The 57,671-nt window shown below is 39.4% G+C and carries 52 protein-coding genes, 1 pseudogene and 1 riboswitch (1 of these 54 only partly in view); of the genes and pseudogenes, 31 read left to right on the top strand and 22 right to left on the bottom strand.

Annotated features, from left to right (window positions below; translation table 11 throughout):
- Positions 1-212 precede the first annotated feature (212 nt).
- Positions 213-563 (bottom strand): VOC family protein, encoded by a 351-nt coding sequence (locus V514_RS0112255; RefSeq protein ID WP_029500223.1) that lies wholly within the window; start codon positions 561-563, stop codon positions 213-215.
- 168 nt (positions 564-731) lie between these two features.
- Here V514_RS0112255 and V514_RS19210 point away from each other — a divergent pair, with 168 nt between their 5' ends.
- The 4 genes from V514_RS19210 (at position 732) to V514_RS0112235 (ending at position 5,381) form a co-directional block, all read left to right on the top strand.
- On the top strand, positions 732-2,771 hold the full coding sequence (locus V514_RS19210) for a bifunctional metallophosphatase/5'-nucleotidase (protein WP_035944802.1): 2,040 nt from the start codon (positions 732-734) through the stop codon (positions 2,769-2,771).
- 145 nt (positions 2,772-2,916) lie between these two features.
- Entirely contained in the window at positions 2,917-4,392 is a 1,476-nt protein-coding gene (locus tag V514_RS20865) for a methyl-accepting chemotaxis protein (protein WP_029500222.1), read from the top strand.
- 65 nt (positions 4,393-4,457) lie between these two features.
- On the top strand, positions 4,458-4,718 hold the full coding sequence (locus tag V514_RS0112240) for a metal-sensitive transcriptional regulator (protein WP_029500221.1): 261 nt from the start codon (positions 4,458-4,460) through the stop codon (positions 4,716-4,718).
- 180 nt (positions 4,719-4,898) lie between these two features.
- Complete coding sequence (locus V514_RS0112235; RefSeq protein ID WP_029500220.1) at positions 4,899-5,381, top strand: alpha/beta fold hydrolase; 483 nt, start codon at positions 4,899-4,901, stop codon at positions 5,379-5,381.
- Between the two features lie 298 nt (positions 5,382-5,679).
- Here the strand turns inward: V514_RS0112235 and V514_RS0112230 are convergent, their stop codons facing one another.
- Together V514_RS0112230 and V514_RS20925 are read right to left on the bottom strand one after the other, a co-directional pair.
- Positions 5,680-6,357 carry a YczE/YyaS/YitT family protein gene (locus tag V514_RS0112230; RefSeq protein ID WP_029500219.1) on the bottom strand — a complete coding sequence of 226 codons (678 nt, stop codon included), beginning with the start codon at positions 6,355-6,357 and terminating at the stop codon, positions 5,680-5,682.
- 168 nt (positions 6,358-6,525) lie between these two features.
- Positions 6,526-7,467 (bottom strand): annotated as a pseudogene (locus V514_RS20925) (RNA-guided endonuclease TnpB family protein).
- A 282-nt stretch (positions 7,468-7,749) separates the two neighbouring features.
- Between V514_RS20925 and V514_RS20440 the strand changes: the two are divergent.
- Positions 7,750-7,905 carry a hypothetical protein gene (locus V514_RS20440; protein ID WP_161630204.1) on the top strand — a complete coding sequence of 52 codons (156 nt, stop codon included), beginning with the start codon at positions 7,750-7,752 and terminating at the stop codon, positions 7,903-7,905.
- Positions 7,906-7,917: 12 nt separating this feature from the next.
- Here V514_RS20440 and V514_RS0112215 read toward each other — a convergent pair whose 3' ends face one another.
- The gene (locus tag V514_RS0112215) at positions 7,918-8,520 is read right to left on the bottom strand and encodes a hypothetical protein (RefSeq protein ID WP_029500218.1); all 603 of its coding nucleotides are present in this window, start codon (positions 8,518-8,520) and stop codon (positions 7,918-7,920) included.
- Positions 8,521-8,865: 345 nt separating this feature from the next.
- On the opposite strand from V514_RS0112215, the gene V514_RS0112210 reads away from it, so the two are divergent.
- From V514_RS0112210 to V514_RS0112190, 5 genes are all read left to right on the top strand, one after another.
- A complete protein-coding gene (locus V514_RS0112210) occupies positions 8,866-9,600 on the top strand; it encodes a glucose 1-dehydrogenase (protein ID WP_029500217.1) in 735 nt (244 codons plus the stop codon).
- Positions 9,601-9,766: 166 nt separating this feature from the next.
- Positions 9,767-10,441: a response regulator transcription factor gene (locus tag V514_RS0112205; RefSeq protein WP_029500216.1), complete on the top strand. Its 675-nt coding sequence runs from the start codon at positions 9,767-9,769 to the stop codon at positions 10,439-10,441.
- A 33-nt stretch (positions 10,442-10,474) separates the two neighbouring features.
- A complete protein-coding gene (locus V514_RS0112200) occupies positions 10,475-15,505 on the top strand; it encodes an AAA family ATPase (RefSeq protein WP_029500215.1) in 5,031 nt (1,676 codons plus the stop codon).
- 458 nt (positions 15,506-15,963) lie between these two features.
- Positions 15,964-16,581, top strand: coding sequence for a nitroreductase family protein (locus tag V514_RS0112195; RefSeq protein ID WP_029500214.1), 618 nt, complete (start codon positions 15,964-15,966; stop codon positions 16,579-16,581).
- Positions 16,582-16,754: 173 nt separating this feature from the next.
- Positions 16,755-17,591, top strand: a complete 837-nt coding sequence (locus V514_RS0112190) for an aldo/keto reductase (protein WP_029500213.1) — start codon at positions 16,755-16,757, stop codon at positions 17,589-17,591.
- A 42-nt stretch (positions 17,592-17,633) separates the two neighbouring features.
- On the opposite strand, the gene V514_RS0112185 is transcribed toward V514_RS0112190, so the two are convergent.
- Positions 17,634-18,962: a diguanylate cyclase domain-containing protein gene (locus tag V514_RS0112185; RefSeq protein ID WP_161630203.1), complete on the bottom strand. Its 1,329-nt coding sequence runs from the start codon at positions 18,960-18,962 to the stop codon at positions 17,634-17,636.
- A 232-nt stretch (positions 18,963-19,194) separates the two neighbouring features.
- Positions 19,195-20,718 carry a GGDEF domain-containing protein gene (locus V514_RS0112180; protein WP_029500211.1) on the bottom strand — a complete coding sequence of 508 codons (1,524 nt, stop codon included), beginning with the start codon at positions 20,716-20,718 and terminating at the stop codon, positions 19,195-19,197.
- Positions 20,719-21,104: 386 nt separating this feature from the next.
- On the opposite strand from V514_RS0112180, the gene V514_RS19195 reads away from it, so the two are divergent.
- The 7 genes from V514_RS19195 (at position 21,105) to V514_RS20435 (ending at position 25,086) form a co-directional block, all read left to right on the top strand.
- On the top strand, positions 21,105-21,563 hold the full coding sequence (locus tag V514_RS19195; RefSeq protein WP_035944797.1) for a tetratricopeptide repeat protein: 459 nt from the start codon (positions 21,105-21,107) through the stop codon (positions 21,561-21,563).
- Positions 21,564-21,607: 44 nt separating this feature from the next.
- Positions 21,608-22,006, top strand: coding sequence for an acyl-CoA thioesterase (locus V514_RS0112170; protein ID WP_029500210.1), 399 nt, complete (start codon positions 21,608-21,610; stop codon positions 22,004-22,006).
- A gap of 95 nt (positions 22,007-22,101) precedes the next feature.
- The gene (locus V514_RS0112165) at positions 22,102-22,539 is read left to right on the top strand and encodes a hypothetical protein (protein WP_029500209.1); all 438 of its coding nucleotides are present in this window, start codon (positions 22,102-22,104) and stop codon (positions 22,537-22,539) included.
- 174 nt (positions 22,540-22,713) lie between these two features.
- Complete coding sequence (locus tag V514_RS0112160; protein WP_029500208.1) at positions 22,714-23,154, top strand: MarR family winged helix-turn-helix transcriptional regulator; 441 nt, start codon at positions 22,714-22,716, stop codon at positions 23,152-23,154.
- Complete coding sequence (locus V514_RS0112155; RefSeq protein WP_029500207.1) at positions 23,151-23,777, top strand: nitroreductase family protein; 627 nt, start codon at positions 23,151-23,153, stop codon at positions 23,775-23,777. The genes V514_RS0112160 and V514_RS0112155 overlap by 4 nt, the downstream gene beginning before the upstream one ends.
- Before the next feature lie 409 nt (positions 23,778-24,186).
- Positions 24,187-24,870: a methyl-accepting chemotaxis protein gene (locus V514_RS20850; protein WP_029500206.1), complete on the top strand. Its 684-nt coding sequence runs from the start codon at positions 24,187-24,189 to the stop codon at positions 24,868-24,870.
- Between the two features lie 54 nt (positions 24,871-24,924).
- The gene (locus V514_RS20435) at positions 24,925-25,086 is read left to right on the top strand and encodes a hypothetical protein (RefSeq protein WP_161630202.1); all 162 of its coding nucleotides are present in this window, start codon (positions 24,925-24,927) and stop codon (positions 25,084-25,086) included.
- A gap of 99 nt (positions 25,087-25,185) precedes the next feature.
- Here the strand turns inward: V514_RS20435 and metE are convergent, their stop codons facing one another.
- Entirely contained in the window at positions 25,186-27,480 is a 2,295-nt protein-coding gene (metE, locus tag V514_RS0112140; protein ID WP_051392470.1) for a 5-methyltetrahydropteroyltriglutamate--homocysteine S-methyltransferase, read from the bottom strand.
- Between the two features lie 148 nt (positions 27,481-27,628).
- Positions 27,629-27,806, bottom strand: a riboswitch (cobalamin riboswitch).
- Between the two features lie 248 nt (positions 27,807-28,054).
- On the opposite strand from metE, the gene V514_RS0112135 reads away from it, so the two are divergent.
- Positions 28,055-29,191, top strand: a complete 1,137-nt coding sequence (locus tag V514_RS0112135) for a SpoIIE family protein phosphatase (protein WP_029500204.1) — start codon at positions 28,055-28,057, stop codon at positions 29,189-29,191.
- Positions 29,192-29,229: 38 nt separating this feature from the next.
- On the opposite strand, the gene V514_RS0112130 is transcribed toward V514_RS0112135, so the two are convergent.
- The 3 genes from V514_RS0112130 to V514_RS0112120 form a co-directional block, all read right to left on the bottom strand.
- Complete coding sequence (locus V514_RS0112130; RefSeq protein ID WP_029500203.1) at positions 29,230-30,057, bottom strand: CheR family methyltransferase; 828 nt, start codon at positions 30,055-30,057, stop codon at positions 29,230-29,232.
- The gene (locus tag V514_RS0112125) at positions 30,057-32,780 is read right to left on the bottom strand and encodes an ATP-binding protein (RefSeq protein ID WP_029500202.1); all 2,724 of its coding nucleotides are present in this window, start codon (positions 32,778-32,780) and stop codon (positions 30,057-30,059) included. Before V514_RS0112125 ends, V514_RS0112130 begins: the two co-directional genes overlap by 1 nt.
- 143 nt (positions 32,781-32,923) lie before the next feature.
- Positions 32,924-33,265: a hypothetical protein gene (locus tag V514_RS0112120; RefSeq protein ID WP_029500201.1), complete on the bottom strand. Its 342-nt coding sequence runs from the start codon at positions 33,263-33,265 to the stop codon at positions 32,924-32,926.
- A gap of 315 nt (positions 33,266-33,580) precedes the next feature.
- On the opposite strand from V514_RS0112120, the gene V514_RS0112110 reads away from it, so the two are divergent.
- A complete protein-coding gene (locus tag V514_RS0112110) occupies positions 33,581-35,092 on the top strand; it encodes a glycine betaine uptake BCCT transporter (RefSeq protein WP_029500200.1) in 1,512 nt (503 codons plus the stop codon).
- Between the two features lie 53 nt (positions 35,093-35,145).
- On the opposite strand, the gene V514_RS0112105 is transcribed toward V514_RS0112110, so the two are convergent.
- The 4 genes from V514_RS0112105 to V514_RS0112090 form a co-directional block, all read right to left on the bottom strand.
- The gene (locus tag V514_RS0112105) at positions 35,146-35,865 is read right to left on the bottom strand and encodes a hypothetical protein (RefSeq protein WP_029500199.1); all 720 of its coding nucleotides are present in this window, start codon (positions 35,863-35,865) and stop codon (positions 35,146-35,148) included.
- A 252-nt stretch (positions 35,866-36,117) separates the two neighbouring features.
- Positions 36,118-37,620 carry a succinate CoA transferase gene (locus V514_RS19190; RefSeq protein ID WP_035944794.1) on the bottom strand — a complete coding sequence of 501 codons (1,503 nt, stop codon included), beginning with the start codon at positions 37,618-37,620 and terminating at the stop codon, positions 36,118-36,120.
- Positions 37,621-37,815: 195 nt separating this feature from the next.
- Complete coding sequence (locus tag V514_RS0112095; RefSeq protein ID WP_029500198.1) at positions 37,816-38,760, bottom strand: LysR family transcriptional regulator; 945 nt, start codon at positions 38,758-38,760, stop codon at positions 37,816-37,818.
- A gap of 20 nt (positions 38,761-38,780) precedes the next feature.
- A complete protein-coding gene (locus V514_RS0112090) occupies positions 38,781-39,650 on the bottom strand; it encodes a LysR family transcriptional regulator (RefSeq protein ID WP_029500197.1) in 870 nt (289 codons plus the stop codon).
- A gap of 113 nt (positions 39,651-39,763) precedes the next feature.
- On the opposite strand from V514_RS0112090, the gene V514_RS0112085 reads away from it, so the two are divergent.
- Positions 39,764-40,945: an acetyl-CoA C-acetyltransferase gene (locus tag V514_RS0112085; protein ID WP_029500196.1), complete on the top strand. Its 1,182-nt coding sequence runs from the start codon at positions 39,764-39,766 to the stop codon at positions 40,943-40,945.
- Between the two features lie 41 nt (positions 40,946-40,986).
- On the opposite strand, the gene V514_RS0112080 is transcribed toward V514_RS0112085, so the two are convergent.
- A complete protein-coding gene (locus V514_RS0112080) occupies positions 40,987-41,868 on the bottom strand; it encodes a LysR family transcriptional regulator (RefSeq protein ID WP_029500195.1) in 882 nt (293 codons plus the stop codon).
- Between the two features lie 109 nt (positions 41,869-41,977).
- Here V514_RS0112080 and V514_RS0112075 point away from each other — a divergent pair, with 109 nt between their 5' ends.
- The 4 genes from V514_RS0112075 to V514_RS0112060 all read left to right on the top strand — a co-directional run bounded on the left by V514_RS0112075 (position 41,978) and on the right by V514_RS0112060 (position 45,682).
- On the top strand, positions 41,978-42,865 hold the full coding sequence (locus V514_RS0112075; protein ID WP_029500194.1) for a DMT family transporter: 888 nt from the start codon (positions 41,978-41,980) through the stop codon (positions 42,863-42,865).
- Positions 42,866-43,048: 183 nt separating this feature from the next.
- The gene (locus tag V514_RS0112070; protein WP_029500193.1) at positions 43,049-43,927 is read left to right on the top strand and encodes a DMT family transporter; all 879 of its coding nucleotides are present in this window, start codon (positions 43,049-43,051) and stop codon (positions 43,925-43,927) included.
- 85 nt (positions 43,928-44,012) lie between these two features.
- Entirely contained in the window at positions 44,013-45,233 is a 1,221-nt protein-coding gene (locus V514_RS0112065) for a DUF819 family protein (protein WP_029500192.1), read from the top strand.
- A gap of 158 nt (positions 45,234-45,391) precedes the next feature.
- Positions 45,392-45,682 (top strand): hypothetical protein, encoded by a 291-nt coding sequence (locus V514_RS0112060; protein ID WP_029500191.1) that lies wholly within the window; start codon positions 45,392-45,394, stop codon positions 45,680-45,682.
- On the opposite strand, the gene V514_RS0112055 is transcribed toward V514_RS0112060, so the two are convergent.
- A complete protein-coding gene (locus tag V514_RS0112055; RefSeq protein WP_029500190.1) occupies positions 45,683-46,057 on the bottom strand; it encodes an SLAP domain-containing protein in 375 nt (124 codons plus the stop codon).
- 103 nt (positions 46,058-46,160) lie between these two features.
- Between V514_RS0112055 and V514_RS19800 the strand changes: the two genes are divergently transcribed.
- Entirely contained in the window at positions 46,161-46,961 is an 801-nt protein-coding gene (locus V514_RS19800) for a helix-turn-helix transcriptional regulator (RefSeq protein WP_081715051.1), read from the top strand.
- A gap of 101 nt (positions 46,962-47,062) precedes the next feature.
- On the opposite strand, the gene V514_RS0112045 is transcribed toward V514_RS19800, so the two are convergent.
- On the bottom strand, positions 47,063-47,998 hold the full coding sequence (locus V514_RS0112045) for a 5-oxoprolinase subunit C family protein (protein ID WP_029500188.1): 936 nt from the start codon (positions 47,996-47,998) through the stop codon (positions 47,063-47,065).
- Positions 47,995-48,696, bottom strand: a complete 702-nt coding sequence (pxpB, locus tag V514_RS0112040; RefSeq protein ID WP_029500187.1) for a 5-oxoprolinase subunit PxpB — start codon at positions 48,694-48,696, stop codon at positions 47,995-47,997. The genes V514_RS0112045 and pxpB overlap by 4 nt, the downstream gene beginning before the upstream one ends.
- 221 nt (positions 48,697-48,917) lie before the next feature.
- On the opposite strand from pxpB, the gene V514_RS0112035 reads away from it, so the two are divergent.
- Genes V514_RS0112035 through V514_RS0112025 form a run of 3 tightly spaced genes read left to right on the top strand, consistent with a single transcriptional unit; the run spans position 48,918 to position 51,697 of the window.
- Positions 48,918-49,676: a LamB/YcsF family protein gene (locus tag V514_RS0112035; RefSeq protein ID WP_029500186.1), complete on the top strand. Its 759-nt coding sequence runs from the start codon at positions 48,918-48,920 to the stop codon at positions 49,674-49,676.
- Between the two features lie 18 nt (positions 49,677-49,694).
- A complete protein-coding gene (locus tag V514_RS0112030; RefSeq protein WP_029500185.1) occupies positions 49,695-50,897 on the top strand; it encodes an NRAMP family divalent metal transporter in 1,203 nt (400 codons plus the stop codon).
- A gap of 11 nt (positions 50,898-50,908) precedes the next feature.
- Positions 50,909-51,697, top strand: coding sequence for a putative hydro-lyase (locus V514_RS0112025; protein ID WP_029500184.1), 789 nt, complete (start codon positions 50,909-50,911; stop codon positions 51,695-51,697).
- A 38-nt stretch (positions 51,698-51,735) separates the two neighbouring features.
- Here V514_RS0112025 and norA read toward each other — a convergent pair whose 3' ends face one another.
- The 4 genes from norA to V514_RS0112005 form a co-directional block, all read right to left on the bottom strand.
- The gene (gene norA / locus V514_RS0112020) at positions 51,736-52,926 is read right to left on the bottom strand and encodes a multidrug efflux MFS transporter NorA (protein WP_029500183.1); all 1,191 of its coding nucleotides are present in this window, start codon (positions 52,924-52,926) and stop codon (positions 51,736-51,738) included.
- Positions 52,927-52,987: 61 nt separating this feature from the next.
- Entirely contained in the window at positions 52,988-53,824 is an 837-nt protein-coding gene (locus V514_RS0112015; RefSeq protein WP_029500182.1) for a MerR family transcriptional regulator, read from the bottom strand.
- A 14-nt stretch (positions 53,825-53,838) separates the two neighbouring features.
- Entirely contained in the window at positions 53,839-54,597 is a 759-nt protein-coding gene (locus tag V514_RS0112010) for an IclR family transcriptional regulator (protein WP_029500181.1), read from the bottom strand.
- Positions 54,598-54,683: 86 nt separating this feature from the next.
- Positions 54,684-54,989, bottom strand: a complete 306-nt coding sequence (locus V514_RS0112005; protein ID WP_051392469.1) for an excalibur calcium-binding domain-containing protein — start codon at positions 54,987-54,989, stop codon at positions 54,684-54,686.
- 74 nt (positions 54,990-55,063) lie between these two features.
- On the opposite strand from V514_RS0112005, the gene V514_RS0112000 reads away from it, so the two are divergent.
- From V514_RS0112000 to V514_RS0111990, 3 genes are all read left to right on the top strand, one after another.
- Positions 55,064-55,771, top strand: a complete 708-nt coding sequence (locus V514_RS0112000; protein WP_029500179.1) for an alpha/beta hydrolase — start codon at positions 55,064-55,066, stop codon at positions 55,769-55,771.
- A 740-nt stretch (positions 55,772-56,511) separates the two neighbouring features.
- Positions 56,512-57,354 carry a TetR/AcrR family transcriptional regulator gene (locus V514_RS0111995; protein ID WP_029500178.1) on the top strand — a complete coding sequence of 281 codons (843 nt, stop codon included), beginning with the start codon at positions 56,512-56,514 and terminating at the stop codon, positions 57,352-57,354.
- Positions 57,355-57,427: 73 nt separating this feature from the next.
- Positions 57,428-57,671, top strand: partial view of a MarR family winged helix-turn-helix transcriptional regulator gene (locus tag V514_RS0111990; protein ID WP_029500177.1) — the 5' portion only. Its footprint extends 209 nt past the window's final position; only the first 244 of its 453 coding nucleotides appear in the window; the start codon lies at positions 57,428-57,430; its stop codon lies off the right edge, out of view.

Below are 57,671 nucleotides of genomic sequence, written 5' to 3'. Positions count from 1 at the left end.
CATAATAATATCATCGGCTATAACTAACGTGATTCAACTATTCGTGTTAAATTTCTTAGTTATTAAATGATTATACATGTTTGTAATTGTGTCAAGTGGGTATTGATTAAGAAGGACTGTCTAGGAATTACACGGGGTGTGCAAAAAATTATTTTTGCACGCTTTTTGTATGAATGTAAAAAGGACTTGGTGTTTTTCACCAAGCCCTTTTTTTACGCTTCTTTTACAGCAAAATAGTGGTTTTCTGGATCAGCAAAATTGAATACGCGCTGTCCAGGCATATCAACAATTTCGCCGACTGTAATGCCAGCAGCCTTTAATTTAGCATGAAGTCCATCTAAATCATCGCTCGAAAATAATAGAGAGGGTGTTGCCATGTCTAATTCAGGGGACATTTTTGCGATTTGCTCGCGGTTGTGTAAAACAATAGTTGTTTCAGTTTCAGCGTGCGGTGCTAATTCAACCATATACATATCGCCATTGCTCATTTCATTTTTGACGACAAAATTAAAATGTGTCACCCAGAAATCTCGGATTGTTTTTTGATTTTCTACATATAACATAAGCTGTGCAAGTTACATAACATAGACTCCCTTTAAGCAAGTATAAGAATTTTGGAGCAATTTTAAAAAAATTGATGTAAATATGCCTAAAATAACTGTCTTTTTAGCTATTATCTATTATATACTATAAAGAAGAAAGACTATTTTGGCAATTTTAGGAGGATTTTAATGAAAAAGAAACAATTAACAGCAATCGCATTGAGTGCAACGATGTTAGCTTCAGCAGTCGCAGTAACTCCAGGGGTGGCAAGTGCGAAAACGACATACAAAATTGTTAATGGAAAATTAGTAGATGCTAAAACGAAAAAAGTAGTCAAAGGGTACAAAATGTTTAACGGCAAATTGTACAAGGACGGAAAATTATTTAAAGGTATTTATAAAGAAACATATTATAACAAAGGGAAAAAAGCGTCGTATTGGTATGAAGGGATTTATTATCATCAAGGAAAACCATACACAGGTTATTCAGGCCAACAAAAATTACGTTTCGATGATGGCCTACCATTAACAGGCACATATAAAAAGATTTTATTTGAAGATGGCAAACGCTTTAAAGGATGGAAAGATAAGAAATATTATATGAATGGGCTATTAGCGAACGGGAATGTGACGATTAATGGTCAAACATATAAATTTAAAGATGGTGTGAAACAAGATTTCTCATTAACAATTATGCATACGAATGACACACATGCACATTTAGATAGCGTTGCAAAACGTGTAACAGCAATTAACGAAATTCGTAAAGCGAATCCAAGTAATGTGCTATTAGATGCGGGCGATGTATTTAGCGGTACATTGTATTTTAACGAATTTAAAGGGCAAGCAGATTTAGAATTTATGAATATGATGGGCTACGATGCAGCGACATTTGGTAACCATGAGTTTGACTTAGGTTCATCTCCAGAAGGTCATCAAGCATTAGTAGACTTTATCAAAGGGGCGAAATTCCCGTTTGTTAGTGCGAACGTAGATTTCTCAAAAGATAATAAATTCCAAGGTTTATTCTCTGACATGGTAAGTTCAAAACCAGAAGAAGGTAAAATTTATTCGGGTATTATTAAAGAAGTAGACGGCCAAAAAGTGGGTATCTTTGGTTTAACAACAGCCGAAACAGCAGATATTTCAAGCCCGGGTTCTGTTGCTTTTGAAAATTATGTAGCAGAAGCGCAAAAAGCGGTGAAAGCTTTTAAAGGTCAAGATGTTGATAAAATTATCGCGTTAACACATATTGGTTATGATGATAGCCCAACATATGACAATGACCAAATTTTAGCGAAAACAGTTCGTGGCATTGACGTTATCGTCGGCGGGCATACACATACGAAGCTAGATAAAGTTGTGACCGTGAATGAAGATAATGATAAAAATGATAAGGCACCAACAGTTATTGTACAAACAGGTCAATATGGCGAAAACTTAGGTAATCTAAGTGTGACATTTGATAAAAAAGGTGAGGTTACTGCTTCTGAACAACATTTAGTGAAGGTAGAAGAGAAAGCAGAAGACCCGGTAGCGGCGGCTAAATTAAAGCAATATAAAGATCGTATTGCTGAAATTAGCAATGAAGAAACAGGCGTAGTAGCAGAGGAAGCATTAACAAATCCTCGCTCAACAGAAACGAGTAACGAAAGTGTTCGTTCAAATGAAACAGCGCTTGGAAACTACATTACAGATGGTATGTTAGCGAAAGCAAAAACGTTAAACGATAAAGTTGTATTAGCACTTCAAAACGGCGGCGGAATTCGTTCGGGAATCGATGCAGGGCCAATTACAGTAGGTGAAGTGATTACGGTATTGCCATTTGGTAACACGTTAGCAACGGTAGATATTTCAGGCGCAGACTTACGCGCAGCACTTGAACATAGCGTCAAAGAATCGCCGAAAGAAAATGGTGGTTTCTTACACATTGCAGGTGGTAAATACACATTTGATTCGTCAAAACCAGTTGGCTCACGTATCGTATCATTCCAAATCAAACAAGGCGATAATTTTGTCGATGTAAAAGATGATCAAACGTATACAATCGCGACAAATGCATTTACAGCAAAAGGTGGCGATGGTTTCACAACATTTGAAAAAGCATATAGTGACGGTCGTGTACAAGATCTAGGCTTATCAGATTGGGAAAACTTCGAAGAACATTTAAAATCATTAAAAACAGTAAATAATAAAACAGAGGGACGTATCGTAGACGTCGCTAAATAGCCAAAAATCCATAGACGCGCATATTTCAACAAAATATGCGCGTTTTTTTATTTTTTTTCTTATAAAAAGGAAAAGTAATCCAAAAAATAGTCACTTAGTATATAGTTTATAATGAATATAATAGGCTATTAAAGGGGTAGGAATAATGGTATTAGCATTTAGACGTAGCAAACATGAGCCGACATCGCAACTCGTCGCGACGTTAGAACAAATTGTCGAACAGTTAGAACAACATCAACCAATTTCAGTGCAATTACAAACATTGTCTACTAATGAACAAACGACGATAGAACGTTTGCTGCATGAAATACATATGCGTGACATGCGCATCGACAAGTTAGAAAAAGTAGCGACAGATGTTAGTATGGCAACACAATCTGGAAATTTTTATGCGATTGTTGCAAATGGTAATTATTTTGATGACCAAACGACGTTTTATTTTGGACCAGAGCTTCGTACATTATTAGGTTATGAATCTATGCAAGATTTGCCAGATCATCCATCATCCATTGCAAAAATTACACAGCCAGGTCATGCACAACAAATGGTTCAAGAAATGGAGCGTGAGTTTGCGAAAAAGCAACAAAGTTTTACGGTGATTCATGCCGCACGTCGTAAAAACGGTGAAAACTGCTTGCTTGAAATTACTTTTGAATGTCAGTATGAAACAGGTATGCTGCAAGCGGTTACAGGAGTTGTTGTTGATGTGACGGAACGAATCGCACAGCAGCAAACGCTTGACCAAACGATGGTAAAAGCTGAAACAATTAATAATCTAATTCAAGAAGCAGCATGGGGGCAACGTTTTACAGCACAAGGTGTTGAACTATGGTATTCGGCGCAATATCAAGAAATGTTTGGCTATCGTTCAGCGGCAGATTTACCGGCCACACCGCAAGCATTTTCGCAAACAGTATATGCCGAAGATGTTGATGATATGCAAACGTGGTATAGCGCTGTTTTAAAAGGACAGTCGCGTGATGCAGTTTACCGAATGCATCGCCAGGATGGACAGCTTATATGGGTACTTAATCGTATGCAGGCGGTGTATGATGATGCAGGACAATTACGCGAAGTGATTGGTGTACTACGAGATGTGACGTTAGAACGTACTGAACAAGACAAGGCAGCGGCAATGCAAACACAAATTGCAAGCCTCACAGCAGGTATTACGGAAATTGTAACGGGCGTTAATGTGATTGCGGTACAAGCAAAAAACTTAGCATCGGCACAGGAAAACTCAACGCAAGCAGCTGATGAAGCAAAAGTAAGTGCTGATAATACGCGTCAAATTTCGGGACTTATCCGCTCGATTGCCGAAGAAATTAATTTACTTGGTTTGAATGCGGCGATTGAGTCCGCTCGAGCAGGTGAGCATGGGAAAGGATTTGCTGTTGTTGCAGATCAAGTTCGTAAACTAGCGATTAGTAGTGCTGATGCAACTGTAGGCATTGAAACGAGCCTTGGAGATATGCAACACCAGATTGCGATTATTTTAGAGCATATGAAACAAAGTAGTCAATTAATTGAACATCAGGCAGCTTTAACTCAGCAAGTCAATGCATCAGTTGACGACATCAATGAGCTTAGTAAAAAGTTAATAATGACGGCAACGTATTAAAAAGTTGACTTATACGGTCAGGGGTATTATGATAAGGTCAGTAATCAACAAGAAAGGGTGGTTCGATGCAATACGATACAAAAGCGTTGAATCGTTTAAAACGTATCGAAGGTCAATTGCGTGGCGTTCTCCGCATGATGGAAGAAGGCAAAGACTGTAAGGAAGTCATTACGCAACTGAGTGCAATTCGCTCTGGCGTTGATCGCACAATTGGCGTTATCGTAACAGGCAATTTAGTAGAATGTATTCGTGATACTGAAGGCGATGATGATAAAATGAACGAAGTTGTACAAGAGGCGATCAATCTCGTCGTAAAAAGTCGATAAAGAGAAGTACTTTTAAAGAAAATTCTTTGAAAGTACTTTTTTTGTTGTGATTTTTCTAAATGAATAGAGGGTATATAGATATTGGAAAATAATAACTTTTATCATTTTTTCGCAGAAGACCCCCTCCTCAACGAGTGGAGCGAGTAGGAGGGGGATGAATGCGGTGCTTAAAAATGTATTTTGATTGCTTCTGCCTCAACGCGTGGTTATCCATTCTTTCTGCAAGCCCAACAACGTTATGCGGACACCAAAGAGGAAATTATTCACGATCCAATTGTGACGATACCGTTTGAAACGATGCAACGCATGAAAAATTATCCGGCTATTCAAGTAGTATGGGAGCAGCTTATTTATACGCATTATAAACCCGATAATGATCATTATGGACTATACTTACGTGATATATGTACACAACAAAATTTAGGAGACGTTTATTATGCGCTCCATACATTTGATATTACCGATGAACTTCATGAAATTAATGTGCCGATTCTCATTATTTATGGTGACCGTGACTATATTGTATCAGAAAATATGATACAAGTGATTATTACAGATTTTGGAGACAAGGCAGATGTTTTAAAAATTAAAGACTGTGGTCATTCGCCGATGGTTGACCAATTAAACATATTAACAGAAGCAATTGAAAAATTTATTGGATAAAATTTATCTTTTATTAGAAAACTGTAATAGATTTATGCTAGTATTGTAAGATACAGATTCTGTATAATTCGCTTACGCTTCTCTCACCCAATGAGAGAAGTTTTTTAATGGTTAAATTTCATGTAAAAAGCCCGTTACCTGGGGAGTAACGGGCTTTTTACTTATTTAGGGAGAATATAACATGGGTAAGAAGATTAGATTCTTACTAGTTACTATATTCCCACTTTACATTATTTGAAACGTAAATATTCAGATGAAAAATACATTTCAATGTTTACATGTAAATATGTTTAATTTTTTACTCATGTTTTTCAAACTTTGAATACATCATCCATGTAACGAGTGGGTGCTGCCATTTACGGATGAATACACCGAGGATTTTGCCGATAAATAACGCGGCAATCAATGTGCCGATGCCGATAGAACCTAATTGATGGACCGTTATTAAACAAACAATACCAGCGATTGCGACATTAATTAAATCGCTTGTTACTTTTGCTTTGCTAAAAGCCATATGGAAATGATCGCTAATGACATATGTTAATGCATCGTATGGCATCATCGGTAAGCGTGCCGATAAGTAGCCTAATAGACCTAGCGCCACGACAAATAAGCTAGCGATTAAATAAAGAATGCGTACTGGGAGTGTTTCGGGCATTGGGAGGAATGCTTGTACGAGCCAAAGTGTAAAATCTGTAAAAGAGCCAAAAAATAATGTAATGACAAATTGTGCTGTATAAGAACGCCACTTCCATTCGCGCGTAATAATAATTTGAATAACAATAAATAAGACGTTGGCGATGATGGTCGTCAAACCAACGGAAATGCCTGTTGCTAGTGTGAATGCATAGGCGAGAGAGGACACGGGCGAGACACCGAGCCCCGCGTAAATCGATAGACTAATACCAAGTGTTAATGTAAACAACCCAATTAAATAAATCGCAAGTTGTTTAATCGTTCGATCATAATGTTTCAAAAAATAGCCTCCTATTTTAAATGGTACTAATCGATAGTTTGAACTACCCCCACTTAGCCGTTCTGATGAACGCACTTGAAGTGGGGGATTCCTACGAACAGTGCCTGCTTGTTCCTCCTTGCTCGAAACAGCGGCTTCACTTCTATTAGTAGGCGAGCCCCGTAGTCCCTACGGTTGGGTTGTTTCAAAAAGACGTAATCCTTCGACTAAGATGTTGCGACTCGCATTGATGTCGCGGTCGAGGGTCGTGTGGCAGGATGGACAGACCCACTCGCGGATTTCTAAGGGTTTTTTGCCATCACAGTGCCCACATACATGACACAGCTGACTCGATGGGAAAAAGCGATTGATTTTCACGAGCTCTCGGCCATACCATTTTGCTTTGTACGTTAGTTTTTGAACGAATGAAGACCAAGACACATCGCTAATCGATTTCGCTAATTGATGATTTTTCAACATCCCTTTGGTGTTTAAATCTTCGACGCAAATGACATCGTACTGCCGAATGAACGCCGTCGTCAACTTGTGTAAGAAGTCCTCTCGCTGAAACGCGACTTTTTCACGCAAACGCGCCACTTTACGGCGTTGTTTTTGGTAATTCATACAGTCTCGTAAAGCCCGGTTGTCTTTTTTCGCTTGTTCGTAGCGGCGTGAAAGTTTTCGTTGCGCGCATCATCCGTCCGTCGAGTGCACGTGTTTGTTTGAATTTCACGCGTCCTAGTTTGTGTAACTTGATTTTGTTACCGACAATGGTGATATTATCATTCGTATTTTTAATCGTATAGCTTTGGACGGCGTTTTTCTTACTTTTAAAACGCGGATAATGGTTTTGTTTCTTAAAAAAAGTCCGAATGCATCGATCAAATGTTCGTAGGAGGTTTGTAAGGCACACTATCTACGTTGCGTAACTAGGCTGCGTCATCTTTTTTTCAGTTTGGTCAGCATTTTAGACATACTGGGGCGATTTAAGCCTTTTCCGTCTTCTTTATATGTATGCCACAATTCGAGGAAATGATGATAGACACAACGACAATGGCCGTGCGTTTGATGAATCAACGCTTGTTGGTCTTTGTTCGGATAGAGGCGAAATGGATATGCTTTGTAGCGCATGGCGAACACCTCCTTCTAGTTTAACACAAACAAATGTTCCATCTCTACTTTTAAGCACCGCATGCATCCCCGACCTACTCGCTCCACGCGTTGAGGAGGGGGTCTTCTGCGAAAAAATGATAAATTACCACTCATTGTATTAGGGCGTATGGAAGGCTAGTTGGATGTATGAAAATCTTTTAAATGTTTTTTATGAGCAAGGACTGGAGCCAAATGTTGAAATTGAATGCCATGATAGTAGTCTTGTACAGGCGCTTGTGAACAAAGATATGGGTACCGCTAATGGGTGTGCAACCAACACTTAATATGCGTATCATGCCGATTGATGATTTGCATATTATTTTTGAGCCGGTGCTACTTCATCGCAAAGAACGTGAACTTTCTCCAAAGGCACAGCATTTTTTAGCGATTCTAATGGAAGAACTAACCGAAGCATAAACCAACCATTTGCTACGCCATTGAATTGATGATCACTTGTGCGCGCTCAATGGTTGTCAGCCCAGATGCTAGTTTTTTTGATGCGGATGATAGGGCAGTCGCGTTTTGTGTTTGAATAAGCTTTTGAAATTGTTTTGTTGCGTCTGCATAATGCGTGAGTCCTTTTTTATAAAGTATTAAATAATTGGTTTGCTGTGTCGTTAAATTTTCATCGGCAATTAATAGATTGAGTGATTGAATCCGTTCGGCTAACATCGTAGCGAATTCTTCGTTTGAGGCTTGCAATGTATCAAATTGTTTTGTTGCTGCTAATTGTTGTAAATCTTCAACTTGCATCGTAAATGAATCGCCAAAGCGTTCTGTATAGGTTAGTTTTGCAAGAAATTGTTCATTCGTTAAGGTTTCGGGTATATGAACGGTCGATTGATCATCCAATTGTTTGTAGAGCATGACACTTTGCATAACAGTGACACCAAGTAATGCGATAAACAAACCAGTTAGGAGTCCAGACCATAATTTTCGGCGCTGATATTTTTGAACATAACGAATGCCTACTAAATTGACAGCAACTAACACCGCAGCTGTAATTAATGTATTTTCAACTGTTTGATTCATAACAAAGCTCCCTTCGAAAAAAATCCATATCAATCCATTACCGTTCATGCTAACGATAAAACAATGCCGATTGGTTCTTTCTTTTAGCAATAGCGATGTGGCGATAAAGTTGTGGAAATGACATCGATAAGGTAGTCAAAAGTTTTAGAAAATGCGAGCGTAAAACTTGACTTAAGTTGTGAAAAGCTTTACTTGATAATTTGCTTGAACTTTAAACATTGTCAGTAATAGTAAGTATTCTTTAATGTTAAAGTAATTGAGGGTTTTTCGTTGACATGTCATGAAGAAAGGTGTTAACTTACAAGTGTAGTCAATATCTACACACATATAAGGAGGCTATTTATTATGGCACGTTTAGAAGGCAAAGTAGCAATTATCACAGGCGCAGCACAAGGTATGGGTGCGGCCCACGCAAAATTATTCATTGAAGAAGGCGCAAAAGTTGTTTTAACTGACTTGAACGAAGAAAAAGGTCAACAAACTACCGCTGAACTTGGCGACAATGCAATTTTCGTGAAACAAAATGTTACAAGCGAAGAAGATTGGAAAGCAGTTGTAGATAAAGCAGTAGAAGCATTCGGTAAAGTTGATGTATTAGTAAACAACGCTGGTATCACAATGGCAAAATCTATTTTAGAAATGTCACTTGCTGATTACCGCAAAATCGTTGAAATCAACCAAGTATCTGTATTCTTAGGTATTAAAGCTGTTGCTCCTACAATGATCGACGGCGGTAAAGGTTCAATCGTCAACATTTCATCTATAAACGGTTTAGTAGGTGGCGCTGCAGGTTACACTGATACAAAATTCGCAGTACGTGGTTTAACAAAAGCAGCAGCTCTTGAATTATCTCGTCAAGGCATTCGCGTAAACTCTGTACACCCAGGCGTTATCGCAACACCAATGGTTGTTCAAGAAGATACAAAAGCAGCTGTAGAAGAATTCTCTAAACATATTCCAATCGGCCGCGTAGCAGAACCTGCAGAAGTATCAAACTTAGTATTATACTTAGCTTCTGATGAATCTAGCTACTCAACTGGTTCAGAATTCGTTATTGATGGCGGCTTAACTGCACAATAATTGATTCATTATAAAAAAGGAATTGCGCTTCACTTAGCGTAATTCCTTTTTTTGTGCTAATTTAATGATGTTAAAAATAGTTAATTCGTGGTAAAAATTTATCATAATGACGAAAACATGGTAAAATAAAAGGATTAAGAAACTAGTATAAAAGGAGTGTGAAAGGATGAAAGAACGAATTGTTGTTATTGAGGATGATCTAGATATTTTAGAAGTGTTATCAATTTATATTGAAAATGCCGGATTTCAATTGTTTAAAGCATCAACAGTAGTAGATGGTGAGCGTATTATTTTGGAAAGTAAACCCGACGTTATTGTATTAGATGTGAACTTGCCAGATGGCACAGGCTTTGAGTTAGCAAAAAAAATACGTACTAAAACGGATGCTATTTTAATGTTTTTAACGGTAAATGAAATGATTGATTATAAATTGATGGGTTTTGAAGTAGGTGCCGATGACTACATGACAAAGCCATTTATTCCAAAAGAACTTATTGCTCGTATTCAGGCACATTTGAAGCGTCGTGTACCGGACCAACGTAATGTTTTAACATTTGATGATTTGTCGATTCATTTGGATGAAAAAGAAGTATATTGTGCTGGTGAGCGCATTAATTTATTTACAAAAGAGAAGCAATTGCTCTTTTATTTAGTTGAAAATCGCACACGCGTTGTAAGTTCGGAGCAACTACTCAATAAAATTTGGGGTTATGATGGTGTCGTCGATCCGAAAACTTTGTCGGTGCATGTTAGTACATTGCGTCGAAAAATTGGGGATTCTTCGACGAAACCGCGCTGGATTCAAACGATTCGAGGGTTTGGGTATAAGTTTAATGAATAAAATCAGAGTCTTTCGTAAAAAGAGGAACCTAATATGGTGAAAAAATCAGAATATATGTCACATTTACTGCATCGTAAATATATTGACGCACATAAGGCGATGATGTTACTCCATGTTATGCCGGGTGTTATGACAAGACAGCAAGCGCAAGAAACATTACAGTATGTACAAAAAAACAGTGAATTGCATCCGTTTTTATTTCACCCAATAGATTTTTTGGAATTTAATGGGCAGTTTTTATTGTTATATGAGGATTTTACGGATCAATCATTGCAGCAATTATTATCAACTAAACTATCGTTAAATCAAGTACTGCAAATTTCGATTGCGATAACTGTAGCCATCGAAAATCTACATCATCATAGTCAAACATATGGCTTGTTGAATCCTGCTCATATTTTTGTTAATCCACAAACATTAGACGTAAAATTATTAGCACCGCAAACGTTAATACATCCGACAATGGAGAAAAGCTGGGTATATATGGCGCCAGAGCAAACCGGACGTAACGATCAGCATGGTGATGAGCGCGTTGATTTGTATGCGTTAGGTGCATTATTGTATGAAATGATTGTTGGAATGCCGCTATTTGAGGCAGAAACAGAACGGGATTATATATTTGATATTTTAACGAAGCAAGTTGACAGTAAAGTGATTATTCATCATAGCCGAATGCCAATTTTAGCATCGATTGTTCAAAAGTTAATAGCAAAAAATGCTGCCGAACGTTACCAAACAGCGAGTAGTTTAAAATATGATTTAATTCGTGTTTTGGAAGCACTAGGACAAGACCATTATGATGTAGCATTTACGCTTGCAGAAATGGAACATCGTATTGATACGAAAATTGACGGGAAATTATACGGACGTGATACTGAAAAACAGCTACTTGAGCGCGCATTTCAGCGTTCGGCTTTAGGTGAGAGTCAAATCGTATTTTTAGTTGGCGCATCAGGAATGGGAAAATCATCGCTGGCGAAAACAATTATGGAACAGGTTTTTTACGTCAAAGGTTATTTTGTCGAAGGGAAATTCGATCCATTAAAAAAACAACATACATTCGAACCAATTGTGGCACCATTTCGTGAATTACTTAAACAAGTATATTTAGCTGGCGAAACGGAAGTCGAACAATTTAAACTGGGCATAAAGCATGTAGATTTAATTATTATGGATAGCTTATTGCAATTGATTCCGGAATTGTCGTGGTTTATAGAACCAACGAGTAAAATAATTGATGACCGCGAGCAAGCAAAACAACAAATTTATTCGTATATTTTTGCCTCCTTGCAAAAAATATTATCGATATTTTCAATTGAAAAACGGCCAATTGTGTTTTTTATTGATGATTTACAATGGGCCGATGATATGGTCATTGATTTATTTAAGAAAATTTATGCGCATCATGAGCAAGGTTATTTATTATTTATTGTTGCTCATCGCGATGATGAATTGTGTGAAACTCATAGGATACAGTGGCAAAAAGAAGTAGATAATTATAGCACAATTCGCTTATCGTTACTTGATATGGCAGCTGTGAAAGAATGGGTTGTCTCGCTGCTTGGTGCGAGTCAAAATTCATTTGAAATTGCGCATTTTTTAGCACGTATGACGCAAGGGAATCCGTATTTTATTGCGGAAGCTTTTCGGACGTTGTTGCAAACGAAAGCTTTATACTATGATATTAGCACTGCTAGTTGGCATTATGATCTTAAAGAAGTGAATACACTTGTTGCAAGCGAGCGTTTATCAGACTTTATTACGCATCGCATCGATTTACTAGAGCCTAGAGCTAAATACATTTTGCAAATGGCTTCTTGTTTTGGTCAAACATTTGAATTTCATTTATTGTTAAAGTTACTCGACATGCCTTATTACGATTTGCTGAGTGAGTTACATACGCTAATGGAACATGGATTTATTCGCATGCGTATTGGCCATCAACGAGCATTGCCAGATGAAAAACAACTATTTCAATTTGTTCATGATGGTGTACAGCAAGCTGTTTATAATTCGCTAAATGATGAGGAACATATGACGATTCATTTTTCAATTGGAAAGTTACTACAAAAAGAAAATAAAGGTGTGGAATTATTAGAAGAAATTGTACGCCAATTAAACTATTGTAAGGAACGCCTGAATGCAGCAGAGCATGAGGCGCTCGCTTTATGGAACCACCAACTTGGGGTATTGGCAAAGTCAGCGGGACTTGTCCAAAATGCACGCTATTATTTACTAGAAAGTCTTGCGCTATTACCGGTAGATTGTTGGGAGCGCATGCGCATCGAAACTTTGCAAATTTATATGGATTTAGCTGAATGTGAAGGTGTATTAACTAATGTCGAAGCATCAAATTATTATATGGCTGAAGCGTTGGCACATACGCAAACAAAACTTGAAAAGTTGCGTGTGTATTGTTTAATGACGCTTATGTATCAAGAACATGATTCATCGGATCAATTGTTTGATATTGGCTTTAGTGCGCTTGAATTATGCAATATGAAAATTCCACGTTCAATCAAAAAATGGGATATCGTCAAGGAATTTGCAAAATTAAAATGGGAGCTACATAATAAAACGAATGAAGATTTATTAAATTTATCCCCTATTGAAAATGAAGAAATGGATGTTTTAATGCAAGTGATGATTGCATTCGGGCGCTTATCGTCACATGCGAATATTTCAGCAATGTTGTTTTTACGCATGATGCGTTTGCAATTAAAATATGGCGCGTCAACGCATACACCAATTGTGTATTGTAACTATGCTTTGATGTTGATTTCGGGGTTTGATGACGTTGAAGGAGCAATGCGCTTTGGGAATTTAGCAAAAGAGCTTGCAGATCAATCGGAAGATATTTATATTAAGGCACGCGTTTATTTTGTTTATAGTGTTTTTTTGCAGCATTGGGAGCGAGATTTATTAGCGTCTATTGAACTGATGCGAGATGGACAACTTTGCACGAACGAGCTAGGAATGCACTATATTACGACCGCGCATTCATGTTTTTTATGCAATACACGCTTTTTAGCAGGAGATGCTTTGCATGACGTACAACAGGAAATTTTGCTGCAACAGCAATTGTACGGAAAGCATACCAATCCGTTAGCGGACGATTTTTTGGCAGAGTTGAATCATTGGATTGAGGCGATGCAACGCGATGACGTACCACGCAATTACGATAGAGCGATTACACTTGAAAATGAAGTGATGATTAAAGTAATGCATTATGTTTTGCGTATGCAGATGGCGTATTTTTTTAATGATCGCCATGAACAGCAAGCACTAGTGAAGGAATTAGAGCGTCAGCAGCATGATATTATTTCATTGCCAATTGCGCCTTACTATTACTTTTTCAGAGCATTACATCAATTTGATCGATTACAAGAGGAAATTTTACCACGCAAAATTTTAATGAAAGTATTGCGAGAAATTAAAGAAAGTTTATATAAATTTAAATTATGGAGTGAGAAAGCACCGCATCAATATGAGCATTTATATATGCTCTTAGTAGCGGAAAATGAGCAGCGCAAAAGATTGTATGATGAAGCGATGTTACATTATGACCGCGCCATTCAATTGTCGAAAATCTATCATTATTTGCATCATGAGGCCATTATTTATGAACGTGCCGCACGTTTTTATCGTAAGCGTCATGAAGAGAAAAAAACGCAGCGTTATATTGCACAAAGTATAAAAAAAATAAGATTATGGGGAGCTCCTGTCATCGCTGAACGACTTGTCGAAGCGTATATGCACTATATTTTTCCGCAAGAACTTGCACCGTCGACTACGCCTATTGATACACTCGCCCTATTTGAAGCAACGCAATCTTTGGCGCAAGAAACAACGATCGAAGAAATTTATGAACGATTACTAACAATTTTAATGAAACAAGCGAACGCAACGGCTGCTCATTTTATTAAGCATCGTGATGGAGCATGGTGTATTACCGCTTCAATGAAACGTGACCAAGAACTGATGAAATTAGATATGACGACGATACCGTTATCAGCAGCGCAACTTGTCATGATTTATGAAGCAGACCAGCTAGAGCAAACGTTAATATTGCGTGAAAGTACGGATGAAAAAATTCGTTTATATGATAAACAAGCAAAAACATTAATTTGTATGGCGATTCAATATAAAGGGAAAACGACCGCTTTCTTATATTTAGAAAATTGTTATGTAGAGCATGTATTCCAAGTAGTCGATATGGATATTTTACGCCAAATTGCGTTGCAGTTATTAATTGCTGTTGAAAATGCGGAAGTCTATAACGAGTTAGAAGAACGTGTTAATCATCGTACACAGGAGCTTGAAGCGCGGAATTTAGATTTGCAAGTAGCAATGGAACGCCTTGAAATGAGTGAGCAAGAGCGCAAACAGCTATTGCAAAGTGTCTCGCATGAATTGCGTTCACCGATTACGTCAACACTTGGTTATATTGAAGCGATTTTAGATGGTGTTGCGAATGATGAGCAGCAGCAAAAAAATTATTTACAACGTAGTAAGGAACGGTTACTCGGTTTAAATGAGTTGATTCGTGATTTATTTGATTTAGCTAAACTAGAGGCTGGGCGGCTAGATTTTCATTATACACAATTATCTACACAGCAATTGTATGACGCACTATGTTATAGCTATGCAGATGATGTGGCACAAGCTGGTCTGCAGTATGCTACGACGAGCACTGTGTCAGATGATCGTTATGTAGTAGTTGATATTAAACGAATTGAGCAAGCTTTTATCAATTTAATGACAAACGCCATTAAATATACGGACAACGGTCACATTACATTCAAAATGAGTATCGAAGAAGATGTTTTAGTTGGCGAGATTGAAGATAGTGGTATCGGCATTCCAGCGAAGGATTTGCCGTATATTTTCCAAAGTAATTACCGTGCAAGTAATAGTCACCATCGTGATTCACATGGTATTGGATTGGCGATTTGTAAAAAAATTATCGAAGAACATCGTGGCAACATTGATGTGACAAGTTCAGAAAATGTCGGCACCTGCTTCCGCTTTACTCTACCACTAGAGCAAGAGCGTTCATCGTAGTGATGAAATTCTAAAGATCTATTTTAATAAGGTAATTGAATTTTTTTTCAGATAAATTTGATTATTTAACTGTTTTTCAACCTTTTTCTCTTAAAATATAGTGTAGCAACGAATGAAAAGAGAGGAGGGCGCGATAGTATGCAACAACTGCTTCAGTATGATAATTTTCATTAGCGACACTCCTATGAAAAAATTAAGCACCTATTATATGACGTAAGCCTAGAATATCCTGATTCTAGGCTTTTATATTGACTTATAGTGGTTTCTATCTTACAGTAAGTTACGAAAAGTAATTAAGGAACGAGAAAATAGGAGGGTAATAATAACAATTTATCAAAAAAAGCCAATTATTTATACGATTTAGATGACAAAGCACATATATAGAACTGTTTTTTTAGTGATATAGATTTAATAATACCTAGACGATTTAACAATTGAGAGTGAATAGGAGTATGGATATGGAATTTACAGATTTAGTGAAGGCGCGTCGTTCAGCTAATAATTTTGATGCAGAGGTGCGTATTTCTGAAGCAGAATTAAAGGTTATTTTTGATGATACAAAACTAACACCGTCTGCATTTAACTTACAACCAGTTGGTTACAAAGTAGTGATGAATGATGCAAAATTACAAGAACGTATGAAAATTGCGAGTGGTGGGCAGTATAAAGTAGGGGTATGTTCAGCGGTAATTGTTGTGACAACAAATACGAAAGCTTACGAAGATACCGCGATACTTCATGCGGGCGCGGTACAGTTTGGCATTATGTCTGAGAGCGAAGTAGCTGATGAAGTTCAAATGACAGCAACGTATTACGAAGGGCAAGGCGAGGATTTCCAATATTTTGATGCGGTACGCAATGGCTCGTTATCAGCAATGCAATTTATGTTAGCCGCTAAAAATCAAGGTTGGGATACGTGTCCAGTTAGTTATGATGATAAGTTGGTACGTGCGGCGCTGAATTTACCAGACAATGAGCAAGTTATTTTTATGATTGCACTTGGTAAAGAAAAAACCGCACATCCTCGTATGCGCGGCTACCGACGACCTGTTAGTGAATTTGTTAAAATTTATTAAGATGCAAGAATCGCAGTGATGCGGTTCTTTTTTTATGTTAATGCTGCTACCATGAGCTCACAAACTTCCGCGCAGCGTAGAGATGCTTGATAAAGTTCAATGCGTTGAGATTCTTATATTAATTGTTTAAGCAGCCATTGACGTGGTAACAGTAACTATAGGAAGGTGATACAATGATACCAACAAAAAAATTAGCAGATGGCTATAATATTCCGGCCATTGGTTTTGGAACTGTGTTCATGAAAGGTGAGGTTTGTGCGAATTACGTCGCACAAGCCATTCAACATGGGTATCGTTTAATTGATACGGCGATTCGTTATGATAATGAAGGAGCGGTAGGTGAAGGTATTCGTCGTTCAGGTATTCCGCGTGAAGAATTGTTTGTGACATCAAAATTGCGTGCAAAGTATTATGAAAATCAGGCTGTTGCCTTTGAAATGATTGAGGAATCACTTTACCGTATGGGATTGGATTATTTAGATTTGTATTTACTACATTGGCCAAATCCAACGCAAGATTTGTATGTGCAAGCATGGCAAGTATTAATCGACGCACAAAAAAGAGGGTTAGTGCGTTCAATTGGCGTTTGTAATTTCATGCCGGAACATCTTAATCGTCTTGAAGAAGAAACCGGTGTGTTACCTGTTGTGAATCAAATTGAATTACATCCTTACTTTTCGCAACAACAACAGCGTGACTTTGATGCATCAAAGTCGATTGTAACGGAAGCTTGGAGCCCGCTAAGTCGTGGACGTACGGTAATCTATGATGAAACGTTACAAGCTATTGCAGCTGAAAAAGAAAAAACGGTCGGACAAATTATTTTGCGTTGGCATTATCAACTTGGCGTTATTGCGATTCCAAAAGCTTCTTCTGATGAACATCAACTGGAAAATTTGGCGATTTTTGATTTCGAATTGTCCGATGAGGATATGCGCTTAATTAATGCGTTGACACAAGATAATGGTCGCATTGATCATCAGGACCCGCGCGAATATGAGGAATTTTAAGACGCAAAAACAAGCAGGAATGGTGCTTCCTGCTTGTTTATGTTATAACTCGCGTGCTTTTTTAATGCGTTGTTTGTCGAGATACATCGCATCATCTGCGAGTTGATAGTAGTATTCGAAATGCGTGGATATTGTAGCATGAATAATCGAGTAGCCAATGCTTGGTGAAATAATGAGTGATAGTTGCTCATAGATGAATGGTGTTGAGACAAAACGTTCACGTAATGAATCAACAAAACGCATGGCATGTGCTTCGTCACTATTGGGTAAATAAATGACAAATTCGTCGCCACCGAGTCGTGCCATTTCATCGTTAGATTGGATTTCATTGCGTAAAATTTGTGCGGTATGCTGTAACACATAATCACCAATTTTATGCCCGTACGTGTCATTAATTTGTTTGAAAGAATTTAAATCGATTAAAATAAGTGTACCTTGTTGTAAGTCAGTTACTAATTGTGTCACTTTTGGAATGAAGTAAGCACGATTAGGTAGTTTTGTTAACTGATCTTCAAATGCTAATTGCTGCAGCTGCTGTTGGTGTATCATTTCTTCGGTCATATCAAAAAATGATAAGTAGTAGAAAAGCTGATGTTCTTCTTCTAAAATAGAGGCATTTATAGATAAAAAATAAACATTATCAGACAGTGAATCTTTCATGCGCATGACGTGATTTGTTAAAATGCGCTGCTTTGTTAATAAATCATAAACGGAGCCATTCTTTTCTAATGAGGAATCGTTGAAAAAGAGTGCATGAATCACATTTTCAACGCCATATTGTACGATTGGTTTACGTGCGTTGTCATTGATGTCTACAATACGAAATTCATGGTCTAAAATAACGATGCCAATCGGCGATAAGGCAATCAGTTCACGGTAGCGATTTGCAATGCTCGGTGAGAGTTCTAGGTGCACCATACCTGCACCAATCGCTAAAATACAACTGACTTGAATGTACATTGAAAAAAATGGGAAAAACAAATTGTCAGGTAGTAACCATTCGACGATATAAAAAGCACTGATACTAATAACGAGCACCGTTGAAAAATAATAGAACATTTTTTTTTGAATGCCGCGTCTAATTTTCAGAGCGATGTATATGACAAAACATAATAAGCTTACTAATAAAATGCCCGATAAGTTATAAACATCTGTTAAAAATGTGGTTGTTGAAGTGTGAATCCAAATGTTATTTTTATGAAATTGCGCAAATGGTAAATCAGCGAAAAAAGCGCCGATAAAAACAGCGAGTGCGGGTACATAAAAAATGTACGGTGCTAATGGAATGTGTATTTGCCGCAAATTTCGAATGAGCCAATACGCAAGATGAATTAAAGCGCCGAGTGATAAGATACCCGCAGGTGCGTGCACATAATTTGTTAAATAAGGGCTCAGTGTAGGATATAGATGGGCAATAAATATGGCTAAAAATGTTGAAATATAACAACATGAAATAAACGTAATTAACCAATTTGCAAAACTGTGTAGCCCACGTGTTAGGATGAATAAACTTGAGCAAATCAAAATAACTACTGGGATTAAAAATACGCAGCAGTATAGTAAGAGAGTGGTTGCATCATATGTCAAAAGAACGCCCCCTTTTTCAAGCGTTATTTACGTGCTTTTTTTCTTTATACATATTTAAATCTGCTTCATGCAAGACATGCTCTAAATGATTGAGCGGCTCTGTTGAAATCGCGTAGCCAAAGCTAGCGCTAATAAAAATATCGTCACCCTCTGGTAATTTAAGTGGCGTTGTTTGGCATTGCAAGCGCAACGTATGCAACAATGACTCTACGATATCAACGGATGTACAATTGTGTAAGTAAATGGCGAATTCATCACCGCCTAATCGAGCGCTTAAATGAGGGGATTTTACATGTTCTTTAAAAAACGAGGCGAAAAGTTGTAGCAGTTTATCGCCAACTTGGTGTCCATACGTGTCATTGATATGTTTAAAGTGATTTAAGTCACACAAAATTAACGTGCCAGGCATATTTTTGCTAATAATATACGAGTTAAAATAGGTACGGTTAGATAGATTTGTAAGTGTATCGATATATGCCATGTCACGAATTTTTCGCTGACGCTCAACTTCGTTTGTTTGGTCATACCATACTAAATAATAAAACGGATCCCCATTTAAATAAATGACAGAAGCGTTGCACGAAAGGTATGTTGTTGAGCCATTGTTGGCATTTTTGATTGTTAATAGTTGCGATTGCAATGAATTTTCTTTGATTAGACGGTCCATAAACGCTTGGAAGCGCAAAACATTTTCTTTTAGAATAAACGCATCTTTTGCATCCATGCCAATTTCAAATGGAGCCCATGTTGTTGCAGCATCATTGAAATCAAAGATACGTTGTTTCTCATCAAGTAGTATAATTGCGTATGGTGTTAATTTCATCATCGTATAGTAGCGCTTTGCAAGGCTTGGTGTTAAATTGAAACGCAGTATACCGACAAATAGTGTAATTGTTGTCAAAACGCCTAAATAAAGCGGCCACATAGGTGGGTATGGAATATATTTAAATGTAAAAATACAGACAATGTATAGTGTGAAAATAAACAATTGACTGAGCAATAAGAAACGAATAAGCGGAAAAATGCTACTTTTGCGGCAACGGTTGTAGCCAGCAATTAAAACAGGAAATGTCGCTAATAAAATCGCACCAAATGATAGAAAGAATAATAGTGTATATAACGGCATGTCACGATAATACCAAATGATAGATTCATAAAAATCGACTGACTGAATACTAATAAATGGGATAATTGTCAGCATAAAGATCAGAGGCATATAAAAAATATATGGCGCAAATCGAAATGAAATGATTGTATCATTTGTTATCACGATATATATAGTATGCAATGTTAGGATGGCACCGAGTAAAATAAACGGTGCAACGATAAATTCAGTTAGCCACCAACCTTGAGTAATAGGCATTAAATGACGGACAAATTCACCAATTAATGCAATGGCGTAACTGTTAAAAGCATAGGCCATAAGTTTTGCAGCTTTAATAGTATGCGACCGTGTTAAAAGAATGGTCGTACAACTGATTAATAAAATTGCAGGAAGTAAGAAAATAGTAAAATATATATAAAAAACAGATAATTCCACAATTAACCCTCCAATTAAGGTTCGAAAATATAATTCTCTTATAGGTATAAGAATTATATGCCGTGTTGTGTGCTAAAAATGAATTCGTGTTTATCTTTACCCTCTAAAAAAAGATAAAAACTAGATGGAATTTCTTACTGAGTGGACTAAATATAAACAGGGTACTATTGACTTATTGTTATTATAATATTAATTTTCTGTTAATTCTGAAAATTTATGTAGGTAAAAATATCTTTTTTAGTTTTTAATTTTGAAAAATAAAACATATAACAAGTATAAAAGTATGGTTAGGTGGAAAGCACACTAGAAAATTATTTTAAATGACAAGCATTTAAATTGAACTAAATAAGGGAATAAGAACATTAAAAGTATTGGAGGAATTAAGTATGTGGGAATTAGCAATGCGTTTACGAAAGGCAGGAAAGCATGAAGAAGCACTGAAGCAATTTGAGCAATTAGTAATAGCGAATCCACAAGATGCAAATGCCCATTACTATGTGGCTGCGAGTCATGATGTTTTAGGACATGAGCAACAAGCTGTGCCGTATTATGAAAAAGCGATTGTACTTGGCTATGATGAAGTAGATGCGTATATTGGTTTAGGGAGTACATATCGCGTGCTCCATCGCTATGACGAGGCGCGCAAATTGTTGGAGAAAGGGTATGAACGCTTTCCAGATAATTTAGCATTGCCACCATTTTTAGCTATGGTGTATTACAATTTAGCAGAGCATGAAAAAGCAACGGCGTTGTTGCTGAAAAATTATGTGAAAGCATCTCATGATAATGAAGTACAAGCTTTTAGCCGCGCTATTAATTATTATGCTGCACATTTGAATGATTGATGGTAAAGGAATTAGGGACAAAATACTAAAAAGGGGCAATGGTCATGCGAGTTGAGATGAAATTAGAAGTATTAGAACCAGATACAGATGTCAATGGGCATATGAATCACGTTCAATATATTTACTATTTAGAACAGGCACGCCATACGTGGTACAACGGGATTGGCATGCCGGTAAAAAAGCTTATTGAAGAGGACCGTATTGGAACGGTCGTCGTCCATTTAGAAACGGACTTTAAAAAAGAGGCACGTCTAGGCGATAAATTAATTATTCATACGACATTAGCACATATTGGAACAAAAAGTTTTACGCTGCATCAAGAAATCGTCAATGAAGCACAAATCACGATTGCTGAAGCAATGATTGTTAGTGTGATGTTTGATTTGGCGGCACGTCAGGCAATCCCCGTATGTCAGGAAATTATTGATGCAGAGCGAAAATAGTGAACATGTAAGAGTAGGGATAGTATAATCGGCAATATTTCAAAGTGTAAAAAAATTATTTTCGTGGAACTATAATGAATAAGGAGGGGATGAACGTGCATCAAAATCAATTGATTGTGAAAGAAGCATTAGCCGGAAAATCAGCGAAAGAAATTAAAAAAGTATTAAAAGATGAAAAAATTGATATGAAGGCGAAAGAAATTGTTGCTCATTTGGCGTCGCGAGGTTTTATTTACGATAAACATGCAGAAAAATGGGTGCAAGTTAAGCCATTCCATCCATTTACTGATGAGGAAATCACAAAATTAAAAGAATTAGTAACGATTGATTCAACGCAAAAATTACAGCAGACACTTGCCACCGACATTAAGGAAGCAGCCGCGGCACTAGCATCTGAAGAACGTAAGAGTAAAACATTTTATATTGATCAAGGAATGGCGCAACAAGCTAAGGAGTTTGCTGAAGAAAAAGGCATTAAGCTCGCTGAATTTGTAGAAATTGCGCTGCTTGATGCGATGGATAAATATCGCTAAGTATTATTAAGACCGCATTCCTCAATGAATGCGGTCTTTTTTCTGTTAATTTTAGGGTTTAAAATAGACTGATAGTATTGTTTTTTTGTAACGCGTATAAAATCATTGAAAAACATTATGATTTTTATATAATTGACTAGTCAACGATTGATAAATCAACGAAGGGGTTTTACCATGAGTCAGGAAGAGATGAAGCAATTATTAATGGCATTAAAGAGCATTGATCGTCAGGTGACGCAATGCTTTGAGAAATCAACGAATATGAGCTTAACACGCTATGAAATGTTACAGCAACTCTACCATCACGGCAAAATGGTACAAAGCGATTTGCGTGATGTGTTGAAAATTGACCAGGCAGCGATTACGCGACATTTAAAAATTTTAGAGCAAGAAGGCTTTGTTGAGCGCCAACGGAATGCGCACAATAATCGCGAGGTATTTGTGCAGCTAAGTATGGCAGGTAGGCAACAGCTAAGTGGCTGTTCGTGTAATCGTACACAATTTTTTGACGAACTCTATCGTGGGTTTTCTGCAGAGGATTTTGCACAGCTGCAAAATTTTATCGCGCGACTTAATGACAATGTAACTACAATGAAAGAAGGACGAATACAATGATTTCTACACAAACAGCAACGCAACAAATTATGGAGGACCGTAAATCGGTTCGTAAATATAAAGAAGGCGTGACTATTCCACAAGAAAAATTAATGGAATTATTACAATTAGCTACAACAGCGCCATCATCAAGCAATATGCAACCTTGGCGTTTCCTTGTCATTCAAGATGAAGAGGCAAAAAAAGAACTACTACCAATTGCTTTTAATCAAGAACAAATTGTAAAATCTTCTGCGACAATTGCCATTTTAGGTGATATGAAAATGTATGAAAACGCTCAAGCGATTTACGATGCGAATGTAGAACAAGGGTTTATGTCGCGTGAAATTGCTGATAATATGATTCAAAACTCATTGAACTTATATGCGGGATTAACAGATGAAGCGTTAAAAGGTGTTATTCAATTTGACGCGGGTTTAATTTCAATGCAAATTATGTTACTAGCAAAAGATATGGGTTATGATACAGTGCCAATGGGTGGCTTCAATAAACAGCAATTTGCTGAACACTTTAAGTTACCTGAAAATGAATTCCCTGTCGTATTAATTTCAATTGGGGAAGCGGCTACTCCAGCATATGGTTCTTCACGTATTCCGGCTGAACAATTAACGCGTTTTATTTAAATAGTTGAAAGAGGCTGGGACATACGTGTAACAACATCCTCTCAGATGAGCATAAGAAAAACCGGAATTGCGCTGTGGCGCGGTTCCGGTTTTTTGTGGCGAACGCTAAAAAAGGAACATGAACTGTGTTGTCCCAGCCTCTTTTTTAGAAGAAATTTTAAATGATTGTGAAAAATAGAGCGATTTTTCTATGACAAAAATAATGATTTAAAAATGTATCGCTTAAAAAAAGAATTTGAAACTCATCCTTCAGCAACTTTTTTCATTTTTTTTAGTAAAAAACAAACTTAATCATCCGTTTTTTAATATTATTATATTTTTATTGGTAATAATGTTATTTTTTGCATTTTTTATCTATCTAATTTACACTATGCCTAACGTATAAATAGATGATTAAAGGGGTGTAGCAATGAATAATGTATTAGAAATGAATTCAACGACATTAATCCAAACGATTTTTTCTAATTTGGCTGTCATTCAATTTGATACGTCGAAAAATATTGTATTTGCGAACGATATTTTCTGCCGTGTCATGAAATATGAACAAGGAGCATTACATCATGTAAAGCATAAAAATTTATGTTTTAGTGAAGATGTACAATCTTTAGAATATGAAAAATTTTGGAATTCATTGTTGCGTGGTCAATGTTTTAAAGGGATTGTAAAAAGGAAAAATAAATTAGGTGATATCGTCTGGATTGATGCCACGTATATGCCGATTATAGAAGATTCACACGTAGTGGGCGTGTTGAAATTTGCGACAGATGTAACAAAAAAGCAGCAGCATCTTGAAAATATTGAGCAAAAGTTACAACATATTGTTTCTTATTTGTATCGTAATTATACAGAAGGGACGGACGGTATAAATGTGATGTTGCAAGTAATGAAGGATTTAGAGTCTGAAGTAAATGATAATTTTCAAAGTATAAAGCAATTAATTGTGAATGCACAAGAAGTATCGAATGTGACGAAAACGATTAAAAAAATTGCGAGTCAAACAAATTTGTTAGCATTAAACGCAGCGATTGAAGCAGCACATGCAGGTCCTTATGGGAAGGGCTTTAATGTCGTTGCGACGGAAGTAAGAAAATGATCGAACGATGTAGACCATTCTGTTAAAGATGCCAATGAAATTATCAACTATATTATGACAACATTAGATCAACATGCACTTGGAACGGCAGAAATTGATACTAAAATGAAAAATACGACGACGGAATTAGGCATTTTAACAGCGCAGTTTCAAGCGTTAATGCAACAAGTAACGGAGTTAGAAGTTGTATCAAACTCCTTAGTAAGTAAAATCTAGTAGTTGAGAAAAGATTGTTCTACCTATGGAACAGCAAAAAGCGAACTATACAGAATCTTCAACGTGAAGTTTTCTGCTAGGTTCGCCTTTTTCATGGATTTATGATAAATGATGCTGGTACGCTTTTTGACGCAATGCTGTGGCCGCTTCAACCATATGTTTTAGCGACGCAATTGTTTCAGGTTCTTGACGCGTTTTTAAGCCACAATCTGGATTGACCCAAAAATGCTGCGTTGGAATAACTGCTAAACTGTCGTCTAAAATCGTCGCCATTTCATCGACTGCTGGTACGCGGGGGCTATGAATATCATAGACGCCAAGCCCTACACCATATGGATATGGATTTTCTTTCAGTGAATGAATGAGCTCACCATGACTGCGCGATGTTTCAAGTGAAATCACGTCAGCATCAAGTGCGGTAATTGGTGCAATAAAATCGTTAAATTCACAGTAGCACATATGCGTATGGATTTGTGTCGTATGATCGACGCGTGATGTGGCTAGTTTAAATGCGTCAATCGCCCATGTTAAATATGTTTGCCAATTTTCTTTGCGCAGTGGTAAGCCTTCGCGTAGTGCTGGTTCATCGACTTGGATAATGCGAATGCCAGCCTGTTCAAGCGCGTCGATTTCTTTACGCAAAGCGAGGGAAATTTGAGCTGCAACGATATCACGTGTGATGTCATTACGGACGAATGACCAATTTAAAATCGTTACCGGACCCGTCAGCATACCTTTCATCCATTTATCGGTATGTTGCTGGGCAAAGACGGTTTCTTTAACGGTCATTGGCGCTAACCAGTCTACATCGCCATAAATGATTGGCGGCTTAACGCAGCGTGAGCCGTATGAAACGACCCAAGCAAATGTTGTGAATGCAAAACCAGCTAGTTTTTCGCCGAAATATTCGACCATATCGGTACGCTCAAACTCCCCATGCACGAATACATCTAAACCAATATCCTCTTGAATCGTAATCCAGCGACGTGTTTCATCCTTAAGTTTTGCTTCGTATGCTACATCATCTAACTCTCCTCGGCGCCATGCTGCACGCCACGAGCGCACTTCTTTTGATTGCGGGAAGCTACCAATCGTTGTTGTCGGAAATAGCGGTAACTTCAATGCTTCCTGTTGTAACGGAAGTCGTTCTGTAAATGGCATCGCGCGCTTGAAATCATGTTCATCGAGTTTTGCGAGAGCGGTAGAAACTGTCTCGTTTTGGCGACTCGAATGATTTTTCAATGCCTCAATACGCTTCATACTAGACGAAACTGCACTTGGATTTGGCCATGTAGCCGTTGCGATATAACCACTCACTTCGACAAGCTCTGTTAATTTTTCATCGCTAAATGCAAGTGCATTTTTTAACGTCTCAAATAGTGTCGTTTCATTGGACACAGTTACCGGGCAATGCTGCAAGCTACACGACGGTTGTAGCCAAATATTTTGAGGTGATACGAGCGTTTGCACAGCTTGGACATCTTGTGCCACTTCTTGCAAATTGCTTGCCCAAATGTCACGGCCGTTGACAACGCCAAGTGCTAATGTTTTCGTTTCAGGGAAGCCATGTTGACGCAGCGATGCTAAATTTTCTTTTTTGCCATGTACAAGATCTAGTCCGATACCTGCTACGGGTAAGTTTGTGATGCGCTCAAAATGCGTTAATGCTTCGAAATACGTTGTCAGCATGATTTTTGCTTGCGGCACGGCTTCTGCCAGTTGTGTATAAATCACTTCGGCTAGGCGGGCATCACTTTCTGAAAGTGCCGTTGTAAAAATCGGTTCTTCTAGTTGAATCCACTCAGCACCTGCATCAACGAGCTGTTGTAGGACTTGCGTGTAAAGCGGCAGTAGCTCTAATAAATAATGCGCGAGCTCTTTATCATTGTAACCTTTCGTTAATTTTGAAAACGTTACTGGTCCAATTAATGTTGGTTTAACGTCTACATCGACGGCGTCTTTCGCTTCTAAAAACCAATCGACATAATAGTTGTGATTTAACGACAATGTGGCACCTTCATATTCAGGAACGATATAGTGATAGTTTGTATTGAACCACTTTGTCATTTCTGAAGCTACCGTATCACTTGTACCACGAGCCATTGCGTAATATGTTGTCAGCGTGGGCACCTCTTCTAACGTGCGATAGCGTGATGGAATTAAATTGAAAAGAAATGCCATATCTAACATGCGGTCATACATTGTAAAGTCGCCCGTTGTTACTTGGGTTAAGCCGAGTGCTTGTTGCTTTTTCAAGTGCGTGATGCGTAAATTTTTCCATTCAGCTTGCACTGTTTGTTCATCGATTTCTTGTTTCCAAAAGCGCTCTAGAAGGCGTTTCCATTCGCGATTTTCGCCGATATACGGGTAACCAATTGCTGTTGTTGTAATCATTGTTATTCCTCCTTTGGTGTATTACATAACTCCAAATAAAAAAGCTATTTCAATTAAGAAATAGCGGAAGAATCTATGCATCGTTAAAAGGTCACATCCTCTGACTGACCAATCGCACAGAACACCGCTCATCTCCACGTGAGCCTTTGGTGTGTACTCGAAACAGGCAGGTCTCCTGGCTTATCATCAACGCGCTTAAAGCCTTCCCATTTCCACAGTGGCTATTTTTTAAGCGCTCCGAATTACAGTTGCGGGACAGCGATGGATTTTCACCATACTTCCCTTTTAAGCATGTTTTCACATGCACCGGTTCGTAACACGTTATGTAATTGTTTATTACTATAGCATATATTTTTCTGAAAATACAATATATTTGGAAATTGAACAGATATTTGCTGAAAACCTTGTAAAAAGATATGAATTAAAAAAATTAATGATATACTTGAAAAAATGTTGCCAATGGTATAGTTCGAGTAGCCAATAGCATCGTAAAGGCTTAAGAACTAGGTGTATTGGATGACGAATTACATGGTTTGAATTTGTTATACTAAAAGAGAATAAAGGGAGGGATACGATGACCATTCTTCTAGTAGATGACAATAAAGTTAATTTATTTGTCATGGAGAAAATTTTAAAAAGTGCAGGGTATGATGATTGCGTATCTCTAACGTCGGCACAAGCATTGTATGATTATTTGAAAGTTACGATACCTACGCATAAACCAGATGCGGTGGATTTAATTTTATTAGACATTATGATGCCAGAAATCGATGGTATTGAAGCTTGTCGTACAATTCGTGCGGATGAACGTTATAAAAATATCCAAATCTTGTTTACGACGGCGCTCGATGATAAGAAAAAATTGTCAGAAGCACTTGGCGCAGGTGGTAACGATTACATTACGAAGCCGATTAATAAAACCGAGTTACTCGCACGCATGGATGTGGCGCTGCGATTAAAACGCGAGTTGGATTGGCATATGACGCACGATGAAAAAATTGAAAATGAATTAAATTTAGCAGCACATGTACAGCGTAGTTTATTGAGCGAACCGTTTACGCATGACCATCTTGCCGTACAAGTCGCCTATAAACCATCATTTAACTTGGCTGGTGATATGTATTACTGGGAACAAGTTGATGAAGACCGCTACGCTATTATGTTATTTGATATGATGGGGCATGGGATTTCCGCATCGCTTGTCTGTATGTTTATTTCGTCAGCGCTGCGCGATAGCGTCAAAAAACGCGTGAGTCCAGCGGAGGTCATGGTTGAGTTAAATCGTTATATGTCGTTACTGCATACCGATAAAGAAAAAATTCCATATTATTTTACAGGAATTTATATGTTAGTAGATACGAAGGAAAAAACGATTGAATATGTGAATGCTGGTCATCCACATGGTTATGCGTGGCTAAACGAAAATGAATTACTACATTTAGATAACAATGCGTGTGCAATTGGTTTCTTTGATGACATTCAAGTGAAATCAAAAACGGTTTCGTATGACACATCGGCGCAAATTGTCATCTTTACTGATGGGGTGCTTGAAGCGATGCATCCAGATGAATTTGAGGCAGAAAAACGTATGGATAAATTATCAGCGCAAACGTTATCACTCGATAAACCGCTACTTGATTATGTTATTCCGCGTGAACAACAAGAAAATCAGCCTGATGATATGTGTATGATGATTATTCAGGCGACATAGGAAAACCCCGAAGTGGCTTGCGCCGCTTCGGGGTTTTTTTAATCATAAATCTTCTGATAAATTTTTTCGTTTGCAATCGTTTCTTCAAATTTTGGCATAATGCCTGAAAAGCGCAATGATTCTTTTGCGCCGAGGCAAAGGAAACCACCGCGTATCAAGCTTTCATGGAAGAGTTGGTACACTTTATTTTGCAGCGTCGGTGAGAAATAAATTAACACATTGCGGCAAATAATTAAGTGAAATTCATTGAATGATTGGTCGGTTACTAAGTTGTGCTGTGCAAAGCTAATAGGTTCTAGTAGTTTTGATTGAATGTAGGCAAACTGACTATCGGTGTAATAATACTCCGAAAAAGCTTGGCTTCCGCCTGCAAGCATATAATTTTTCGTATATGTTTGCATTTTTTGAATCGGGAAGCGAGCAGCGCGAGCGCGTTCTAGTACATCTTCATTCATATCGGTTGCATAGAGTGTTGCTTTATCAATGAGTCCAAGCTCGGTCAATAAAATGGCGACTGAAAATACTTCTTCGCCAGTCGCGCATCCAGCATGCCAAATGCGAATTTCCTCATGATTTTTAAAGCGCGGCAAAATATCATCGCGTAGTGCTTTAAAAAAACTTGGATCGCGAAACATTTCAGTGACGTTAATCGAAAAGTCATTTAATAAGTCGTTACGAGATTTCGTATCGTAAATAACTTTTTCGGTAAGGCGCGAAATATTCGGTAAATGCTCTAACGCAAGGCGATTGTGTACGCGACGCGTAATGGATGAACGATTGTATTCGCGAAAATCATACGATGTTAGATGGTAAATAGCTTCTAATAACAGTGCTACTTCTAACTCTTCCGTTTTCGTTGACTCCATTACATCACCTCAGTAGCTAACCAAACGCGTAAAACAGAGAATAGTTGTTCTAAGTTAAGCGGCTTGCTAATATAATCTGTTGCACCTGCTGCGATGCATTTTTCACGATCAGACTTCATTGCTTTAGCAGTGAGTGCGATAATTGGCAACTCAATGTGCATATCGTTGCGTAAAATTTTCATCGTATCATAACCATCTAGCTCAGGCATCATAATATCCATTAAAATAACATCGACATAACGGTCTTGTTCAATAAAGTTTAAGCATTCACGACCATTGCGGACGCTGTCAACAATCATACCGTGCTGCTGTAATGTTTTTTCGAGCGCGAAAATATTGCGCTCATCATCATCAACGATTAAGACACGTTTGTTTTTAAACAGTTCATCGGCTAGCTTTGTCGTTGTTTCAACGATTGGCATAGCATCCGGTGTCTCTTCTAGTGTAGGGACATCAAATATTAAGTCTACCGGCTTATCAAAGTGCTCGGGTAAACCTGTTGGCAGACTTGGCAAGTAAACGGTAAATGTACTACCTTCGCCCTCGACACTATCTAACGTAATCGAGCCGCCTAATAGTTGCGCAAATTCCTTACAAATAGAGAGGCCAAGTCCTGTGCCACCATATTTTCGTACGGTAGCGCCATCTGCTTGTTGGAATGATTCAAACACTAGCTCATGTTTAGATGTTGGAATACCAATACCAGTATCGGTTACAGAGACGGCAAGCCAGTGGTCGGAAATGGCTTGTTGTTCTTTTGTAAGCGAAGGATTAAATAGATGGACACTAACCGAGCCATGTTCAGTAAATTTAAAGGCATTGGACAAGAGATTTTTTAAAATTTGTTGGAAACGTTTATGGTCGGTATGAATGACATCGGCGACATCGGTATCTTTTACGACATGGAAGGCGACATTTTTTTCATTGCCGAAATGCGTAAATGATTGTTTTAAATAAAGTGGTAACTCATCAATATTTACTTCTTCATATAAGATGTCTAACTTACCAGCTTCGATTTTAGAAAGGTCGAGAATGTCATTGATCAAGTTCAATAAATCTTTACCAGAAGAATTAATAACGCGCGCAAATTCTTCATCTTCATATTGTGCAGCATCTTTGGCATTGTCGGCAAGCATTTCCGATAAAATTAAAATGCTATTTAGCGGCGTGCGTAGCTCATGCGACATATTTGCTAAAAATTCGGATTTATATTTTGAACTTTGGATAAGCTCTTCGGCGTTCCGCTCTAAATCGGCTTTTGTGATTTCAAGTTCGGCCGTTTTTTCTTCGGCTTCACGCGTGCGTTCTTCCAATTGTTCATTAATATTCGTTAATTCTTCGGTTTGCGCCTGCAATTCTTCTGATTGCGTTTGCATTTCTTCCGATTGCGTTTGCAATTCCTCTGTTTGTGCTTGGAGTTCTTCGCTCATTGCACGGGATTCCGTTAATAATTGGATGACTTCCATACGCGTTAAAACACTGTTAATTGTTAAGCCAAGTGAACTCACAACATCTTTCAAGAAAATTCTGTCCAATTTTTCGAACGTATTTAACGTTGCTAGTTCAAGTAAAGCAATTGTTTTTTGTTCGAAAATAATAGGAATAATAATGACCTCTTTTGGTGGCACATTGCCAAGACTTGTTGAAATTAACTGATAGTTATCCGTTTCTTTCAAATGAATGATACGGCGTTCTAATGCAGCTTGACCTGCAAGACCTTCACCGATTTTAATTTCTTGGCGACCAATTTCTTTGTCGGAACCTGCAAATGTGGCCTGCTTTTCAAGAATCATGCTTTCGTTGTCGTTACGAACATAAAGTGCGCCATAAGTAGCGCGTGTCACTTTGGCTACTTGTGATAAAAAAATAGACGCTAATTGATGAATGGCATCGACACCTTGATAATTTTTCACGATTTGTGCGGCATTGCTTTGTATCCATTGACGACGCTCTAAATCGTCTAATAAATCATTTGTTGCGACACCTAAATCGCGTACTTCATCGTTTGTCGTAATCGGAATACGTGTTGTAAACGTGCCTTTTTCTTGCGCAATATGACGAATCGCCTCAGTTGTACGGGTAATCGTGCGTGTAATTGATTTTGAAATAATAGAAGAAAAGAACACGGCAACAATACTCGCGACAAATAAAAATAAGCCGAGTGTCATAATAATTTTATTATTGTCGCTGTCAAGCCGTTGCGCCTCTGTTGCAAGGTGCGTGGATTCATTATCGCGAATTTTTGATAATGTAGACATCGTTGTTTGGATTTCGGAGCGACTAACTTCCTCACGATAGAATTTTTTAATGCCTATTGTATCATTATTGCGTTTCAAATTAATCGATGGTTCGCCAGCATCTTCAATCCAACGATTAATATGAAGCTTTACCGATTTTAAATATTCCTGTTGTGCTGGGCGGCCTTCCATTAACATATGCAATTCGTTCCAGTCATCTTCCCAGTTAGCTCGCGCCTCGCGATAAGGCTCTAAATAAGAATCTTTACCTGTCACGATATAACCACGCTGTGCACGGTTCATGTTCAATGTATAGTTTTCTAAACTGCTAATAAGCGTTTGTACGGTTGCGTTTGTTTTCATTAACGTATTGCGCTCTGTTTGAAGCGTATTTATTTGAAAGCCAATAATGCTGACTGCCGCAATGAGACAAAGTAGCAATGCAATGTACCCGCTCGTAATTTTAGAACGGATTTTTAGTTTCACCTTTTTTCCAGCCCTTCATAATAAATTGAGAAAATAAACCATTTTAAGTGAATCATAATTGACTTGAAAACGCAAGAAAACGCCGATTTTTTCCATTTAAAAAGAAGAATCACTCGCAAGTAATTCTTCTCGGTGGAAAACGATTATTGCATTTTTAGTTCGGCTTGGTCTTTTTCTTTTAAGCCGGTTTGGTTCATGCCTGTTAATGTATAGGCTTCTTTTACGGTTGCTGTTAATTTACCACGTTTTGTTTGGACATTAATCCACATAGAATCAGGACGTGTGTTGCTGCTCATTGCTTTATCCTCTAGCTCTTCGATTAATTCTTTAATTTGTTTTTCATCGTCCATACTTGTTTCAACTGTATATTGCTGCATGCCACGTACGACTGTATCTTTGATGATTTCATATTCAGTGTCGCTATTACCACAAGCACCTAATAATAAAACAGAAGACAGTGCGGCAGCAGATAAAATCTTTTTCATGTATAAAATCCTCCTCATAGCTTCCTTTATTATAGCACCAACATATGGAGGAAATGTGAAGGTTTATGACTATTTGAGAACAAATGATGTTTAATAGAAATAAGAAAGGGAACGATTTAAAAGGTGAGTATTTGCTAATTTTTCATGTGAAAAAATTAAACAAGATTGTAGTACAGGACACCTTTTCTTATACATAGAGTACTTTTTTTACAGTTATTAATCAAATTTCCAATTATGAGAAAATTTACTGCTATTGTGATTAGTGTTACAGTAGAAAAGTATAGTGAGAAAATTTATGAAGAAAAGGAGAAAAAAATGAAGAAATTAGGGATTGTTTTTTGGGCATCCGTTACAGTGACTTTAGCTGCCGCTGCGATAGGTTTATTGGCACCTGAAATGTTTGAAAAAGTAACCGGCAATATCCAAAGCTTTTTGACAACATCATTTGGTTGGTATTATTTATTAATCGTTGCGGTCATCGTAGCATTTTGTCTATTTTTAATATTAAGCCCAGTCGGTGGTATTCGTCTAGGCAAACGCACAGATCGTCCAGAATATAGCACGCGTTCATGGTTTGCAATGTTATTTAGTGCGGGAATGGGGATTGGTCTTGTATTCTGGGGAGCAGCTGAACCGTTATCACATTTTGCGATTAATGCACCAGAAGCAGAAGAAGGTTCTCAGCAAGCATTAAAAGATGCGTTTCGCTACACATTTTTACACTGGGGTATTTCCGCTTGGGCCATTTATGGTATCGTCGCGTTATCACTCGCATATTTCCAATTCCGTAAAGGGATGCCGGGCTTACTTAGTTCGACACTTTATCCATTAATCGGTGAACGGTCTAAAGGTTGGATAGGGCATACCGTTGATATTATTGCTGTATTTGCGACCATTATTGGTGTCGCGACAACATTAGGTTTCGGTGCTCAACAAATTAACGGTGGTTTATCGTATTTAACATCGATTCCAAATAGCTTTACTGTTCAATTTATTATTATTATTATCGTAACGGTACTATTCATGATTTCTGCGTCAACAGGTCTCAATAAAGGCATTCAAATTTTAAGTAATACGAACTTATACATTGCCTTTGTGCTATTCGTACTCCTGCTTATTCTAGGGCCAACAGTACAAATCATGAATAACTTTACGAACGGCCTTGGTGGCTATTTGCAAAATATGGTTAGCATGAGCTTGCGTACGTCTCCTGGTGGAGAAGGACGTGATTGGATTAATAGCTGGACAATCTTCTATTGGGCTTGGTGGATGTCTTGGTCACCATTCGTAGGGATTTTTATCGCACGTATTTCACGTGGTCGTACGATTCGTGAGTTTTTAATGGGCGTTATTTTATTACCGACAGTTGTTAGTCTACTGTGGTTCGCTGTATTTGGTACTTCGGCGATTACAGCAGCAGATAAAAACCCAGCTATTACAGAATTACCAACGGAACAAGTCTTATTTGGTGTTTTTGAACAAATGCCACTGGGTACGATTTTATCGGTTGTCGCGATTATTTTAGTGGCTATCTTCTTTATCACATCAGCCGATTCAGCAACATTTGTACTCGGTATGCAAACGACAGGTGGTTCATTAAATCCATCATTTAAAGTGAAGTTGATTTGGGGAATTTTACAAGCAACGATTGCTATCAGCCTTTTATTCTCAGGTGGGTTGCAAGCACTCCAAAATGCGGCCATTATTGTCGCGTTCCCATTCTCGATTCTGATGCTCATTATGATGTATTCATTGTATAAAGCATTGATGCATGAACGGCGGGAGCTTGGACTGTATATTCGTCCGAAAAAACAAGAACATAAGTAATAATGAACGAAAAAAAACGGAAATCTCTGCAGAGGGATTTCCGTTTTTTGGATTTAATGTGTTACCGTCATATACTGTTCTTTCCAATTATCGCGGCGTTCTTCATACGTTGAAGCGGCAAGGTCTTCCGTGCCGAATGACAGCGTATAGTGGTTTGGCGCATGGAAAATAATATTGATTGTTGACCAATTTTCATCGTATAGCGCGTTCCATTGTTCATGGAAGCGTGTTAAAATTTGCGCGAATGATTTTTCTTTCCATTCAGTTGGCGTGTTATAAACAACGTCATCGCGGTATTCGAGTTCGCCTTTTGTATTGTATAGGCAGTGGTGGCCACGTAAATAAGGAGCTGGTTCAGTAATTTCACGATAAAGCACGCCATTACCTTGTGTATATTTACGTGCAATACGAACAGCTTTTTCTTCCAAGCGATGTAATTTTGCGACACGACCGAACGTATTTTCAGGAATGCCTGCTACTTGCTCAACATCCCAAAGGCCATCATCCGGATGTTTCGTTGCGATTAAAAATAGATCGCGCTCGTTTTCCTCGCAATGCGGTAAAATTTCTTTTTTTAATTTGCCAATGAGTTCAAAATAACCGGCATCATGAGTAGGGATGACAGCTTCATCATTTTCTAAACCGTATGTGACTTTTAAAAAAATATCAGGGTATATGATTTCCGCATCAATCAATACTTGTTGTACATTTGCTGGTACATAAGGTGTTACGATTTTTTGAAAGCGGATTAAATTTTCATTGTTTAAACGCATTTTCATCACTCCTCTGCCAAATATAAACATCTGTGTAATAGGCTGTTAATCACCTATCTCTATCATATAGTAAAAACAGTAAAAATGGTAAGAAAACGTATAATTTTTTTGGATTATTTAGTATAAAAATGAAAGAAAATGGTATATTTCTTGTTCGATTTGCTGATTATTGTCGTTTAAGCGGATTACTTGGAAGAAATAATACGAAAAATTAAAACAGGAATCGTGTTCAAGACGATTCCTGCGTTGCATTTAATTATTAACAATCACTTTTTTCTTCGCATTTTTGTATTCGATATGCCAAGAGAAGGCTTCCTCTAAAATATGTGGTGTTTGCGCATTGTTTGTTTCTTCAACAGCGCGGTTGTAGTAATCCCATAGCTTGTCTTTAAAGTTCGGGTGCGCACAGTTGTCGATGATTGCTTTTACGCGTTCTTTTGGCGCCATGCCACGTAAATCCGCGACACCTTGCTCGGTAATAATGACATCGACATCATGTTCGGTATGGTCAACATGTGACACCATTGGCACGATTGATGATAAGCTACCTGCTTTTGCAGACGATTTCGTTACGAAAATGCCGATGCGTGCATTACGAGCATAGTCGCCTGAGCCACCGATACCATTCATAATTTGTGTGCCGAATACGTGCGTCGAGTTCACGTTACCATAAATGTCCGCTTCGAGTGCAGTGTTAATGCACACAAGACCTAAGCGACGAATAATTTCAGGATGGTTTGAAATCTCTTGTGGACGCAATACAAGCTTATCCGCATAGTTTTCGATGTTATTGTACACTTTATCACAATAACGTTCACTTAATGTAATAGACGTACCAGAAGCGACTTTAATTTTGCCGGCATCGATTAAATCGAAGACAGCATCTTGTAGTACTTCAGAATAAAGTTCTAAATCCGTTAAATCAGATTCAAGGAAGCCATTTAAGACAGCGTTTGCGACTGTGCCGACACCTGACTGAATAACCGGTAGTTCATCGACGCGACCAGATTCCACTTCCTCACGTAAGAAAGCGATTAAATGGTTGGCCATCACTTGTGTTTCTTCATCTGGCTCAATAATTAATGCTGGCGCATCGCGTAGCTCTGAATGGACGATACCAGCAATTTTGTCGATATCGACGCGAATACCTTGTTCGCCAATACGGTCCGCTGGGTCGACAATCGGAATCGGCTGACGGCGGCCTTTACCGGCTTTTTCAGGCACATAAATATCATGAATACCTTCTAAATCAGGTTGGGCTGTATTTAATTCGATTAAAATTTTGTCTGCATATTGTGCATAGATTGGCGCGTTACCAACAGAATTAGTTGGAATAATCAGACCATCTTCGGTAATAGCCGATGCTTCAATAATTGCGAAATCAATTGGACCAATGACGCCGTTACGCACAAGTTCAGCATTGTGTGATAAGTGCATGTCTGTGTAGAGTACAAGCCCTTCATTGATTGAGTTACGCATTAATTTTTCAGCTTGGTACGGGCCACGCTTACGAATAATGCCCGCTTCGACCATATAATGATCCACTTCTGGACCAAGCGAAGCCCCTGTATAAACATCTAGCTGGAATGATTCTTTTTTCGCGCGTTCAACAAGTGCAAGCGGAATTTCCTTGGCGTCACTAGCACGCCCAAAGCCACTCATGCCAACAACCATGCCATCTTTGAACCATGATGCTGCTTCTTCTGCTGAAACGATTTTATCGATAAGTTTTGGTAATCGGATACGTTCTTTCATTTAAGTAATTGCCTCCTCTGATAGTGAATGTATAAGTTGGTTGTGCATTCAAAACATGATTTGGAAAACTTTTTACAGAAAATGATGCTGTGAGCTAACGTGCTGCTCCAAACATCCAGCGCTGTTTATATCTAAGTTGTTACAATAAGTATAACTTTTGGAAATAAATGGTCCAACTGATAATTTCTATGAGTATTATAGCGAGAAGCTATCATTACTTAGTAAAAGTAGTGACATCCGGTCTTTTGCTTCAATGCCTTTCGTTCCTAAAAAGCGTTCAAACATCGGTAAATACTCTTTTACAGCATACGGCAGCTTTTCTTTTTTGGGCACAATGAGTACGACTTCCTTTACAGCCTCGGTATCAATGGCACGTGCCTCGATGTATGGATTGCGTAGTTGTGAGTATAGTGAACGCAGCATAATAGAACTACCGAGTCGTTGCTCTAAAAAATGGAGCATCGCATGCGTATTTTCCGTTTCTAAAATAGCCTTAAATTCAATACCTTTGTCTGCCGTTGCTTGTTTTAATAGCATGCGGCTAGTATGTGTTTCAGGAAATAATGTAAGTGGTTCATCGAATATATCTTGCCAACTCAGCACATCTTTTTGTATAAGTGGATGGCTGCGATGTGCGACAAAAACAAAGTGCTCATCGTATAAAGGGATTTCGACGTAGCTACCATTGATGCGATTGTTCTCATGATAAGAAAACGCAATATCGACTTCATCTTGTTCAAGCAGTGTCGTGACGTGTTCATTAGCAAGTACTTTCGCAGGAGCTATTGAAAATTGCTCGATATAATGCAGCACACTTAATGAAATTAAATCGTAAATGGCGCCAGGATATGCACCGATGCGCAATTGTTCATGATCAACGTCGTCAAGCGCTTGTAGTTGAATTTTCGTTTGTTCGAGCGTTGAAAAAATATGCTGACATTGGTCATATAAAATTTCACCTGCTTTGGATAATGTGATTTTTTTGCCGATGCGATTAAACAATAATGCACCAACTGTTTGCTCAAGCACTTTGATTTGTTGACTTAGTGTAGGCTGTGAAATATGTAGGCGCTGCGCTGCACGAGTGAAGTGTAGCTCTTCGCTGAGAACCATGAAGTATTCTAGTTGTCTAAGTTCCATAATACGCTCCTTCCAGGTGATTAAAACATGTCTAAAAATGCGCGCGTTGCGTAAGATAAATAGCGTTCTTTTTTCGTAATTAGTGCAATTTCCCATAAATAAGGGTCATCGCTATCAATCGCAATCATTTTAACGTGCGGATTATTATGTTTTTCAAAAATTGATTTTGGTAATACAGCAACTCCCATATCAATCGAAATTAATTCGACCATCAAATCCCACTGCGACGATTCATAGGCGATATTTGGTTTAAAACCATTTTTTGCGCATAAATTAATGACCATATCACGCAACGTGAAGTCTGTTGTAAAGACGATAAACTTTTCATGAGCAAGCTCGGCAATGTTAATACTATCGCGATGTGCTAGTGGATGTGTGTACGACAAATAAATCATAAATTCATCTACGAAGTAAGGCTTCACGCGGAAGTTGTCCTCTGAAAAAGGCTTTACTGTAAAGCCAATATCGATTTTTTCTTCATCTGTTAGCGTTAAAATATGCTTGGCGCCAAGCTCAATGAGGCGCAGTGTAATATTTGGAAAAGCTTCATTAAAACGTTGAGCAATCGATGGAAAAATGAGCGTGCCGATAACAGGGGGGATGCCTAATACAATTTCCCCTTTTTGCAAGTTTTGAAGCTCATTTAGTAAATTTGGCATATCTTGAAGCGGTTTTAGTGCTAAGCGACCTTGTTCGATGACAATTTTTCCAGCATCAGTCAATTCCAATTTGCGCGTTGTACGATTAAAAAGTGTGACGTCTAGCTCTTCTTCCATTTGTTTGACGACTTTACTTAAATAGGGTTGTGTGACAAAGGTTTTCTCAGCGGCCTTTGTAAAGCTTCCTTGTTCAGCGACGGCCAAAAATAATTCGATTGCTCGTAAATCCATTTTTTGCACCTCCAGGAATTTATAACTAATACTTATAAAAAATATTCTTTATATGAATTTTACTAATAATTTAGAAGAATGTAAAATTTAGACAGATAGGAAGGGGAGAGAATATGAAAAATGTTGTAATTGTTGAAGCAGTTCGTACTGCGATTGGCAACTTTAATGGCACATTACAAACTACGGCGGCAACGGATTTAGGTGCGATTGTTGTGAAAGAACTTTTAGAGCGAGCACAAGTGGCACCTGAAACAGTTGATGAAGTTGTATTAGGGAATATTTTACAAGCTGGCCTTGGCCAAGGTCCGGCGCGTCAAGTGTCGGTAAAGGCTGGGTTACCTTATGAAGTACCATCAACAACAATTAATAAACTTTGTGGTTCAGGTTTAACAGCCGTACATTTAGCAGCGCAGGCGATTCAGCTTGGGGAAGCTGATATCGTCGTTGCAGGCGGCATGGAAAATATGACACAAGCACCATACATTTTACCGCAAGCACGTCATGGCTACCGTATGGGCGACGGTAAACTAATTGATACGATGTTACATGATGGTTTAACGGATGCTTTCCACGACTATCATATGGGGATTACAGCAGAGAATTTAGCAGAAAAATACAATATTACGCGTGAGGAGCAAGATCAATTCGCGGCACAAAGTCAACAAAAAGCGGAAGCTGCTCAAAAGGCTGGGCGCTTCAACGATGAGATTGTAGCGGTTGAAGTCAAATCACGTAAAGAAACAATCACGTTTGACCAAGATGAGTTTCCGCGTGCAGGTGTCGTTGCAGAAAAGTTAGCGACGATGCGTCCTGCATTCAAAAAAGACGGTACGGTTACAGCAGCGAATGCATCAGGTATTAATGACGGGGCAGCAGCGCTTCTGTTAATGTCTGAGGATAAAGCAAACGAGCTAGGATTAAAACCGTACGCACGCATTGTCAGCAATGCCGTTGCTGGTGTAGACCCTGCAATTATGGGGATTGGGCCTGTACCATCAACAAAAAAAGCGCTTGAAAAAGCGGGCTTAACAATCGATGATATTGATTTAATTGAAGCAAATGAAGCATTTGCTGCGCAGTCACTGGCTGTAGCGAAAGAGCTTGCTTTTGACATGAAGAAAGTCAATGTCAACGGCGGCGCAATCGCACTGGGGCATCCAGTTGGCGCAAGCGGAGCACGTATTTTAGTAACGCTTCTACATGAAATGAAAAAACGTGACGATGTGAAATACGGTTTGGCAACGCTTTGTGTAGGCGGCGGTCAAGGTGTATCGACAATCGTTGAAAAATTGTAAACTCTAGGCGATAACATGGGACTAATTTTTAAGGCACAGCGTTAGGGAGACGCTGTGCCTTTTTCTTTTGCTACTTTTTTGACATGGTCGATAAACTTTCGCGCGGCGAGCGGCAAAATATCAAATTCTTTATACGCCAGATGAATATGTCGCTGCTGTGGTGCTAGAAGCGGCTTAATCGCAATATGCTGCTCTGATTGAGGAATGATCAGCGAGGGCATAATCGAGATACCAAGCCCCTTTTTAATCATTTCAAGCGCAATGCGGTCCTCTGACACGATGTATTCGATTTGTGGCTCAATGTGATTGCGCTCTAAATATTGCTGTATGGGCGTCACCGAGCCGTCCTTAATTAAAATATATGGCTCATGTTGAATCGCCGCAAGCTCAATGACTGACTGCTGTGCGAGTGGGTGATTCAGTGGCACGCACACTTTATATTCATCTGACACGATTGGTACGGTCATAATGTCATGTGCCACTTCAGGATTGACAAAGCCTAAGTCTACCTCATTTTCAAGAATCATCTGCTCGATTTCGCTATAGTTGCCAAGTGTCAATTCAAACGTCACCGTAGGAAAGCCTTCTTTAAACGAAGCCATCCATTCTGGTAAGTAGTGATTGACGATTGATGCGATGACGCCAATGCGAATAATCGAACGCTCAAGCCCTTCCATATACGCCATTTCCTGCTCTAGTGCATATTTCGCCTGTACTAAATTTTTAATGTAGGCATATAAATGTGTGCCATCTGGTGTCAGTGACACGCCGGTGCGCGAGCGAATAATGAGCTTTGTATTCACTTCATTTTCCAATGTTTTCATTAGCTGACTAATACCCGATTGCGTATAACCGAGTAAATCAGCCGCCTTTGTGAAGCTCCCCGTTTCAATAATTTTAATAAATGCCATGTAATGATTCATAATCGCCCTCCACACATAATGATTTGTCATGTAAGTATAACAAACATTCGTTTTAATAATGTATAACAATTTGCTACGATTAGGATAGTTTTTTAAGAGGAGAATGAATATGTCAAAACAATTAGCAAATCTATTATTCGTAGTGGCGACCATTGGCTGGGGCTCGTCATACTTATTTACAAAATTTGCGGTAGCTGAATTACAGCCTTTTACACTACTCGCATTACGCTTTGGAATCGCCTTTATCGTTGCGTATGTCGTCTTTTTTAAGCGACTTATTACGATTTCAGCACGCACGCTCGGAGCAAGTGTGCTATTAGGCGGCGTCATGTGTGCGATGTTTACGATGTTTAACTACGTGCTTCAAACGGTCAATCCATCAACCGCAGGATTTTTACTCGCGACAACGGTCATTTTTGTACCGCTTGTGTCGATGATTTTCACGCATAAATTGCCACAGCGCCAAATTGTTTTAGGGGCGCTTGTCACGTTAACAGGGCTGTGCATTTTTATGTTTAACGGAAGTCTTGCCTTTGATACTGGTTCTTTATTATGTATCGTGACAGCGATGCTTTTTGCACTTCATTTAGTGATAAACAATTTCTTTGCACGCCACCATGACTCATTGCAGCTTGGAGTGTATCAGCTTGGCTTTGCGGCATTATTTGGTGCGATACTTATGATGCGCTTTGAAACCGTACAATTGCCGCAAACATCGCTTGGCTGGATGTCGCTACTCGTATTAGCTGTCGTATGCTCTGCATTTGGCTTTGTCGTACAATCGGTTGCACAAAAATATACTTCTGCTGAGGAAACGGGCTTTATTTTAGCATTAGAACCAATCTTTTCGGCGGTCTTTGCATATTTAGTGCTCGGTGAAATTTTAGTATGGCGCGAATTAGTGGGAGCCTTTATTATTTTTGGAGGTGTGCTTTTAGCAAGTCATCAACCGAAAGCAAAGCATATTCCACAACATTCGATGTCTCATTCCGTATAAAGAATCGCTTCGGCGGTTCTTTTTTTAATGTCTCATTTGGCGAAGGATGTATGTAGTACCGCAGCATTTTAATGCTCACAGAAAAATCATAATTTGTCGTTCTTTCTGAGAAAACAGATTCACAAACATCACTAAGTCGAGTATGATAAAGTGAATGCATTTAAATAGAGAGAAGGCTTAATAATGGGGAAATATAAAGGTGAACTGCTCCTTATTATTACAGCGGTAATGTGGGGTAGTGGTTTTGTAGGCATGGCAGTGGGTCTTGAATATTGGACTGTCTTCCAAATAATGGCTTTCCGCTTCACGTTGGCAACGGTGTTATTATGCTTAATTTTCCATAAAAAATTACGCCTTATTAATAAAGCTGTTTTATGGAAGGGCGCTATATTAGGGACCATTTTATTTGCGGCGTTTGCGGTACAAACATATGGTTTACTCTATACAACACCATCGAAAAATGCCTTTTTAACGGCAATCAATGTGTTAATCGTGCCCGTACTGGCGTATTTAGTATATAAACGTCGCTTTGATCGCTATGAAATTATCGCCGCAATTTTGGCGATTATTGGCATTGGCTTCCTGTCACTAACAAGCTCATTTACGATTAATGTAGGCGACATGCTATCGATTTTATGTGCGGTGCTGTTTGCATTTGACATTTTCTATACGAACGTATTTGTGAAAAAAGAAGATGCCCTTGCGCTGACAATCGTACAATTTATGACCGCCTCAGTGCTCGGCATTATTATGATGCTTGCGCTTGGCGAAGTGCCAACATCGGTTGAACCAGCAGGTATTTACATTATTATTTATTTAGCGGTATTTTGTACATGCGTTGCCTATGTTTGCCAAAATATTGGGATGCAATATGCTAATCCAACAAAGTCAGCGATTATTTTATCAATGGAATCGTTATTTGGGACATTATTCTCAGTTTGGTTATTAAACGAATTATTAACAGGACGTATGATTTTCGGTTGTTTCTTAATTTTATGCGCGGTATTATTCGCCGAACTCAAGCCGAAGTTTGGGTTTGCGCATTTAAAACAAAAAATTTAACAAAGCGACGAGAATCGAATGAATCGGTTCTCGTTTTGTTTTTCACAAAAGTTTTTAGGGTAAGGATTTAACAGGAGGGATACATATGAAAGAACCACTTATAGCGGCAGATGACACGTTAATGCTGTGGGGCATTTTAATTATTGTCGCATCAATTAGTATTATACTAGAACAACGTTTCAAATGGGCATCACGCATTTCCGGTGCCATTATCGCGCTCGTTATGGCGATTATTTTATCAAATACTGGCATCATTCCAACAGAATCGAGTGTCTATGATGCCGTCTGGTCGGTCATCGTACCACTGGCGATTCCACTATTGCTATTCCAAATCAATTTAAAGAAGCTATTTCGCGAAAGTGGGCGTTTATTGCTCATTTTCCTTATTAGCTCAATCGGGACAGTAGCAGGTACGACGCTCGCCTTCTTTGCGTTACGCGAGCATATCCCAATGCTTGATAAAATCGCGGCGATGTTTAGCGCGAGTTATATTGGCGGTGGTGTCAACTTTGCGGCAATGGCAGCGAAGTTTGAAACACCGGGTGAGCTTGTGTCCGCTTCGGTTGTCGCGGATAATTTGACGATGGCCGTCTTGTTTATCGTATTAATTATTATTCCAACGATGAGCTTTTTCCGCAAACGCTACAAGACGCCACATATTGATGAGGTGGAAAGCCGCGCAGGAAAAGATGAAAATTTAGCCAAATCGTATTGGAAGCCAAAGCAGATTTCATTACTAGATATTGCATTAGCAGTAGGTATTGCGTTTACAATCGTGCTCGTCGCGAAAAAATTATCGCAGTATTTCGACATGCGCATCCCATCAGGAGACAATGTGGGCTTCTTATGGAATTTAGCAAACGGCTTGTTTGGTGATATGTATTTAATGCTAACGACGCTAACATTTTTGGCCTTATTATTGTTCCCGCGCTTTTTCGAACGTCTACAAGGGAGCCAGGAAATCGGTACATATTTAATCCATATTTTCTTTGTCGTCATCGGGATTCCAGCATCGATTCCACTGATTATTGAGCAAGCACCCTTATTGTTCGTCTTTGCGGTGACGATTGTCATTATTAATGTTGTGATTTCACTCGTATTCGGCAAATTGCTGCGCTTTGATTTAGAGGAAATTATGCTCGCTATTAATGCCAACGCCGGCGGACCTACAACGGCCGCTGCACTTGCAATCGCAAAAGGTTGGCAAAACTTAGTCGGTCCTATTTTAATTGTCGGGACATTTGGTTATATTGTCGGAAACTATGTCGGTACAGTTATGGGGCTATGGCTAGGCGCATTCTTATAAAAAATAGCAAGAATCTTACAAACGTAAGATTCTTTTTTATTTCTTTTAGACTATTTTAAAATTATATTTTAAATTATTAATTTTAGTAATGTTTATTATGACCTATATATTGTGTATGTAATAGTAAATAAGGAAAATAGATCAGGAGGTGGATCATAGTGACGAATGAATTTTTAGAGACGTTAGAGCAGCTAATTCAATTAGAGGAGGAGCAACATACGGACGATAGAAAAAAACGCCAGCAGGTCATTGATGCTGGGCGCCTTGTTTTACTAGAGCATGATTTAGTGAAGAAAAAATTTGTATCGCTCGACGTATTGAAGTCCTACGAAGAAGTGATGTTGGCCTATATTGAGTCGTTGCATAATTTTTCGCATGAAGAACTACATGTGCAAGCAAGGCGTGTATTAATGTTTCATTGTCTTAAAATAGATCAACAAATTTGTTAGCTATTTGGTGGCATTTGTCCATGTGAGTGTGCCACCTTCATAGTATTCACGTTGTACATAACTTCCTAGTGGAAATAAAAAAGTCCACGGCATACTCGTATGTGGTGGGATGATTAACTTGGGCAACGTAAAAGTAGCGTTGGCTATGACTTGTGCATCAATGACATAAGACAGCGACACATCATTGAATGTGAGTGGTTCGTGCTCGCGATTATGGACGAGTGTTGTAATAAGCAATGTTTTTTCATGATTTATCGCTTCACGAATGGCTGTAAAATGTTCGCTTTTTTTCGCGTGTAGAAATAACTGCTCGATGCGCGCTCTATCAATGTTTGCGAGCGCTTTATCCCATGATTTTTCAAACTGTAACTGCATAAAATTCACCTCTAATTGTCAGTGTATCACAAAATAACCTTTACAAATCAGTCATTTCTTTGTAAAATTCAATTGATAATGATTATCAATTGAGAAAGAAGTGATGACAATGAAAACAGATGACGTAATGTTTTATTATGCCAATACAACGATTGAATTTCATGATATGTTTACACACCGCGTGCCATCAGCGACGAATGACACCGTACACCACAGCTCAACAGGGCGCTGTAGCTTTGTGTTTCCACTTGCTGGCCAAGGATATTTTACATTTGAGAATGTACGCTATAAATTAATGAAAGGGATGGTGCTCCATATGCATAGTACCGCCGATATTTATATGAAGCCAATTGGTCGTGAGGGCTGCCACTACGCCGTCATGTATTATGATGTCGATGAGGCCATTATTAGCGACGAGCCATTTGTGATGGCGATTGATGACTATCATACGTGTCGGCGCACCGTAGAACGTATGGCACAAGCGTTTACGACACCGGGGAATCTTTCACGCGTGCAAACGAAAGCCTATTTTATGCAATTTATTAGCGAAATGCTGATGGCACACCAACGTAGTAAGCGTATTGACCGCGAAGATGCGATGAGCGAGGCGCTGACGTTTATGCGTAACTATTATCAATCAGGTTTGACGGTAACCGAAGTAGCCGAGCGCTTTGATATCGAACGCCGCCGCTTTGCACACTTGTTTGAGCGTTATACCGGTATTAATCCGAGCAATTATTTAATTGAGCTGCGCATTCAACATGCGAAGGAATTAATGCGCGCAACCGATGAGACGATTGCGTCAATTGCTGAAAAGGTAGGGTATGATGATCCCTTTTATTTTAGCCGTATTTTCAAAAAATATACTGGCAAAGCACCAACTGTTTATCGCCAATGCTTATAAGCGCAAAAGTCTATTTTTTTTAGTGTGGAATGAGAATGATTTTCAATGAGAAATGTACATAGAAAAAGCAGGAAGCCTCAGTTTCCTGCTTTTATTATGCGTTATTTAAAGCGAATGCCTTGCGTTAATATGCGCAAATGCTGTATTTGTTCGTATAATGCACGATAGCTGTCATCTAATGAAATTTGCGTAAAGCGAATGCTGTCGCCAGGTTTCATTTGACCGAATAAATGCACATCGCTCGCAATGACTTGTGCAATGCGTGCATAGCCGCCTGTCGTTTGGCGGTCTGCTAATAATACCGTTGGCTGACCGTCATTGGACACTTGAATCGTACCAAACAATACGGCGTCAGATAATAATTCAGTCGCTTCATGTCGCGCTAATCCCGGTCCATTTAAACGATACCCCATACGATCCGCTGCCGGCGTCACTTGATAAACACGCGATGTAAAGTGCTGCTGACTCGCCTCGGTAAACTGTGCCCATTCAGGACCAGCCGTAAAACGAATCGTCCATTCCGTACGATTATAACGAGGGGGCTCAGCTTGCCATCGCACCGCTTCGGCTGTATGAGCATCGACATGAATCGTATCGCCACGCTTTAGCGCACGCCCATTATAACCACCAAGTGACGCGCGTAAATATGTGCTTTTAGACGCCATCACTACGTTACTCTTCATGCCACCACGAAAGGCAATATAGTTGCGACAGCCGTCAAGAAGCTGACCGAGTTGTACGACATCACCTGGTTGTAGTGGTACAGGTCGGTAGCATGGCAGTGTCTCACCGTTTAGCGTTGCATTGACTGTTGCGCCTGTAACGGCGATGACACAATGCTCACTCGTGCGAAAACGCAGGCCACCCATTGTAACTTCAAGAACAGCTTCACCGCGTGCATTACCGACTAAAATATTAGCCATTTGAAGCGCATAGTCATCCATCGCACCACTAACGATAACACCGTATTGCTGAAAGCCGCGGCGCCCTAAGTCTTGGACGGTCGTTAACATGCCTGGTTTTTCAATGTAAATCATATGCTCAACTCCTCAAACTCCGCTGCTGAAATTGGGACAAAGCGAATTTTTGCGCCAGCCTCTAATAATGTAGGCGGCGTTTTTTCTGGTTGGAATAATTGCAGTGGCGTGCGGCCGATAATTTGCCAGCCACCCGGTGTTTCAATTGGATAAATGCCTGTTTGACTGCCGGCAATACCAACAGAACCCGCTTCAATTTTTAAACGCGGTGATTTTTTGCGTGGCGTCGCAATGGTGTCATCAAGCCCTCCTAAATACGGAAAACCTGGCGCAAAACCAAGCATATAAATTAAATAATGTGGCGTACTATGACGCGTAATAATTTCTTCAGGCGTTAAATCGTGATACGCTGCGACTTCGTCTAAATCCGGCCCGTACGCACCCCCGTAACATACCGGAATGTCGATGATTTTTTCATCGCGTATGAACGCGCCCTCATCGATTGATACGCAAGCTTTTAATTGTGCAATCATCGCCTTTGCTGGATTCATTTCTCCGTTTGTGAGCAAGTGAACGGCATCATAAATGACCGTTAACGATGTATAGGCAGGAATCATTTCTTGAATGTATGGAATATGTTGTGCCTCAATTTGTGCCATCGCCTGTGTAATGAGTTGTTGTGTCGTTTCACAGACGATTGTGCCAAATTGAATGCGGATGGCCATTTCCCCAAATGGCTGCCATTCAATTGGTTGCATTGTGCGTCCCCTCCTAATACCATTTTTCGGAATTTAAATTCTGAATATAGGAATAATTATAGCGAAAATACGCGCAAATACAATAAATTTTCTGAAAAAAATTACAATTCACAACTTTACAGCAAATAGACACCTGTGATAATATTCGGAATATAAGTTCCTACATACGGAATTTGAGAACTGATTTTTGGTTTTTAAAATAGCATCAAGGGGTGATTTTTATGTATCAAATTGATTTAAATTGTGACCTCGGCGAAAGTTTTGGCGCGTATACGATAGGGAACGACGCCGCCATCTTAGACTACGTCACATCGGCCAATATCGCGTGCGGCTTTCATGCGGGAGACCCAACGGTGATGAAAAAAACGGTGGAGCTTGCGCTTGCGAAAAATGTTAAAATTGGCGCGCATCCAGGATTACCAGACTTAGTCGGCTTTGGACGCCGCAATATGAATATTGCACCGGACGAGGCGAAAAATATCGTCATCTATCAAATTGGTGCGTTGCAAGCGTTTACGACCGCATTAGGAGGCCGCGTTGAGCACGTTAAGGCACACGGTGCACTCTATAATATGGCGGCAAAAGATGCGCGACTTGCACAAGCAATTGCCGAAGCGGTGTATGCTGTTGACGCGAATATTGTGCTCTATGGCTTAGCAGGGAGTGAGTTAATTGCGGCAGGAAAGCGCGTCGGTTTGAAAACAGCGAATGAAGTATTTGCCGATCGTACATATCAGCAAGATGGTAGTTTGACACCGCGAAGCGAGCCACATGCGATGATTGAAACGGATGCGGAAGCGGTGCGCCAAGTCATGACGATCGTGAAAGACGGCTACGTGCAAACGCAGCAACAAACGTCATTTACATTAGAAGCGCATACGGTGTGCATTCATGGGGATGGGGCGCAGGCGTTGCCGTTTGCTAAATACATTCACGAAACACTCACAAACAATCAAATAGACGTCGCGGCGTATCGCTAGACTCAAGGGGGAAACACAATGGGAGAAAAAGTCACAAAAAAAGCGAGCCGTAGCGTCCTGCTCGGTGCCGCCTTCTTAATGGCTACATCATCAATTGGGCCAGGATTTTTAACGCAGACGACGGTGTTTACCGAGCAATTGCTCGCAAGCTTCGGCTTTGTTATTTTAATTTCGGTGCTGCTCGATATTTTTGCGCAAATGAACGTCTGGCGTATTATCGTCGTATCGGGCTTACGCGGTCAAGAAATTGCCAACAAAGTGTTGCCAGGACTTGGTATTGTCCTTGCGATATTGATCGTCTTTGGTGGCCTGGCGTTTAATATAGGAAATGTCGCCGGAGCCGGGCTCGGGTTAAATGCGATGCTTGGTATGGATACGGTGACAGGGGCGATTTTAAGTGCCATTTTCGCAATTGTCATTTTCTTATTTAAAGAAGCAAGTAAAATTATGGACCGCGCGGCACAGCTTGCTGGTGCGGTAATGATTTTCTTAATGTTTTATGTGGCGGTATCAACGAATCCACCGGTTGGCGAAGCGGTTATTCGCACATTTGTACCAACGGAAATTAGCATTTTAGCGATTGTGACATTAGTCGGTGGTACAGTCGGAGGCTATATTACATTTGCTGGGGGTCACCGTTTACTCGATGCCGGGCTAAAAGGCGTCGAAGCCATTCCAGAGGTCAATAAAAGCTCGATTACTGGAATTCTCGTAACAGCGGTGATGCGTATTGCATTATTTTTAGCCGTATTAGGTGTCGTATCACAAGGATTAAAATTAAACGCTGACAACCCAGCCGCTTCGGTGTTCCAATTAGCATTAGGTGATATTGGTTACCGTATTTTCGGCGTAATTATGTGGGCAGCAGCCGTTACGTCGGTTGTCGGTGCCGCGTATACATCGGTTTCATTTATTAAAACATTCCACAAAAAAATTGCGCAATACGAAAACTGGATTATTATCGCCTTTATTACGATTTCAACATTAATCTTTGCATTCATCGGTAAGCCAGTTAGCGTGCTCGTATTAGCAGGCGCATTAAACGGTTTAATTTTACCATTAGCATTAGGGACATTATTAATCGCTGTCTATAAAAAAGATGTGGTTGGTAGCTACAAACATCCACTGTGGCTAACCATTTCAGGTGCATTCGTCGTTGTTGTCATGGGTGTGCTGAGCATTATGACGTTAATTGAACAAATCGGTCTATTAATCGGTTAGGGGGCTTAAATATGACGATTCAACAACAATCACCACAAGCAATTCGCGAGGCCGTGCGTAGCGGGATCATTACCGGACCAACTGCAGGTTATGCGATGGGCTATGCGCAGGCGAATCTTGCTATTTTGCCAAAAGAACATGCGTTTGACTTTTTATTGTTTGCACAACGTAATCCAAAAGCTTGTCCGATTTTAGATGTCATTGAGCCGGGGAGTGTGTCACCATCGCGTATTGCGAAAGACTCGGATATTCGTACAGACATTCCGAAATATCGCATTTACAAGCATGGCGAACTGGTTGATGAAGTAAGTGACTTACATGACTATTGGTCGGATGATTTCGTTTGTTTTTTAATCGGCTGTAGTTTTTCATTTGAAAATGCGCTCTTAAATAACGGCATCGATGTGCGCCACATTTCAGAAGAGTGCAATGTGCCGATGTTTAAAACGACTATCGCCACAGAAAAAGCTGGTATTTTTGAAGGTCCAACCGTTGTGTCGATGCGCCCGATGAAAGAAGCGGACGTTGTGCGAGCGGTGCAAGTGACATCGCGATTCCCATCTGTTCACGGGGCACCACTGCATATTGGCAATCCGGAGAGCATCGGCATTTCAGACATCACAAAGCCTGACTTTGGCGACGCCGTAACGATTCGAGAAGGCGAAGTACCAGTGTTTTGGGCGTGTGGTGTGACGCCGCAAGCGATTGCGATGCACGTCAAACCAGCGCTGATGATTACGCATGCGCCGGGCCATATGTTTGTGACCGACGTAAGAGATGAATATTATGGTGTGTTGTAAGGACACAAAAAAGCGAGTGCCGCGGCACTCGCTTTTTTCTATTTCGGCTCCATTGTTGCCGATTTTTTCAGCATCGGATTTTTCCAGAACATCGCAAGTGCGAGTCCAGCAATAATAAACACCGTTGCAAAATAGTATGGGTAGTTAATATCAATATCGAATAATAAACCGCCAATAACCGGGCCAAAAACGTTCGCTAGTGACGTGAAAAATGAGTTCATGCCGCCAACAAAGCCTTGGTCATTGCCCGCAATGCGCGATAAATACGTTGTCACTGCTGGACGAATTAAATCAAAGCCGATAAAGACCGTAAACGTGACAGCCATAATCATCCAATAAGAATTGACAAGCGTCATCGCAAAAACAAGCACGGCCGATAATAGAAGCATAATGCGAATTAAATTAATTTCGCCAAGTGCTTTCATCAATGGATCAAAGAACACGACTTGGAAAATGGCCCCTAAAATCGCGCCGCCGGTAATCGCAATCGCAATATCTGCGGGGCTAAAGCCGAATTTATGGTCGACGTATAAGCTAAAGAATGATTCAAATGCCGCAAGTCCGAATGATGAGATGAAAATGACCGCAAATGCGATAAAAAACATCGGCATGAGTAGCTTGCGGAAGCTACTTTTATTTTCATGGCCACCCGCTGATTCCGTAATGACTGGTCGTTCTGGTTCACGTAATAAAATAATCGAGAACATCGCAGCAACAAGACCTAATACCCCTGCTGAATAGAATGGCACACGCGTTCCGATTTCTGCAAGGAAGCCGCCAAGTCCTGGGCCGATAATAAAGCCGGTAGAAATGGCCGCTGACATGTAGCCAAGCGCTTTTGGACGGTTTTCGTCGGTCGTAATATCGGCGATAAAGGCCGTCACCGCAGGCATAATGAACGCTGCACTTAAGCCGCCTAAAATACGCGAAATAAATAAGACATCAATCGTTTTCCCGAAGCCGAATAACAGCTCCGACAAACCGAAAATAATCAGACCAAGGACAATCATAATTTTTCGTCCGAAGCGGTCGACAGCTTTCCCAGCAAATGGGGAGAAAATAAGCTGTGTGAGTGCGAACGCCGCCGTTAAATAACCGACGACTTGTCCACTAATGTGCAATTCATTCATCAACCTTGGTAGTACAGGAATAACAAGTCCAATACCGAGGAAGGCGATAAATAAATTGACTAATAAAATACTTAGTGTGATGGAACTTTTTTTACTCATGTTGTTACCCTCTTACATCTTTAAAGTAGTTTTAATATTAAAGGCTACAGTAACTGTAAGGTCAAGCCCCAATTTTCACTTTTAGCTCGACAATATACGTCGGCGCAGTATTGGGCGAAAAACTTGTCGGCAAAAAAAGCTCATAAATCGGGGACTGTGCGTTCCAACCATTTGCTTCAATGGCGCGGTAGAGCTTTTCATAATTCGGTAAGTAGCGCTCAAACGTATATTCAAAGGCGATGCACGCATAATGTCCTTCTGGTAACATCATCAAATCCATATTTGTCTCTCGGTAATCAAATGGGTGCGACGTTAGGAGTGGCATAAACAAATAATCATAGCGCAAGTTCTCAATTTTTTCATAGTTTTGGAGCGGATAAATGCCGCCATAACGCATATTGACGGCGCTACCACTTTGCTCTAACGCTTCAATGACTGAATTAAAATAATCGCTTGGGTCATCTGGAAATGAAAAATTCGGCGTTTTCACAGCCAATAAACGCTCTGCTTCCTCATCTTTTTCATAAATTTCCTCATAGACCGGAATTTTAATTTGCTCTTCAAGTTGCTTCATCGTTTTACGCAGCACAAGCTGTACTTCCTGCATTTTACGCAACTTGTCATTAACTCGCTCTTGCTGCTCACGTAAAAAAGTAAAGAGCTCCTCAGGCGTAAAATTTTGTGCGTGTTTAATGTCATTCAGCGACGTCCCGATGTATTTTAATGATTTAATCAAATCCATATTGGCAAGCTGCACTTCACTATAATAGCGGTAATTTGTCGCCGTATCGACGTAGGCTGGCTTAAATAGACCAATTTCATCATAGTAATGCAGTGTCCGCACCGGCAGATGAATCATTTTCGACACTTCGCCGATTGTAAAATAATGTTGTTTCATACTAAAGTCCTCACTTACGATTCAATATAGCCAAGCTTCGCTGAAATTTCACTCGCTGACTGTTTGCCAAGCGTAATAAAATGTTCTAAAGCTTCTCCTTCATAGTCCTTCTCGATGCCTGCGATGCTAATGCCAGCAATAATGTCACCTTTATAATCTAAAATCGGAAACGCAATTGCCGCGGTAAAATCTTCAAGCTCTGAATAGCTAATGGTATAGCCGACATTGCGCGTTTGCGAAATTGACTGGCGCAAATCCTCAATGGTCGCAATCGTGCCTTTTGCAAATGGTACAAGTTCGACACGCTTTAAATATTCCTCGCGCTGTTGTGCCGGTAGAAATGATAAAATGACGCGCGCACAAGCCCCAGCATAAAGTGGTGTACGGCGGCCAATCATCGTATACAGGCGCACTGGCTGAATCGATTGAATTTTTTCGATATAAACAGCTTCATCGCGGTCACGAATAATTAAATTAATCGCTTGCCCAGTTTCTTTATGTAGCTTCTCCATCGCCGGTATCGCTAGCTGACGAATGTCCATACGCTCCGATACGAGATGCCCAAAACGCAAAAAGAGTACGCCCAAGCTATAGTGCCCATTGGCATCCTTATCAAGTAAATCCATCTCTTCAAGCGTCTGTACCATGCGATAAGCCGATGTTTTTGGAATCCCCGAATGTTCCACGATTTCATTAAATGATAGCTTGGCATGATGGATAAATAAATTTAAAATTTCCATTGAACGCATGACCGTTTTATTTTTACTTTGCATGTTGTAACTCCCCCTCGTGCTAGTCCTTTTATTATAGCGAAAAATAAAAAAAGAAGCCCTCATCAAGCGAGCGCTTCTTAAAAAAATTATCGTTCACAGGCGATGCCATCTTTATCGCGGTCCAAATCAGAATTGAATCGCGTCGCTTTTTTGTATATCGATGCGGATACCTTCGCGTAACTTCTTTCGTAAACTGTCCCACCGCTGCGCTTTTTCACTCTATTTTTTGTGCTGGTCGATTTACGTACACCATAAGGATATTTTTTGTTAAATGCAGTACAATTCTTATACGTACTCGAAGCTTCTGCCTGTGTTGTAGGCCCTACTGTTGTACTAAATAACGTTGAGCAAAGAATGACCGTCGCGGCCGAAATTTTCACCAATTTTTTCATTATAATTCCCCCATTCATTTGCTCGATACCCGCTTTAATCCATACTAGGCAAAATTTTGAAAGGAGCTTAAAAAATGGATCAATTTACACTGAACACGTACACAATTACAGTGACAATTCCCGAAAAACCACATCCAAAAGAAGGATTTCCAGTGCTCTATGTACTAGACGGGGCCCATAACGGAGCGCTTGTGCGAGCGATTATCGAGAGCCAAATGAAAATGCGCAAGCTAACAAAAATTTCGCGTATGATTGTTGTCAGCATTGAACAACGACCCGCGCAGCGTTTTTATGATTTCACACCACAAGCTGCCCATTATGCCGTGTCAAAAACATTTCCGATGCCACAAGACGGCCCGTTTGGTGGTGCACATCAGTTTCAGCAATTTTTGACGCAGCAGTTAAAGCCGCATATGGCATCACATTATCCAATCGGAGCGTTACTTGGGCATAGTTTATCTGGCTTGTACGTGTTGTGGCATATGCTGACGTCACCAAAAGATTTCACGCATTACATCGCCATTAGTCCGTCGGTGTGGTGGAATGATGAGGAGCTACTAGGCTATGACACAGCGCGCGTTGAAAAAAATCCACCGCATGGTTTGTACATCGCAGCGGGTGAGTTTGAACGTTCGATGCATGGACCGATTGAACGCTTGCTTGCGAATTTCAATGCTGTGCCGCACAATTGGTATATTGCGCCAGAAGAAAATCATTTGTCGGTGCTGCCGGCTGTACTTAGCCGGGCATTGCGTTATGTGCGAAGTCAGAACAATGTTTAAGCGCAAAACAATACTTGTAAGCAACGTGCGATTATTTTCGATCGTTACGTGACCAGCGCTTCCATTATGAAAGTACGGATGACAAATCGCTCATGAGCTCAAGTAGCGTGTTTTCAATACAACATATTTAACGATAAGTGACAGTACTAAGGCTATTGGCGCGCCGATTTATTAGTTATTTGCGCTGGAAAAGAAAAATCAGTGATAGTTGTTAAGTATGTGGCGATAATTACAACGTTTTTGTAACAGCAGCGTTTAAAAATGGGCTTGTTTTCGGTCTCTGACGGGTATTTTTGAGCCGGTTTCTGCTAAAATAGGGCATTTTCCACACACAAAAAATGCGAATGGCTGCCGCAGCACGCGTTTTTTGAATAAATGACAACAAGCCGCTTGATCGGCCCACAAAAGCTTAAAAAAACGGCTGATTTTCGACAAAAAATGCCCGTTAGAACCCCGATTTTGCACAAAATAGCCCTTTTTCGGGAATCAAAAATGATAATTATATGTGTTGTTGTCGCTAAATAAAAAGTTTTGTTGACAGATTTTGCATGATGATTACTAATTCACAAAAAAATTGTCAGTCAATTGTCGCGAATTGGCACATATTTTTAATTATGTTGTATCCAAAACACGCTGCTAGAGCTTTTGAGCGATTTCTGAGCGCTAGAATCTGAGAGCTATTGTAAAATTCAAAAATCAATTATAATAGAGGCAATAACGAATTAAAGGAAGTAAAAAACATGAATGAAAAACAATTTGCGATGCAAAAGGCGGCGCATCGTTTATTTAAGGAAAAAGGTTACGTGGAAACGTCGATTGCAGACATCGTCAAAGACAGCAATGTATCGAGAGGGACGTTTTACAATCACTTTGCATCGAAGGCAGCACTACTCGTTGAAATTACGCGCGCTTTTCAAGAGCATATGAAAGAGGAGCGTGCGCTGTTAACGGTGCAGCATCGAGGTACCGATGAGGAGCTGCTGCGCGAAGTGATTTATTTGTCGCGTGAAAAAGAGCAAGCTGCACGCATTAATCAAATTGTCGCAGAAGCTGCTGGCGAGAAGGATATTGATTTAGTACGCTATGCGGAAGATTTACGTGTCCATCGTATGCAGTGGCTTCATATTTATGTCAAGCGTGCCTTTGGTCACTTGTATCCTCATGCCACCTTTGCAGCAACACAGTTTGTTGAGTCGTTACTCAATTATCATGTGAGCTTTAATCGCCTCGTTGACCAGCCGCGGTCACTACGCGAGGTCGTAAATTATTGTGTCGATTTAATGATTTTTACATTACCAAAATTAGAAGAGCAGCCGTTATTTTCAATGGAAGAGTTTCCATTTGAGCAGCAAATGACATGCAAGGAGCGATTTACCGAAGCGGCCGATCAATTAATTCAATGGCTCTTAACGCATGATGTCGACAATGCGCCGCTTCTAAAGGAATATATTGAGCTGTTGCTAAGCCACCGCGAGCTATCGGTGACGAATCCAGCACTGACCGCACAAATTAAGCATCAACTCACCGCAACACTTGAAAAAAATTATCCAGCAATTCATGATTTTGTGAAACTCATTGGCTAAGGCGAATGAGTTTTTTTGTTGACAATAAGTAGTTCACCCCTATAAACTATCAACTGTATAGGGGGTGCTTGTAATGGAACGTATTGCACATGCTATTAAATTGCTTGAACGCGTCATGATTTCAGGGAATGAGCTTGTAACAAAGGAATTGAATGAGGATGCGTTTAAAGGGTTATCACTTGAGCAGTATGAGGTATTGAATTATTTGAACATACAGGGCGACAAGTATCCAAGTGAGATTGCCAAATTTCAAAACGTTCAAAAAAGTGCTGTATCCAATCGGCTGAGTAAATTATTAACACACGGGTATATTGAAT

It is taken from the genome of Kurthia huakuii LAM0618 (assembly GCF_000505545.1).
GTDB lineage: Bacteria > Bacillota > Bacilli > Bacillales_A > Planococcaceae > Kurthia > Kurthia huakuii.
The sequence above is the reverse complement of the archived record's forward strand: the minus strand, read 5'-3'. Positions and strand labels throughout refer to the sequence as shown.

Coding starts and splice junctions, on each gene's coding strand:
- V514_RS19800 (WP_081715051.1), top strand. CDS start 46,161: ATGACAATGAAAACAGATGACGTAATGTTTTATTATGCCAATACAACG.
- V514_RS0112030 (WP_029500185.1), top strand. CDS start 49,695: ATGGGAGAAAAAGTCACAAAAAAAGCGAGCCGTAGCGTCCTGCTCGGT.
- V514_RS0112215 (WP_029500218.1), bottom strand. CDS start 8,520: ATGAATCAAACAGTTGAAAATACATTAATTACAGCTGCGGTGTTAGTT.
- norA (WP_029500183.1), bottom strand. CDS start 52,926: ATGAGTAAAAAAAGTTCCATCACACTAAGTATTTTATTAGTCAATTTA.
- V514_RS0112130 (WP_029500203.1), bottom strand. CDS start 30,057: ATGGAGTCAACGAAAACGGAAGAGTTAGAAGTAGCACTGTTATTAGAA.
- V514_RS0112065 (WP_029500192.1), top strand. CDS start 44,013: ATGAAAGAACCACTTATAGCGGCAGATGACACGTTAATGCTGTGGGGC.
- V514_RS0112240 (WP_029500221.1), top strand. CDS start 4,458: ATGCAATACGATACAAAAGCGTTGAATCGTTTAAAACGTATCGAAGGT.
- V514_RS20865 (WP_029500222.1), top strand. CDS start 2,917: ATGGTATTAGCATTTAGACGTAGCAAACATGAGCCGACATCGCAACTC.
- V514_RS0112015 (WP_029500182.1), bottom strand. CDS start 53,824: ATGAAACAACATTATTTTACAATCGGCGAAGTGTCGAAAATGATTCAT.
- V514_RS0112105 (WP_029500199.1), bottom strand. CDS start 35,865: ATGCGTTTAAACAATGAAAATTTAATCCGCTTTCAAAAAATCGTAACA.
- V514_RS0112190 (WP_029500213.1), top strand. CDS start 16,755: ATGATACCAACAAAAAAATTAGCAGATGGCTATAATATTCCGGCCATT.
- V514_RS0112075 (WP_029500194.1), top strand. CDS start 41,978: ATGTCAAAACAATTAGCAAATCTATTATTCGTAGTGGCGACCATTGGC.
- V514_RS0112070 (WP_029500193.1), top strand. CDS start 43,049: ATGGGGAAATATAAAGGTGAACTGCTCCTTATTATTACAGCGGTAATG.
- V514_RS0112155 (WP_029500207.1), top strand. CDS start 23,151: ATGATTTCTACACAAACAGCAACGCAACAAATTATGGAGGACCGTAAA.
- V514_RS19190 (WP_035944794.1), bottom strand. CDS start 37,620: ATGAAAGAACGTATCCGATTACCAAAACTTATCGATAAAATCGTTTCA.
- pxpB (WP_029500187.1), bottom strand. CDS start 48,696: ATGCAACCAATTGAATGGCAGCCATTTGGGGAAATGGCCATCCGCATT.
- V514_RS20440 (WP_161630204.1), top strand. CDS start 7,750: ATGGGTGTGCAACCAACACTTAATATGCGTATCATGCCGATTGATGAT.
- V514_RS0112210 (WP_029500217.1), top strand. CDS start 8,866: ATGGCACGTTTAGAAGGCAAAGTAGCAATTATCACAGGCGCAGCACAA.
- V514_RS0112195 (WP_029500214.1), top strand. CDS start 15,964: ATGGAATTTACAGATTTAGTGAAGGCGCGTCGTTCAGCTAATAATTTT.
- V514_RS20435 (WP_161630202.1), top strand. CDS start 24,925: ATGACAACATTAGATCAACATGCACTTGGAACGGCAGAAATTGATACT.
- V514_RS19210 (WP_035944802.1), top strand. CDS start 732: ATGAAAAAGAAACAATTAACAGCAATCGCATTGAGTGCAACGATGTTA.
- V514_RS0112010 (WP_029500181.1), bottom strand. CDS start 54,597: ATGCAAAGTAAAAATAAAACGGTCATGCGTTCAATGGAAATTTTAAAT.
- V514_RS19195 (WP_035944797.1), top strand. CDS start 21,105: ATGTGGGAATTAGCAATGCGTTTACGAAAGGCAGGAAAGCATGAAGAA.
- V514_RS0112120 (WP_029500201.1), bottom strand. CDS start 33,265: ATGAAAAAGATTTTATCTGCTGCCGCACTGTCTTCTGTTTTATTATTA.
- metE (WP_051392470.1), bottom strand. CDS start 27,480: ATGATTACAACAACAGCAATTGGTTACCCGTATATCGGCGAAAATCGC.
- V514_RS0112000 (WP_029500179.1), top strand. CDS start 55,064: ATGGATCAATTTACACTGAACACGTACACAATTACAGTGACAATTCCC.
- V514_RS0112135 (WP_029500204.1), top strand. CDS start 28,055: ATGACCATTCTTCTAGTAGATGACAATAAAGTTAATTTATTTGTCATG.
- V514_RS0112255 (WP_029500223.1), bottom strand. CDS start 563: ATGTTATATGTAGAAAATCAAAAAACAATCCGAGATTTCTGGGTGACA.
- V514_RS0112025 (WP_029500184.1), top strand. CDS start 50,909: ATGACGATTCAACAACAATCACCACAAGCAATTCGCGAGGCCGTGCGT.
- V514_RS0112045 (WP_029500188.1), bottom strand. CDS start 47,998: ATGATTTACATTGAAAAACCAGGCATGTTAACGACCGTCCAAGACTTA.
- V514_RS0112085 (WP_029500196.1), top strand. CDS start 39,764: ATGAAAAATGTTGTAATTGTTGAAGCAGTTCGTACTGCGATTGGCAAC.
- V514_RS0112205 (WP_029500216.1), top strand. CDS start 9,767: ATGAAAGAACGAATTGTTGTTATTGAGGATGATCTAGATATTTTAGAA.
- V514_RS0112200 (WP_029500215.1), top strand. CDS start 10,475: ATGGTGAAAAAATCAGAATATATGTCACATTTACTGCATCGTAAATAT.
- V514_RS0112095 (WP_029500198.1), bottom strand. CDS start 38,760: ATGGAACTTAGACAACTAGAATACTTCATGGTTCTCAGCGAAGAGCTA.
- V514_RS0112170 (WP_029500210.1), top strand. CDS start 21,608: ATGCGAGTTGAGATGAAATTAGAAGTATTAGAACCAGATACAGATGTC.
- V514_RS0112110 (WP_029500200.1), top strand. CDS start 33,581: ATGAAGAAATTAGGGATTGTTTTTTGGGCATCCGTTACAGTGACTTTA.
- V514_RS0112005 (WP_051392469.1), bottom strand. CDS start 54,989: ATGAAAAAATTGGTGAAAATTTCGGCCGCGACGGTCATTCTTTGCTCA.
- V514_RS0112160 (WP_029500208.1), top strand. CDS start 22,714: ATGAGTCAGGAAGAGATGAAGCAATTATTAATGGCATTAAAGAGCATT.
- V514_RS0112055 (WP_029500190.1), bottom strand. CDS start 46,057: ATGCAGTTACAGTTTGAAAAATCATGGGATAAAGCGCTCGCAAACATT.
- V514_RS20850 (WP_029500206.1), top strand. CDS start 24,187: ATGAATAATGTATTAGAAATGAATTCAACGACATTAATCCAAACGATT.
- V514_RS0112035 (WP_029500186.1), top strand. CDS start 48,918: ATGTATCAAATTGATTTAAATTGTGACCTCGGCGAAAGTTTTGGCGCG.
- V514_RS0112080 (WP_029500195.1), bottom strand. CDS start 41,868: ATGAATCATTACATGGCATTTATTAAAATTATTGAAACGGGGAGCTTC.
- V514_RS0112090 (WP_029500197.1), bottom strand. CDS start 39,650: ATGGATTTACGAGCAATCGAATTATTTTTGGCCGTCGCTGAACAAGGA.
- V514_RS0111995 (WP_029500178.1), top strand. CDS start 56,512: ATGAATGAAAAACAATTTGCGATGCAAAAGGCGGCGCATCGTTTATTT.